This window comes from Pseudomonas sp. LSJ-87, assembly GCF_032971465.1.
GTDB lineage: Bacteria > Pseudomonadota > Gammaproteobacteria > Pseudomonadales > Pseudomonadaceae > Aquipseudomonas > Aquipseudomonas putida_Z.
In genome coordinates this window covers 55,886-112,630 of sequence record NZ_JAWJYQ010000019.1, presented here as the reverse complement: position 1 = coordinate 112,630, position 56,745 = coordinate 55,886, and the positions used below count along the sequence as shown (strand labels likewise).

Here is a 56,745-nt window from a genome sequence, read left to right as displayed (position 1 = left end):
CGCCAGGTACTCGCCGGCAGCGCTGTCGAGCATGATGGCGTTGGACGGCGACAGGTGGTCGGTGGTGATGTTGTCCGGCAGCACTGCCAGCGGGCGCATGCCGCGCAGGGTACGTTCACCGGCCAAGGCACCTTCCCAGTACGGCGGGCGGCGGATGTAGGTGCTCATCGGGCGCCAGTCGTACAGCGGCGCCACCTTCGGCCCACGGTCTTCCTCGATGGCGAACATCGGGATGTACACCTTGCGGAACTGCTCCGGCTTGACCGCGGCACGCACCACGGCATCGATCTCTTCGTCGCTGGGCCAGATGTCCTTGAGGCGGATTTCCTTGCCGTCGACCACGCCCAGCACATCCTTCTCGATGTCGAAGCGGATGGTACCGGCGATGGCGTAGGCCACCACCAGTGGCGGCGAAGCGAGGAAGGCCTGCTTGGCATACGGGTGGATCCGCCCGTCGAAGTTGCGGTTGCCCGACAGCACGGCGGTGGCGTACAGGTCACGGTCGATGATTTCTTGCTGGATCACCGGGTCCAGGGCGCCGGACATGCCGTTGCAGGTGGTGCAGGCGAAGGCGACGATGCCAAAGCCGAGCTGTTCCAGCTCCTTCTCCAGCCCGGCCTCTTCCAGGTACAGCTGCACGGCCTTGGAGCCAGGCGCCAGCGACGACTTGACCCATGGCTTGCGGGCCAGGCCCAGCTTGTTGGCATTGCGCGCCAGCAGGCCTGCGGCAATCACGTTGCGCGGGTTGCTGGTGTTGGTGCAGCTGGTGATGGCGGCAATGATCACCGCGCCATCTGGCATCTGCCCTGGCACTTCTTCCCAACTGCCGGCGATGCCTTTGGCCGCCAGGTCGCTGGTGGCGACGCGGGCATGCGGGTTGGACGGGCCGGCCATGTTGCGCACCACGCTCGACAGGTCGAAGCTCAGGGTGCGCTCGTAGACTGCGCCGCCCAGGCTGTCGGCCCACAGGCCGGTGGCCTTGGCATAGGTTTCCACCAGCTTGACCTGCTGCTCTTCGCGGCCGGTCAGGCGCAGGTAGTCGATGGTCTGCTGGTCGATGGCGAACATCGCCGCAGTGGCGCCATATTCCGGGGCCATGTTGGAGATGGTGGCGCGGTCGCCCAGGGTCAGGGCACGGGCACCCTCGCCGTGGAACTCCAGGTAGGCGCCGACGACTTTCTGCTTGCGCAGGAATTCGGTCAGGGCCAGCACCAGGTCGGTGGCGGTGATGTTCGGCGCCAGCTTGCCGGTCAGCTCGACGCCGACGATTTCCGGCAGGCGCATCCACGAGGCACGGCCGAGCATCACGTTCTCGGCTTCCAGGCCACCCACGCCGATGGCGATCACGCCCAGGGCGTCGACATGCGGGGTGTGGCTGTCGGTGCCGACACAGGTGTCCGGGTAGGCCACGCCACGGTCGTTGTGGATCACCGGCGACATCTTCTCCAGGTTGATCTGGTGCATGATGCCGTTGCCCGGCTGGATCACGTCGACGTTCTTGAACGCCTTCTTGGTCCAGTTGATGAAGTGGAAGCGGTCTTCGTTGCGGCGGTCTTCGATGGCGCGGTTCTTTTCGAAGGCCTGCGGGTCGAAACCGCCGCACTCGACGGCCAGCGAGTGGTCGACGATCAGTTGCACCGGCACCACAGGGTTGACCTGGGCCGGGTCGCCGCCTTTGTCGGCAATGGCGTCACGCAGGCCGGCGAGGTCGACCAGTGCGGTCTGGCCGAGAATGTCGTGGCACACCACGCGGGCCGGGAACCACGGGAAGTCGAGGTCGCGCTTGCGCTCGATCAGCTGGCCCAGCGAGGCGTCGAGGGTAGCCGGGTCGCAGCGGCGCACCAGGTTTTCGGCGAGTACGCGAGAGGTGTAAGGCAGGCCATCGTAGGCGCCGGGCTTGATGGCCTCGACCGCCGCGCGGGCATCGAAGTAGTCCAGGTCGGTGCCTGGCAGGTGCTTGCGGAATGCAGTGTTCATATCGTTATCAGGCTCGGTCACGGTACGGTCGTGGATAGCTTTCTGGTTGCAGCCCTGTGTCAGCCGTTCCGGCCTCATCGCCGGCAAGCCGGCTCCCACAGGTATTGCACTGCTCCTGAGGCTGGTGCAGTCCCTGTGGGAGCCGGCTTGCCGGCGATGAGGCCGGAACAGGCCCCCACAGGTACGGCCTGTCAGCGCTGCTCGATCGGCACGAACTGGCGCTGCTCGACGCCGACATACTCGGCGCTCGGGCGGATGATGCGGTTGTTGGCGCGCTGCTCGAAGACGTGCGCAGCCCAGCCGGTCAGGCGCGAGCAGACGAAGATCGGGGTGAACAGCTTGGTCGGGATACCCATGAAGTGGTACGCCGAGGCATGGTAGAAGTCGGCGTTGGGGAACAGGCGCTTCTGCTCCCACATGGTCTTGTCGATGGCTTCGGAAACCGGGTACAGCACCTTGTCACCCACTTCGTCGGCGAGCTGTTTCGACCAGCCCTTGATCACCTCGTTGCGCGGGTCGGACTCTTTGTAGATGGCATGGCCAAAGCCCATGATCTTGTCCTTGCGCTCGAGCATGCGCAGCAGCTCGGCAGTGGCTTCCTGCGGGTTCTGGAAGCGCTCGATCAGCTCCATCGCCGCCTCGTTGGCACCGCCATGCAGCGGGCCGCGCAGCGAACCGATGGCGGCGGTTACGCAGGAGTACAGGTCGGAGAGGGTCGAGGCACAGACGCGGGCGGTGAAGGTCGAGGCATTGAACTCGTGCTCGGCGTAGAGGATCAGCGACACGTTCATGACCTTGACGTGCAGCTCGCTCGGCTTCTTGCCATGCAGCAGGTGCAGGAAGTGGCCACCGAGGGTGTCTTCGTCGCTGGTGCAGTCGATACGCACGCCGTCGTGGGTGAAGCGGTACCAGTAGCACATCACCGCCGGGAACAGCGCCAGCAGGCGGTCGGTCTTGTCACGCTGGGCCTCGAAGGTCAGTTCGGGTTCCAGGGTACCCAGCACCGAGCAACCTGTGCGCATCACGTCCATCGGGTGGGCGTCACGCGGGATGCGCTCGAGCACTTCCTTCAGGGCTTGCGGCAGGTCACGCAGGCCCTTGAGCTTGCGCTTGTAGTCGGCCAGTTCGGCTTTGCTCGGCAGCTCGCCGTACAGCAGCAGGTAGGCGACTTCTTCGAACTCGGCACCCGCGGCCAGGTCACGCACGTCGTAACCACGGTAGGTCAGCCCGGCACCGGCCTGGCCCACGGTCGACAGCGCGGTCTGGCCGGCCACCTGGCCGCGCAGGCCTGCGCCACTGAGTACTTTTGCTTCGGCCATGGTGTTTCTCCTTTCTTGAACTTGTTATGGATTCTTTCTGGCTAATTCGGGGGTGGCTGTATCGGCCCTATCGCCGGCAAGCCAGCTCCCACAATGCCTTGCACAGGGCTCGAACCTTGTGCGGTACCTGTGGGAGCCGGCTTGCCGGCGATGAGGCCCTCACAGGCTCAACCTTTTTTCTGGGCAAACAGCGCATCGAGGCTCTGCTCGAAGGCGTGGTAACCAATGGCATCGTAGAGCTCCATGCGGGTCTGCATGGTGTCGATCACGTTCTTCTGCGTGCCGTCGCGACGCAGCGCGGTGTACACGTTCTCGGCCGCCTTGTTCATGGCGCGGAACGCCGACAGCGGGTACAGCACCAGCGACACGTCGACCGAGGCCAGCTCTTCAGTGGTGTACAGCGGCGTGGCGCCAAATTCGGTAATGTTGGCCAGGATCGGTGCCTTCACCCGGTCGGCGAAGGTCTTGTACATCTGCAGCTCGGTGATGGCTTCCGGGAAGATCATGTCGGCACCGGCCTCGACGCAGGCGGCGGCGCGGTCCAGGGCGGCGTTCAGGCCCTCGACGGCCAGGGCATCGGTACGCGCCATGATCACGAAGCTGTCATCGGTACGGGCATCGACTGCGGCCTTGATGCGGTCGACCATTTCCTGCTGGCTGACGATTTCCTTGTTCGGGCGGTGGCCGCAGCGCTTGGCGCCGACCTGGTCCTCGATATGGATGGCGGCAGCGCCGAACTTGCTCATCGAGCGCACGGTACGGGCAACGTTGAAGGCAGAGGCGCCGAAGCCGGTGTCGACATCCACCAGCAGCGGCAGGTCGCACACGTCGGTGATGCGGCGCACGTCGGTGAGTACATCGTCCAGGCCGCTGATGCCCAGGTCCGGCAGGCCCAGCGAACCGGCGGCGACGCCGCCACCGGACAGGTAGATGGCCTTGAAGCCGGCGCGCTTGGCCAGCAGGGCATGGTTGGCGTTGATGGCGCCAACCACCTGCAGCGGATGTTCAGCGGCAACGGCGTCGCGGAAACGCTGACCGGGGGTGCTCTTCACAGTCATTTCTCACCTCGTGGGCTGTTGTTGTGGGCGTCCAGGTAGTGACGCTCGATATTGCGCTTGGACGCGCCGATGTGGCGGCGCATCAGGAGTTCGGCCAGCTCGCCGTCACGGTCGGCGATGGCATCGAGAATGCGGTGGTGTTCGGCAAAGGCCTGGCGTGGCCGGTTGGGCGTGGCGGAAAACTGGATGCGGTACATGCGCACCAGCTGGTACAGCTCGCCGCAGAGCATCTTGACCAGGGTCTGGTTACCGCTGCCCTGGATGATCCGGTAATGGAAGTCGTAGTCGCCTTCCTGCTGGTAATAGCCCAGGCCGGCCTGGAACGCGGCATCGCGCTCGTGGGTGTCGAGCACCCGGCGCAGTTCGTCGATGTCGGCCTGGCTCATGCGTTCGGCGGCAAGGCGGCAGGCCATGCCTTCCAGCGATTCGCGAATTTCGTACAGCTCGATCAGTTCGGCGTGGTTGAGCGACACCACCCGCGCCCCCACATGCGGCACGCGCACCAGCAGGCGCTGGCCTTCGAGGCGGTGGATGGCCTCGCGCAGCGGCCCGCGGCTGATGCCGTAGGTACGCGCCAGCTCCGGCTCGGAAATCTTGCTGCCGGGGGCGATATCGCCCTTGACGATGGCCGCCTGGATGCGCCGGAAGACGTTTTCGGACAAGGTTTCCGTTTCGTCTGCCAGCACCGGGCTGGGGGTGGATAGGTCCTGCATATTGTCGACACCTTGCAAATCTCTTTGCCGGAAATTAGCTAATTCGATCGCTGCAGTCAAAGACAAAATGAATATTGTCGACAATCGTCTAAGAACGAACTAATGCCAGCCCGGTGCTGTCAGAACGCGCACCGCTGGCGTCAAGGCGCCGGCGTGATAGAATGCCGCGCCTCCGATGGAGTATGGATAGCCTGTCTGTCATCCATTCATGCTGCTGACAGATGAACGAGGAAGCTTGCGCAGTCGCTGCCAGTCGCCTTGCCCTGAACACGGCTCTGAACATGGCTTTGAAAACAGCCCCGAACCTTGCACTGCACCGCGCCAGGAATATGAGACTTACACCCGCATTATTGCTGCTCTGCCTCACCCTGCTGCCGGCCCTTGGCCAGGCCGCAGGCAAGACCGTGTACGGTCTCAACGAATATGCACGCCTGGGCGACCTGGACCTGGAAGTGGCCGCCAAGCTCGACACCGGCGCCAAGACCGCGTCGCTCAGCGCCCGCGACATCAAGCGTTTCAAGCGCAACGGCGAAAGCTGGGTGCGCTTCTACCTGGCCATCGACGCCGCCCATTCGCACCCCATCGAACGCCCGCTGGCACGCGTAAGCAAGATCAAGCGCCGGGCCGGCGACTATGATGCTGAATCGGGCAAGGCCTACACCGCGCGCCCGGTCATCGAACTTGAAATCTGCATGGGCCAGGCCATGCGCACCATCGAAGTCAACCTCACCGACCGCAGCGCCTTCCAGTTCCCGCTGCTGATCGGCTCCGAGGCGCTCAAGCACTTCGACGCGCTGGTCGACCCAAGCCTTAAATACGCGGCCGGCAAACCTGCCTGTGCCACCGACGCTCCCAAAGCAGAGTAATCCCGATGCGCTCTCTTACCCTCCATCTGAAAGTCCTGATCACCGTGCTGGTGCTGTTGGGCGTGGCGGTCACGGCTTATCAGATCTTCGTACTCGGCATCCCGGTAACCGAGGATGAAACCGACGACCTGTGGAACATCGACGCCAAGGTCGAGTTCGTGGCCAGCACCAAGGACCCGGTCAAGGTGCAGATGTTCGTGCCACCGCTGAACCGCGACTACGTCAGCCTCAACGAGAGCTTCATCTCCAACAACTACGGGGTGAGCGTCAACCGTGCCGACGGCAACCGCAAGGTCACCTGGTCGGCCCGCCGCGCCAGCGGCAACCAGACCCTCTACTACCGCCTGGTGCTGACCAAGCGCTACAGCAACGAGAAGACCACGGTCAAAGGCCCGACCTTCCGTGACAGCCTGGCAGTGGAAGGCCCCGAGAAGATCGCCGCCGAGGCCCTGATGGCGCCGATCCGCCAGCACTCGGCCGACGTCGAGACCTTCGTCAGCGAGACCATCAAGCGGGTCAACAACCTCAACGACGACAACGTCAAGCTGCTGCTGGCCGGCGACACCACGGCCATGAAGAAGGCCCAGGTCATCGACCTGCTGCTGTCGATCGCCCACGTACCGATGGAGAAGGTGCACACCATCCGCCTGGTGGCCGACACCCCGCAAACCCCGGAACTGTGGCTGCGCAGCTTCAACGGTACCGACTGGCTGTACTTCAACCCGGACACCGGCGAGCAGGGCCTGCCCAGCGATCGCCTGCTGTGGTGGACCGGTGACGACAACCTGATCACCGTCGATGGCGGCAAGAAGGCCAACGTTACCTTCAGCATGAACAACAGCGAGATGAACGCCATCCGCCTGGCCAAGCTGACCGACGAAAATACCGACGCCGACTTCCTCGAATATTCGCTGTACGGCCTGCCGCTGCAGACCCAGCAAACCTTCATGATCATGGTGATGATCCCGATCGGTGTGCTGGTGATCCTGGTGCTGCGCAACCTGGTCGGCCTGCAGACCCTGGGTACCTTCACCCCGGTACTGATCGCCCTGGCCTTCCGCGAGACCCAGCTTGGCTTCGGTATCGTGCTGTTCACGGTAATCACCGCCCTGGGCCTGTCGCTGCGCTCGTACCTGGAACACCTGAAGTTGCAGATGCTGCCACGCCTGTCGGTGGTACTGACCTTCGTCGTGGTACTGATTGCCGCCATCAGCCTGTTCAGCCACAAGCTGGGCCTGGAGCGCGGGCTGTCGGTAGCGCTGTTCCCGATGGTGATCCTGACCATGACCATCGAGCGCCTGTCCATCACCTGGGAAGAGCGTGGCGGCGGCCATGCCATGAAAGTGGCCATCGGCACACTGTTCGCCGCTTCCCTGGCGCACCTGTTGATGATGGTGCCGGAGCTGGTGTACTTCGTGTTCACCTTCCCGGCCGTGCTGCTGATCCTGGTGGGCTTCATGCTGGCGATGGGTCGCTACCGCGGCTACCGCCTGACCGAGCTCGTACGCTTCAAGGCATTCCTGAAGAAGGCTGACGCCTGATGTTTGGCCTGATCAAGACGTGGAAAGCCCTGGAGGCCCGGGGCATCATGGGTATCAACCGGCGCAACGCGGACTACGTGTTGAAGTACAACAAGCGCCACCTGTACCCGATCGTCGACGACAAGATCATCACCAAGGAGCGTGCCCTGGCGGCCGGCATCCATGTGCCGGAAATGTACGGCATCATCGAGACCGAGAAAGAGATCGAGAAGCTCCACCAGATCATTGGTGGGCGTAGCGATTTCGTCATCAAGCCGGCGCAGGGCGCCGGTGGTGACGGCATCCTGGTGATCGCCGACCGCTTCGAGGACCGCTACCGCACGGTGTCCGGCAAGATCATCAGCCACGAGGAAATCGAGCACCAGATCTCGAGCATCCTCACCGGCCTGTACTCGCTGGGCGGGCACCGCGACCGTGCGCTGATCGAGTACCGGGTCACCCCCGACCAGATCTTCAAGAGCATCAGCTACGAAGGCGTGCCGGACATCCGCATCATCGTGCTGATGGGCTACCCGGTGATGGCCATGCTGCGCCTGCCGACCCGCCAGTCCGGCGGCAAGGCCAACCTGCACCAGGGCGCCATCGGCGTGGGTGTCGACCTGGCTACCGGCGTGACCTTGCGCGGCACCTGGTTGAACAACATCATCAGCAAGCACCCGGACACCACCAACGCGGTGGATGGCGTGCAACTGCCGAACTGGGACGGCTTCATGAAGCTGGCCGCCGGCTGCTACGAGCTGTGCGGCCTGGGCTACATCGGTGTCGACATGGTGCTGGACCAGGACAAGGGGCCGCTGATTCTCGAGCTCAACGCCCGCCCCGGCCTGAACATCCAGATCGCCAACGACTGCGGCCTGACCCAGCGCACCCACGCCATCGAGGCGCACCTGGAAGCACTGGCCAAGGATGGCATCAGCGAAGATGCCGAACAGCGCGTGCGGGTATCGCAAGGCTTGTTCGGGCACGTGCACCCGCGCTGAAATCGCCGAGGCTGCTGCGCAGCCCTATCGCGACACAAGGCCGCTCCTACAGGATCACGCGATCTCCTCTAGGAGCGACCTTGTGTCGCGACAGGGCCGCAAGGGCGAAACACAGTGCTTGAATGTCGCCACAAAGCTAGGCGCATTTCCTGCACAGGTCTACAATCGCCCTCCTCGCTTTTACATCGCCGTCCACACTGATGCCGACCTGTACGCTCCACCCCCTGCCCTACCAGCCCGACCCTGCCGCCTATTTCGCCCGCCTGCGCCAGGCCCCCGGTGCGATCCTGCTGGACAGCGCCCGCCCCGGCGCCGAACGCGGGCGCTTCGACCTGCTCAGCGCCTGGCCGCTGCAACACCTGCAAGCGCAGCCCGACGAAGATGGCCGCACCTTCCTCCAGCGCCTGCGCGCCAGCCTGGCACGACTGGGCCATGCGCAGCTGCCCGCAGGCAGCGAGCTGCCGTTCGCTGGCGGCCTGATCGGCTACCTGAGCTATGACTTCGGCCGCCGCCTGGAACACCTGCCCAGCCTGGCCGTGGACGACCTTGGCCTGCCGGACGCGCAACTGGGCCTGTATGCCTGGGCGCTGGTGACCGACCACCAGTGCGCGACCAGCCAACTGGTGTTCCACCCGAGCCTGCCCGACAGCGAACGGGAACGGCTGATCGCCCTGTTCGAAGGTGTCGACAACGCGGAAAGCGGCAGCTTCCAGCTACTCGCGCCGATGGCCGGCGACCTGCAGCCCGAGCAGTACAAGGCCGCCTTTGACCAGGTGCAGCACTACATCCAGGCCGGCGACTGCTACCAGATCAACCTTACCCAGCGCTTCCGCGCGCCCTGCCAGGGCGACCCGTGGCACGCTTACCAGGCCCTGCGCAAAGCCTGCCCCACCCCCTTCTCCGGCTACCATCAACTGGCCGACGGCAGCGCCCTGTTGAGCTTTTCGCCCGAGCGCTTCATTCGCGTCAGCCAGCGCCAGGTGGAAACCCGGCCGATCAAGGGCACCCGCCCGCGCGCCAGCAACCCGGCAGAAGACCTGCGCAATGCCGAGGAGCTGCTGCACAGCCCCAAGGATCGCTCGGAAAACCTGATGATCGTCGACCTGCTGCGCAACGACCTGGGGCGTACCTGCGAGATCGGCTCGGTGAAGGTGCCCGAGCTGTTCAGCCTGGAGAGCTACCCCAACGTGCACCACCTGGTCAGCAGCATCACCGGCCAGCTGGCCAGCGATAAAGACGCCCTGGACCTGATCGGCGACAGCTTCCCGGGCGGCTCGATCACCGGCGCGCCAAAGATCCGCGCCATGCAGATCATCGACGAACTGGAGCCGGCACGCCGGGCGCTGTACTGCGGCTCACTGCTCTACGTGGATGTGCGCGGCGAGATGGACAGCTCGATTGCCATTCGCAGTCTGCTGGTCAAGGGTGGACAGGTCAGCTGCTGGGGCGGCGGCGCGGTGGTGGCCGACTCCGAGTGGCAGGCCGAATATGAAGAGTCGATTGCCAAGGTGCGGGTGTTGATGGAGACCCTGCAAGGCTTGTGATCGGCGGCGCCTGCTTCGCGGGCTCGCCCGCTCCCACAACTGGCAGATGTGCGCTGTACCTGTGGGAGCGGGCGTGCCCGCGAAGCAGGCGCCACCGACTCCAAGCCCGCCTACCCCGCCATTTTTTGTTACCATCACCTCACTACGAGCGCACAGCGCCACAGCCACGATGGAAACCGCCTGATGAGCCAACCCTTCGACGTCGCCGCACTGGCCGCGACCTATGCCAACAAGTCCCCGCAGGACATCCTCAAGCTTGCCTTCGAGCACTTCGGTGATGACCTGTGGATCTCCTTCAGCGGCGCCGAGGATGTGGTGCTGGTGGACATGGCCTGGAAGCTGAACAAGCAGGTCAAGGTGTTCAGCCTCGACACCGGTCGCCTGCACCCGGAGACCTACCGGTTCATCGACCAGGTCCGCGAGCAGTACAACCTGCCGATCGAAATCCTCAGCCCCGACCGCGCCAAGCTCGACCCGTTCGTCAAGGAAAAGGGCCTGTTCAGCTTCTACAAGGACGGCCACGGCGAGTGCTGCGGTATCCGCAAGATCGAGCCGCTGCGTCGCAAGCTGGCCACCGTGAGCGCCTGGGCCACCGGCCAGCGTCGCGATCAGAGCCCGGGTACCCGCAGCCAGGTGGCGGCAGTGGAAATCGACAGCGCCTTCTCCACCCCCGAGCGCACCCTGTACAAGTTCAACCCACTGGCACAGATGACCAGCGAGGAAGTGTGGGGTTATATCCGCATGCTGGAGCTGCCGTACAACAGCCTGCACGAGCGCGGCTTCATCAGCATCGGCTGCGAGCCCTGCACCCGCCCGGTGCTGCCAAACCAGCATGAGCGCGAAGGGCGTTGGTGGTGGGAAGAGTCGACGCAGAAGGAATGCGGGTTGCACGCGGGCAACCTGATCAGCAAGGCATAACACAGCTGGGGCCGCTTCGCGCCCCAATCGCCGGCAAGCCAGCTCCCACAGGAACATCACAAGCCTTCAGGCAACGGTAATCCTGTGGGAGCTGGCTTGCCGGCGATTGGGCCGCAAAGCGGCCCCCTGCAATTCTAGATCAGTGCACCGGCAGCTCGACGCCTTCGAACAGGTCTTCCAGCTCCTGCTTGTTGTGGCACTGGATGGCCTTGGCCATCACTTCACGGGTCAGGTGCGGGGCGAACTTCTCGATGAAGTCGCACATGAAACCACGCAGGAAGGTGCCGCGGCGGAAGCCGATCTTGGTGATGCTGGCTTCGAACAGTTCACTGGCATCCAAGGCCACCAGGTCGCTGTCGAGCTTGGTGTCCACCGCCATCTTGGCGACGATCCCCACGCCCAGCCCCAGGCGTACATAGGTCTTGATCACGTCGGCGTCAGCGGCGGTAAACACCACTTTCGGCGTAAGGCCGCGGTGGTTGAACGCTTCGTCCAGCTTCGAGCGGCCGGTGAAACCGAACACGTAGGTAACGATCGGGTATTCGGCGACCGCTTCCAGAGTAAGCTTTGGCAGCTTGGTCAACGGATGGCCCTGCGGCACCACCACGCAGCGGTTCCACTTGTAGCACGGCATCATGATCAGGTCGCCGAACAGCTCCAGCGCCTCGGTGGCGATGGCGAAGTCGACCGTACCGTCCGCGGCCATTTCGGCAATCTGCATGGGCGAACCCTGGTGCATGTGCAAGGACACTTCCGGGTACTGCTTGATGAAGTTGCTGATCACCGGCGGCAAGGCATAACGCGCCTGGGTGTGGGTGGTGGCGATGGACAGCGTGCCCTTCTTCTCGTTGGAGAATTCCTGGGCAATCTGCTTGATGCTTTCGACCTTGCGCAGGATTTCGCCAGCGGTATTGATGATGCGCTCACCGGCCGGGGTAACGCGGGTCAGGTGCTTGCCGCTGCGGGCAAAGACTTCAACACCCAGCTCATCCTCGAGCAGGCGGATCTGCTTGCTGATACCTGGCTGGGAGGTATACAGGCTCTGCGCCGTCGCGGAGACGTTGAGGTCATGGTGCGCCACTTCCCAGATGTAGCGCAGTTGTTGAAGCTTCATAGGTTCCCCTCGGTTCAGCGATGAGTCAGCGGCAGCAGGCAGCGACGATATATAACTATATTAGTGGTTCTGGAAATAAATCTAGAACTATTTTGTTACATACCCCCGGAAATGGCCTACGGCCATCTTCATGCTTTCCTACGCCCCAAATGCTGCGCCAGCGGCACCATGTACACCGGTACCGGCGACAGCTGCAGCAGCCGCACCGCCGTGCGCCCCAATGGCACATCCACGCCGGCGCCAGCACTGTGGCTACCGAAAATCAGCAGATCGACGCTCAGCCGCTGCGCCTGGTCGAGGATCACCTGCGCCGGGTCGCCCTGGCGCACCCGCACCGCCTTTATCACCGCCAGGTCGGCCTCCTCGCCCAGTTCGTCGCGAAAGTTTTCCAGCACACGCTGCTCGATATTGGCCATCACCGTGTTCACCCCCTGGCTGTGCAGCTGGTCGAGCGTCTGTTCATCGAGGTAGCTTTGCAGGAGAGATTCAGCGAACTGGCCCATGGGCTCTACCGCATGGATCACATACAACTCGGCGCCGAATGTGCGCGCCAGCGCCAGCGCGTGTTGCATGACAAAAGGGGCGTAGACACCGAGGTCGGTGGCGTACAGCATGGAGTGGATCATTCGACCTCCTTGACTGCCGCTGCGGCAGAGCAAGCTTCAGCTTAGCAGCGCGCCGGACGCACGCTTTGCCGTCCGGCGCGCTGCTGGTGCGGGCTGGAGGGCCCCGGCGGGGCCAGAGCCACCCTCAGCGGGGCTGTTCGCCCCGGTCGATGAACGCCAGCGCCTGGTACAGCATCTCCATGCGAGGCAAGTGGCAGCCTGCCGCACGCGCCTGCGCCAACGGCTCGGCATAGATGGCCTGCAGCTCCAGCGGGCGCTTGTGGACATGGTCGTGGTACATGCTGGGCCAGTAGTCGGGCATGCGCTCGGTCACCTGGAACAGGTGCTCGGCATACCCCTCGGGCAACACATGGCCACACGCCGCCGCCCCCTGCACCACCTCGGCCATCAGGGTCTGAATCAGGGCGCGACCATGACTGTCGGCCATCAGCGGCGTGGTGCTGGCGCCGAGCAGCACCGACAGGCCGTTGTAGGGCACGTTCCACACCAGCTTCTGCCAGCGTGCCTGGGCCAGGTCGGGCATGGCCTGCGAGTCGATGCCCGCAGCCCGGAACAGCTCCGCGCCTTCATTGACCAGCGCGGCACCGCCATCGTTGGCCAGCCCGCTGTGGTAGCCGAGGTTGACCGCGCCCAGGGCCTGGTGGCGGATCACGCCGGGCGCCTGGCGGTTGACACAGATGAAACACAGGCCGCCGAGCAGGTGCATGTCGCTGCGCAAGGCCGGGCGCAATTGCTCCTCCACGCCCAGGCCGTTCTGCAGCAGCACCACCTTGGCGCCCGGTGCGGCCGCCTGCACGATCAGCGGCGCCAACTGGTCATTACTGGTGGCCTTGGCCCCCACCAGCAGCCAGTCGCAAGGCGGCATGTCGGCGGCACTGGCATAGGCCTGCACCTCTATCTGCAAGTTGCCATGCACGGCACTGTCCAGGGTCAACCCCTGCTCGCGGACAACCTCGTACTCGCTGCGCAACAGAAAATGCACATCGAAGCCGGCCCGGGCCAGCATCAACCCATAGAAGCCGCCGATGGCGCCACTGCCGATGATGCCGATACGTGGTGTGTGCGGATGCATGCCGATCTCCAGGTAAAAGTCAGCCCTCTTTTTACACAGGTTGCGCAGCGCTGGGCAGCCCATGCACGGCAAACACCTGCCATCTCGGAAAAACCCCACACGGACTGGGCCCAGCCCATTGTCGCGCCACCTGTAACGCGCTAAGGTTCGGCTCCCCGCTGCGATTATTCTTGCTGCTGGGCCGCACGGGGATAGTTGGCGGCCGGCACCCGTGACCTGACGAGTAACACGATGGCTGATTTACCGATCGATGACTTGAACGTTGCCTCCAACGAGACCCTGATCACCCCCGATCAGCTCAAGAAGGAAATCCCCCTCAGCGCCAAGGCCCTGCAGACCGTGACTGCCGGCCGCGAAGTGGTGCGCAATATTCTCGACGGCAAGGACCATCGCCTGTTCGTCGTGGTCGGCCCTTGCTCGATCCACGACATCAAGGCCGCCCACGAGTACGCCGAGCGCCTGAAAGTGCTGGCCGAGGAAGTGTCCGACACGCTGTACCTGGTCATGCGCGTGTATTTCGAAAAACCGCGCACCACCGTCGGCTGGAAAGGCCTGATCAACGACCCGTACCTGGATGACTCGTTCAAGATCCAGGATGGCCTGCACATCGGCCGCAAGCTGCTGCTGGACCTGGCCGAAATGGGCCTGCCGACCGCCACCGAAGCGCTCGACCCGATTTCCCCGCAGTACCTGCAGGACCTGATCAGCTGGTCGGCCATCGGTGCCCGCACCACCGAATCGCAGACCCACCGCGAGATGGCTTCGGGCCTGTCCTCGGCGGTCGGCTTCAAGAACGGCACCGACGGCGGCCTGACCGTTGCCATCAACGCCCTGCAGTCGGTGTCCAAGCCGCACCGCTTCCTCGGCATCAACCAGGAAGGCGGCGTGTCGATCGTCACCACCAAGGGCAACCCGTACGGCCACGTGGTACTGCGCGGCGGCAACGGCAAGCCGAACTATGACTCGGTCAGCGTCGCCCTCTGCGAGCAGGACCTGGCCAAGGCCAAGATCAAGGCCAACATCATGGTCGACTGCAGCCACGCCAACTCCAACAAGGACCCGGCCCTGCAACCGCTGGTGATGGAGAACGTCGCCAACCAGATCCTCGAAGGCAACCAGTCGATCATCGGCCTGATGGTCGAGAGCCACCTGAACTGGGGCTGCCAGTCGATTCCGAAGAACCTGGACGAGCTGCAATACGGCGTGTCGATCACCGATGCCTGCATCGACTGGTCGGCTACCGAGAAGACCCTGCGCAGCATGCGTACCAAGCTGAAGGATGTGCTGCCGCAGCGTAAGCGCGGCTGATGCAATAAAAGGCGGGGCCGCTTCGCGCCCCATCGCCGGCAAGCCGGCTCCCACACGTACGGCGAAACGCTTTAAATGTGGGAGCTGGCTTGCCGGCGATGGGGCGCGAAGCGGCCCCGCTTTTTTTTTACAGAATCAGACCTTGCTCGAATGCCGCTGCTGGCGCTCCATGTAGCGCTCCACGTACGAGCAGGACGGAATCACCGTGTAGCCCATCTGTTCAGCGTACTCCAGGGCCCGTTCGGTCAGGGCGGCAGCAATCCCGCGGCCACGCAGGGCGTTGGGTACGAAGGTGCGATAGATGTCCAGCGTCTGCTTGCCCAGGTCCATATACGTCAGATAGGCACGATGACCGTCCACGTTGGTCTCGAACTGATGACCGGCCTGGTCATGGTGGATGGTCAGCGCTTCGCTCATCACTACTCCTCGCAGGTCTTCTCGGCAGACCCATACCTTAACCGATGGTGGTTTATCCGGCACAGAATCCTCTACGCCACCTGTTGCCCCCTTCGACCACTGGACGATTGCAATCGTTCGGATCCTCTGGCACTCACAAGATAGTAGGCGCCGCAGGCGGGATTGCTCAAGGTGGTGGCGGTTAAAAATGGCGAAAATGCAGCCAGATGCCATTCTTGGCAACGCGCCAGGCGGCCACCGGATGTACTAGGGCTTAAGACGCCGAAGGACAGTTAAAGTCACCCTTAGTTCAACAAAAAAGTTCCTGTACTACAGTCGCTTGCGAACCCTGTACGTTTTTTTCACAGGCGTGTCGCAAATCTTGTCGGAAAGGCGTCAAGCAACATTTTTTTTGCAGTTCTTGCGCTTAGTCAGTTTACTTACTACAAGTAATGGGTACTATGTACGCCGGCCAGTTTCTCTTTTCCGAGAGATGGCTATTTAATAGAAAGTCCTTGAAGGGGAACACGATGAACAACGTTCTGAAATTCTCTGCTCTGGCTCTGGCCGCAGTTCTGGCTACCGGTTGCAGCAGCGTATCCAAAGAAACCGAAGCTCGTCTGACTGCGACTGAAGACGCAGCAGCTCGCGCTCAAGCTCGTGCAGACGAAGCCTACCGTAAGGCTGACGACGCACTGGCAGCCGCTCAGAAGGCTCAGCAGACCGCTGACGAAGCCAACGAGCGCGCTCTGCGTATGCTGGACAAAGCCAGCCGCAAGTAATAATCCTCACGGATTGTTATGGAGCCGACCCACTTGTGGGTCGGCTTTTTTATTGCCTGCGCACAAGGCAAACGCGCCAGGCAGAAACGAAAAGGCCTGCACTAAGGCAGGCCCGGGTGTGTCGCAATTACCTTACTGCAGTTCGGGCGGAATGCTCGAAACCATCGGTGCGCCACCCTGGTTTTCGGTCGGCACGGCAATTTCCACTGGCATGCCATCTTCCGCGGCCACCACGTCACGCACCATGTCCCAGTTCATGCGTAGGTTATTGGCCAGGTCTTCACGCTTGAGCAAGGCGTTGATAACAGCAGTGTGTTTATCGACCACCGACGGATTACCCTGGTCGTCCAGCGGCGTGTGCGCCTCCAGATAGACCTTGCCGCCACTGATACCAAACTTGTAGGGCTCGTTGATGATGCGCACCGGCGTACCCACCGGCACCATCTTCGACAGTTCCAGCACGTTGTTGTTGAGCATGCGGAAGCAACCGTGGCTGGTACGCATGCCAATGCCGAACTTCTTGTTCGAACCATGGATCAGGTAGCCCGGCACGCCGAGGGTGAACTTGAACGGCCCCAACGGGTTGTCCGGGCCGGCCGGCACCACGCTCGGCAGGATGTCGCCGTCAGCCGCGTGCTCGGCACGGATCGATGCTGGCGGGGTCCAGGTCGGGTTCGGCGTCTTGGCGGTGATCTTGGTATTGGCGATCGGCGAACCCCAGCCTTCACGGCCAATGCCCAGCGGGAAGGTATGCACCACGTTCTGCCCTTTCGGGAAGTAGTACATGCGGTATTCGGCCAGGTTGATGACGATGCCCTCGCGCGGGCCCGGCGGCAGGATGTAGCGGGTCGGCAGGATGATCTCGGTGCCGGCACCTGGCAGCCATGGGTCCACGCCCGGGTTGGCGGCGATCATTTCCAGGTAGCCGAGGTCGTTGGCAGTGCCGATATCGGCGAACGTGTCCTCGTACTTTGCCTTGATCACATGCACCTGGCCGATGATGTCTTCACCGGGTGGTGGCAGTGGCAGCTCCAGCGCAGCAGCGGGGCCTGCTACCAGCAGGGCGGCCAGGGACAGGCTACGGGTGACGGCAGGAAAGCGCGGCAACATCCGGTAAATCCTTCGAAAGGTGGGTCAAGAGAATCGATTGTACACCTGCGCCGATGCAAGCGGGAGGCATTGGCGCCATGCAAGCGTTCCAGATGATGAAAGGCGCGGTGTTCAGGCGCCCTGCAGCTCCGGCCACACCGGGCGCATGCCGCGCCGCTGGGCATCGAGGATGGCGCGGCACAGGTCGCACAGGCGGCCGTCGCGGTAGATCGAGCGCGCCACCCCCGACCAGCGCGGTTGCGCCGGCAGCAGGCCCCCACACAGAGTGCGGTCGGCCGGTACGCCCAGCTCGAGCTGGCGGGCCACGAGGTGGACGCGGATTTCCTGGCAGGCGAACAGGTCGAGCTGCTCATCAGGCTCGATCAGTTGGTAGGCATACAGGGACCAGGCAGGGCGCGGCATCGGTGGCACTCGAAACGGGGGGCGCAACATTAGCCGAAAGCCGGCGCCGTTTAAAGCGTCACAGCAAGGGTTTTATCGCCGGCCAGGCATTTTCCAGCAGGCGCTGCTGGGCAGCCTGGGCCGGGTGAATGCCATCCGCCTGCATCAACTCAGGCACGCCCCCTACCCCCTCGAGGAAAAACGGCACCAGCGGCACCTGTTTTTCTGCCGCCAGCTGTTCATACACCTGGGCGAACGCGGTGGTGTAGCGCACGCCATAATTGGGTGGCAGGCGCATGCCCAGCAGCACCACCTTGGCACCGGCCTTGCGCGAACTTTCGATCATCGAGGCAAGATTTTGTTGCAATTGCGCTGGCGACTGCCCGCGCAGGCCATCGTTGCCGCCCAGCTCCAGCACCACCAGGCTCGGCTTGTGCGCTGCAAGCAGCGCCGGCAGCCGCGCCTGGCCACCTGCACTGGTGTCGCCGCTGATCGATGCATTGACCACTTTGTCGTCGAAACCTTCATCCCGCAGGCGGGTCTGCAACAGGGAGACCCAGCCCTGGCGGGTATCCAGGCCAAAACCGGCGCTGATACTATCGCCGACAACCAGCAGTGTTCCCGCCGCCGCGCTCTGGGCCAGGCAATACAGGGCCAGACCGGCACTCAACCACCACACTCGCATCGGATTCTCCATGGGCCCCAGCATTCTCGTTGCGCAGAACCTTAGCAAAGTGGTCCCCAGCGCGGAAGGTGACCTGACCATCCTGCACGCGCTGTCCCTCGACCTGGCCCAGGGCGACAGCCTGGCCATCGTCGGCGCCTCGGGCTCGGGCAAGTCGACCCTGCTCGGCCTGCTCGCCGGCCTCGACCAGCCCAGCGCCGGCAAGGTCATCCTCGCTGGCCACGACCTGGGGCCGCTGGATGAAGACCAGCGCGCGCGGGTGCGCGCCGAGCATGTGGGCTTCGTGTTCCAGTCGTTCCAGCTGCTCGACAGCCTCAACGCCCTGGAAAACGTCATGCTGCCGCTGGAGCTGGACGGCCGCCGCGACGCCCGCGAACACGCGCGCACCCTGCTCGAACGGGTCGGCCTGGGCAAGCGCCTGAGCCACACCCCGCGCCAGCTTTCGGGCGGCGAACAGCAACGGGTGGCCATTGCCCGTGCCTTCGCCGCGCAACCGGCAGTGCTGTTCGCCGACGAACCCACCGGCAACCTCGACAGCCACACCGGCGAGCGCATCAGCGACCTGCTGTTCGAACTGAACAAGGAACGCGGCACCACCCTGGTGCTGGTTACCCATGACGAACGCCTGGCCCGGCGCTGCCGCCGCCAGATCCGCCTGGATGCGGGCCGCCTGGTGGCCCCGGTGGAGGCCTGATGAACCACATGCCGCTGTCTCGCCTGTGCGGCCTGGCCCTGCGCCAGTTGCTGCGCGACATTCGCGCCAGCGAAGTGCGCGTGCTGTTCTTCGCCCTGCTGGTGGCGGTCGCGGCCAGCACTGCCATCGGTTATTTCGGTGCCCGCCTCAACGGCGCCATGCAGCTGCGCGCCAGCGAGTTCCTCGGTGCCGACCTGGTACTGCAGGGCAGTGCCCCGGCCCGCGACCAGCAGATAGAAGCCGGCAAGGCGCTTGGCTTGCGCCACGCCCAGGTGGTCGAGTTCACCAGCGTGGTCGGCGGCGACAACGGCATCCAACTGTCCAGCGTCAAGGCTACTGATGGTGCCTACCCGTTGCGCGGGCAAGTGCGCAGTGCCGCGGCGCCCTATGCCGCAGAAACCCCGGGCGGCGGCCCGGCACCTGGCGAAGCATGGGTCGAACCACGCTTGCTGGCGGCACTGGGGCTGAAGGTTGGCGACAGCATCGACGTGGGCATGAAGACGCTGCGCATGAGCCGCGTACTGACCTACGAACCGGACCGCGCCAACAACTTCTACAGCCTTACCCCACGAGTAATGATGAACCTGGCCGACCTGCAGGCCACCGGCGTGATCCAACCGGGCAGCCGGGTCACCTACCGCGACCTGTGGCGCGGCGATGCCGAAGCGTTGGCCCAGTACCGCGGGGCGTTGAAAAAGGACCTGGCCGCCAACCAGCGCCTGCGCGACACCCGCGATGGCAACCAGCAGGTCGGCGGCGCCCTGGGCAAGGCCGAGCGCTACCTGAACATGGCCAGCCTGGTGGCGGTGCTGCTGGCAGGCGTCGCCGTTGCCCTGTCGGCCAGCCGCTACGCCGCACGCCGCCTGGACGCGAGTGCCTTGCTGCGCTGCCTGGGCCTTTCGCGCCGCCAGGCACTGGGCCTGTACTGCCTGCAATTGGCCATGCTCGGCCTGGTCGCCGCGCTGGCCGGCGCCCTGCTCGGCTGGCTGGCCCAGCTGGGCCTGTTCCGCCTGCTGCATGGCCTGCTGCCAAGCGTGGTGCCTGCAGGCGGCATCGTCCCGGCCCTGGCCGGCATCGCTACCGGGCTGGTGGCCCTGGCCGGCTTCGCCCTGCCGCCAATTGCCGCGCTGGGCCAGGTGCCGCCGCTGCGCGTGCTACGCCGCGACCTGCTGCCGATACCGCCCAGCAGCTGGCTGGTGTACGGCGCGGCCCTGTTCGCCCTGGGCCTGATCATGTGGCGCCTGAGCCTCGACCTGCTGCTCACCTTCGCCCTGCTAGGTGGCGGCCTGGTCGCCGCGCTGCTGCTCGGTGGCCTGCTGCTGCTCGGTTTGCGCAGCCTGCGCCAATTGCTGGCCGGGGCCCCGCTGACCTGGCGCCTGGGGCTGGGCCAACTGCTGCGCCACCCCATGGCCGCTGCCGGCCAGGCCCTGGCCTTCGGCCTGATCCTGCTGGCCATGGCCCTGGTCGCCCTGCTGCGCGCGGAACTGCTCGACACCTGGCAAGCGCAGCTGCCCAAGGATGCACCCAACCATTTCGCCCTGAACATCCTGCCGGATGACCGTGAGCCCTTTGCCCAACACCTGCAGCAGGTCAATGCCACCTCGGCACCGCTGTACCCGGTGACACCCGGCCGCTTGGTGCGCATCAACGAGCAACCGGTGCAGCAGGTGGTCAGCAAGGATTCGGCAGGCGAGCGCGCCGTGCAGCGCGACCTCAGCCTGACCTGGGCAGCCGAACTGCCCGAAGGCAATGCACTGACGGGCGGCAACTGGTGGCAGGCGTTGCCCGCCGAAGATGAAATCCCCGGTGTGTCGGTGGAGGCGGAACTGGCCAGCAGCCTGAAGCTGCAACTGGGCGACCTGCTGACCTTCGACATCGGCGGCCAGCAGCGCCAAGCCCGGGTCAGCAGCCTGCGCAGCGTGCACTGGGACAGCTTCCAGCCGAACTTCTACATGATCTTCCAGCCCGGCACGTTGCAGGGGCTGCCGACCACCTACCTGACCAGCTTCTATCTGGCAGCGGGCCATGACCTGGATGTGGTGGCGCTGTCACGGGCATTCCCGGCGGTGACCATCCTGCAGGTGGACGCCTTGCTCGATCAGCTGCGCAGCATCCTCGCCCAGGTGACCTTGGCGGTGGAGTATGTGTTGCTGTTCGTGCTGGCAGCCGGGTTGGCGGTGCTGTTCGCTGGCTTGCAGGCGACGCTGGACGAGCGCATCCGCCAGGGCGCCTTGCTGCGTGCGCTGGGCGCGGCGCGGCCATTGCTGGTCAAGGCGCGGCGGATCGAGTTCGGCTTGCTGGGTGCGGCCAGCGGCTTGCTGGCGGCGGTCGGGTGCGAGCTGATTACCCTGGTGCTGTACCGCTATGCCTTCGACCTGCAATGGAGCCCGCATGTGTGGTTGCTGCTGTTGCCGCTGGCAGGGGCGCTGCTGGTAGGTGGTGCGGGGGTGCTGGGGACGCGGCGGGCGTTGAATGCCAGCCCGTTGGCGGTCTTGCGGGAAGGGTGAGACTTACCTGTCAGGGCCCTATCGCCGGCAAGCCAGCTCCCACCTCGACCGCAGCGGCCTCGAGCCATGCGCTATCCCTGTGGGAGCTGGCTTGCCGGCGATAGGGCCACAACAGGCAACATCAGATCACTGCCCGTAGCTGATGCTGTTCACATACCAGGTCGCTTCACCGGTAGGCGTATGCACCACCACCTCATCACCCTCCTCCTTCTTCAGCAGGGCACGAGCCATGGGCGAGTCGATCGAGATGTAGTCATTGCGCCCATAGATCTCGTCATACCCGACAATGCGAAACTTCATGGTCTCGCCCTCGTCGTTCTCGATCTCCACCCAGGCACCGAAGAACACCTTGCCCTCCTGCTGCGGCGAGTAGGCCACCACCTTCACATCTTCAAGACGCTTGCGCAGGTAACGCACCCGACGGTCGATCTCGCGCAGCAGCTTCTTGTTGTACTGGTATTAGGGCCCCAGATCAAAACATACTATTAACAGGGCTAGTCCTCGTAGGATGGCCCGACGATACAAACGCTCCAGATCATCTTCGGTTCGCTTCGTCGTAGATCAAAGCAGAAGCTACCTAGCTTCGGTGCGGTTACGCCGGCTTAGCGACAGCCCTGGGTTGGAGGCGATCAGTACGGCCCGCTCTGTTTTTGGACCGTAAGTAGCCAATTTGTAAGCCCCTTATTGCTGGTCATAAATGAGTGTCTGTGGGCAACTTGATGCTTCCCCAGAGTGCCACCGCGATCATCATCGCCATCAGCAAAAGCATTACAGGAGCGCCCTGAGCGCTCAACACAATGGCCGCAGCAAATGGACCTGCGGCCTGTGCGAGAAGCATGGGCCGCGCCAGTGCTCCCATCCGTGCGCCATATCCCTGGGGGCCAAAAAGCACCAACGGCAATGTGCCTCGGGCGATGGTCAGAATCCCCATTCCCGCGCCGTAAAGTGCCGCTCCAGGAAATGCCAGCCAAGGCACACCAGGGATAAACAGGCAGATGCCGATGAGGCTTACCATCACACCGACGCGAGCCGACCAGCTCGGATGAAGATGCCGGGCAATCGAAAATTCCAGCACCCTGGCAACCACCTGGGCCGGTCCAATGACCATCCCGACTGCCAACACCGTGACCGTTGGCAGACCCAGTTGCTTGAGCGCCGTGAGCAGGTGAACAGACAGGCTGGCCATGACGAAGGCGACTACTGTCAGCAGCCCTGCAACAAGCCAGAAAAGGCGGCGGCTACGTTCATCGAGCGTCACCGACGCCAGGTCTTCCGAGGTTGACTCTTTTCCTGAGCCGAGCGGTTTCGGCACCGCCAGCCAATGAACAGGTAAGCCAACCACAACATGTATCGCAGCAAGTACCAAGCAGGTATCCCGCCAGCCTATCCATGACTCCAGTGCCGCCAACGCGGGCCATCCAACAGTACTGGCAAAGCCGCCAATCAAGGTCAGCCCCGTTATTGCACCCCGCGCACGCTCTCCCAGCAACGTCCCCAGAGTTGCAAATGCCGCGTCATACAAACCCGTGGCCATGGCTACGCCAAGGAGCGACCAAGCCAGGTAATAGAGCCACAGAGAGTTGGCCATCGACATCACCGTGAGCCCAGCACCCAGCATCAGCGAACTGAAAACAAGGACCGAGCGCCCGCCGCGGCGATCAATCAGTCGGCCAGCCAGCGGAGAGCAAAGGCCAGCAACCAGCATGCCCCAGGACAGTCCGCCCACGACAAACGATAGAGACCAGCCCGTATCGCGAGCAATTGGACCTGCCAGGACCGCCGGCAGGTAGAACGTCGACGCCCAAGCCAAGATCTGGGTGATGCCCAAGGTGAACACTAACCGAGCGCGACCCACGTTGGCTGGCAGGAGCTGTTCATGTCGAGTCACGGCAGTCCTTGTTATGGTTGTTAGTAACAACCAATGTAGTCGACGGAGCTCTGAAAGGTCAATCTGATGACCGGTCAGTTGACGAGCGCGCTCATCGCCCATATTGTTGCAGGTAACAACTAACTGGAAATGACATGCTGAACGAGCACAACGACGACCTTAGCCGTGATGCTGAAGACCTCTACGAAGCCCTGAACCAGCTGGTGCGCGTCTACCAGTTCAGGGATCGCGATCGCATCTGCTGCTATGACGTATCCGTCACCCAGTGCTACGCCATCGAGACCTTGGTGAAGCAGGGACCACTACGTCTGCAGGCCCTGGCCGAGGAAATGTTCCTGGACAAGAGCACGGCTAGCCGTGTCGTCGATACGCTGGAACGCAAGGGGTATGTCTCCCGCGTGGAAGATCCGGAAGACCGTCGTGCCGTGCGGGTCCAGGCTACCGAAGCCGGTGCCGACCTGTATGAGCGCATCCGCGATGACCTCATCAATGAAGAAAAGGCGATGATCAGTTGCATGGCACCGGAAGTACGCCAGGGAGCCCTGACGCTCCTGCGGCAGCTGACCCGCGCTGCTGAGGTACGTTGCGGCTTGGCAAACGAGAGTTGCTCAGCGAAGCCGCAAGAATAATGAGGGGGAGATCCCCCTTTTTTATCTAAATTGTTGTTACTACCAACTTAAAAAGGAAGCCAGATGCACATTCGCCCCGCTCAGCTCGGTGATGTTCAGGCCATCGCCGAGATTTACAACCAAGGGATCGATGACCGTAGCTCTACGTTTGAGACCCAGCCTCGGACCGCCATGGATGTACAGCCCTGGGTTGCCGATATGTCTCGCTTCCCGGTGCTGGTCGTCGAGCTAGACGGCGCAGTAGTGGCGTGGGCAAACCTGAGCAGCTACCGGGCGCGCTCCTGCTATGCCGGCATCGCTGATTTCTCGATTTACTTACGGCGAGATGTCCGTGGGCGTGGCATCGGCAAGGCACTGCTGAACGCACTGTTGAGCGAAGCAGAGGCACGGGGCTTCTGGAAAGTCCTTTCCCGCATTTTCACCTTCAACGAAGCGAGCCTTGCGCTCTGCCAGTCCTGCGGTTTCCGGAAGGTCGGCGTCTATGAAAAACACGCATGCCTTGAAGGACGCTGGCTTGATTGCGCCATCGTTGAACGAGTCTTCCCCTCCAACCAACCTGACACAGGAGAACGAGCATGAGCCAATCTGATCTTCCCATCGTAATCATCGGCGCCGGCCCCGTGGGGCTGGCGGCTGCTGCGCACGCAGTGGCCCGGGGTATGAACCCACTCATTTTTGAAGCAGGCGGCCAGGCTGGAGAAAGCATTAGCCAATGGGGCCACGTCAGCATGTTCTCGCCCTGGGAATACAACGTAGACAAGGAGGCTGCAAAGTTACTGTCGGCAACGGGCTGGCAAGCGCCTGATTCCGACACGTACCCCACAGGTCGTGAACTGCTGGATCACTACTTGCTCCCGCTAGCTGAGCTGCCAGTCATCAAGGAACGACTTCATCTGAACTCTCGCGTCACTGCTGTGACGAAAGTCGGCGCTGATGTGCAGAAAACCAAAGGCCGCGAATCTGCCGCGTTCCTGGTGCGTGTTAAAGGGCCAAAGGGTGAGCAAGACATCCAAGCTCGCGCAGTCATCGATGCCTCGGGCACGTACGAGACCCCGAACTGGATGGGCGCATCCGGCATCCCGGCATTGGGAGAGTTGAACGCCAAAGCGCATATTGCCTATGGGATTCCCGATGTCAGCGGCAATGCGCGCGATCGTTATCTCGGGCGCCGAGTGCTGGTTGTAGGTGGCGGACACTCGGCATTCAACGCTCTTCAGGATCTGGTCCAACTGCCCGGTACCCAGGTTTCGTGGGCTATTCGCGGACACTCGCTAGATAAAATTCTGGGTGGTGGTGCCAATGACAAATTGGCCGAGCGCGGCAGCCTGGGTCTGCGAATCCGTGCATTGCTCGAACAAGGAAAGATCTCGCTACACCAGGACATCTCCATCAGCCAGGTCGACACGACCGAACAGGGGCTGGTCGTGCACAGCAATGGCCAAGCTCTGCCAGAGGTGGATGAGATCATCGTCGCCACTGGCTTCCGCCCTAATCTGCAGCTTCTGGGCGAGCTACGACTGGCTATCGACCCGGCTACACAGAGCCCTGTTCAGTTGGCCCCGTTGATCGACCCGAATGAGCACAGCTGCGGTACCGTTCGCCCCCATGGCATCGATGAGCTCTCTCATCCCGACGAAGGCATCTTTATCGTAGGCATGAAGAGCTACGGTCGTGCTCCGACATTCCTGATGATTACCGGGTATGAGCAGGTGCGCTCAATCATGGCCGGGCTTGCAGGCGACTGGGAAGCGGCACGGCGTGTCGAGCTCGAACTGCCTGAAACCGGTGTCTGCAGCCTTCAGTTCGAGGAGCAAGATGAAGCTTCCAGTTGCTGCGCACCCAAGCCCACTACTCAAACCAGTTGCTGTGCATCACCGGAACCCCTGGCAACGCCTTCAGCCCAAAAGTCGAGCTGCTGCACACCGGCAAGCCGCGCATAACCCCATGCTCTGAGACTGCTCTTTCGCCCTGCACGAGTTCAAATCGTGCGGGGCGAAGTGGACAGGTGAGGCAATCGCCTATCGCTCAAGTGCTCAAGCAGCCGCGGCATCAGGTATGCCGCATCAGCTCCAACACCTCGCAGGGTCGCCGAGGCAAAATTCCTTTGCTTGGGCAGACCCACGAAGTACAAGCCAGGCACCTGAATTGCCACGCCGTTTCGCTGTAGCGTACGCCCGTGCCGGTCAACGACTGGGAGCTGCGCCAGAAACTCCTGGTTAGGGCGAAATCCTGTTGCGAATATCAGCGCGTCAATCTGGGTGCTGCTTTTGTCTGGCCAAATCACACCGTCGGGCAGTACCTGCTGGAACATGGCTCTGCGCTGAAGTCTGCCGCTGCTCAGTGCCTTTCGGTACTTGCCGGTGTCGAGCACTGGAGTGCTTTGATCACTCAACCATCGTGTTTGCTCCAACCCGGTGAATTTCAGCCAGGCATGAAAATCGAGTCCAAGAATCCGCTGAGGGAAGAAGCGGATCTTCTCGCGGGTAGCCAGCACTACCTGTGCAACGCCGGCAAGCTCATAGGCAATCTGAACAGCCGAGTTCGCTGCCCCCACAACGACAACACGCTGGCCGGCAAAGGCCTCAGGTGTTCGATAAGCCGAGCTATGCAGACAGTGTCCTGAAAAGTTCTCCAGCCCAGGAATGTCAGGCATGAAAGGACAGCTGAAGCCCCCTGATGCCACTACCACAGCACGCGCAGTGAAAGTCGCTCCGTTGGCGGTGCGAACCTCAAATGCCTTTTCCTTCTGTACGACCGCCACCACTCGGGTACCGCCCTGGAAAGGCAACTGAAACTCGGCGGCGTATGCCTCCAGGTACTGCACCACATCGTCTCGCAGCGGGTAGCCCTTGGGATCGCCAGGAAACGCCCGCCCCGGCAGCGCAGAGTACTCAGCTGGTGAGAACAGCTGCAGGCTTTCGTAGTAGTTACGCCAGTTCCCGCCAAGGGATGCCTGCTCATCCAAGATGAGGAACTCCAAGCCGCGCTGCTGCAAATGCCAGCCAGTCGCCAAACCTGCTTGCCCACCACCGATGACGACCACATCCAGAACGCGATTCGAATCATTCATATGTGCGCACTCATGCATATATAAGGGCAAAAAAAAGGCCGGCCTACGGACAGCAGAGCGAAACCAGACCTTTGGTTCGCTGGAGCAGACCCTCCAGACGCTCGACGATCGCCTCGCCATTTACTTCATAGAACACCTGCCTGCCCACCTTGGTAGCCTTCACGATCTTGGCGTCATGCAATACCTGCAGGTGCCTGGAGATCACCGAGCGCTCCTGTGGCAGCTCTTTGGCGATTTCGCCGACATCAGCCCGGCCGAGCAAAAGCACGCGCTTGAAAACCGCGACTCTGGAAGGCTCGCAAAGCGCTTTGAAGAAGGCCTCGTCCAGCGACTCGATGGCGGCGTCGATGGTTTGAGCACGGAGATTTTGGTTGATCGTCATGCGGTCAATATATGTGCATAAACGTGCACATGTAAAGCCACCCATCATCGAGGGCTTGCGATACATTCGGAAAAGCGTATATTCGAAAAACCATATACGCGCAGGGTACCAAGTGATGACTGGCAAGATCCGCGTCCTGTTTGTTTGCACCGCGAACGCCGCTCGCTCCCAGCTCGCCGAAGCTTTGCTCCGACACACAGACCCTATTCACTTCGAAGCCTTCAGCGCAGGTACCCAGCCTGGCCAAGTCGATCCGCGCACCTATGAAGCCCTCGAATATCTCGATATCGATACCAAGGCTCTACGCAGCAAGTCCATCGATGAGTTCGCAGGGGAGCGGTTCGACTACGTGATTACGCTGTGCGACAAGGCAGCCCATGAGTGCCTTACGTTGCCTGCCTTCGGCGAGGTTCTGGCGTGGAACTTCGAAGACCCTGTCACCAGTGACCAACACGATGCCTTCCGACACACGCTTCACGAGATTCATGAGCGCATCAAGATGTTCGTCCTGGTGAAAACCAAACACTGAGAATTGCTATGACTGACTCGCTGACCCCCACCAAGGTTTTCAAATGCCTCGCCGACGAGAACCGCATTCGGATGATGCTGCTGATCGCTCGCGAGGAAGAACTCTGCGTCTGTGAACTGACCTGCGCGCTGGAAGAAAGCCAGCCCAAGGTTTCTCGCCACCTGGCGCAACTGCGCACCTGTGACCTGCTGGAAGACCGCCGTCAGGGCCAGTGGGTTTATTACCGGCTGCATCCATCGCTTCCCGCCTGGGTACGTGAGGTCCTGGCGACGACGCTGGAAGCCAACCGCGAATGGCTAAGTACTAGCACCAAACGACTGGACACCATGGGTGACCGCCCTCAACGCGTCGCCTCCTGCTGCTGATCATTGCCGAGAAAACCCGATGAAAGTTCTGTTCCTCTGCACCGCCAATAGCTGCCGCAGCATCCTCTCCGAGGCTGTTTTCAATCATCTGGCCCCGGCCGGCATGAAGGCCTACAGCGCCGGCAGCCAGCCAAAGGGTGAGGTGCACCCGCTGTCCATCACCGCGCTGCAGCGTGCCGGTATCTCCACCGAGGGCCTCAGCAGCAAGTCCAGTGACGCGCATGCCGAGCTGGCACCGGACTTTGTCATCACTGTCTGCGACAAGGCCGCTGGCGAAGCCTGCCCCGTGTTCTTCGGACCAGCAGTGAAAGCCCACTGGGGACTTTCTGACCCTTCGGATTTGCACGGTAGTGCCGCCGAGCTGGACGCGGCATTCGACAACACGCTTGAGCAGATCAAGCGACGCCTCAAGGCATTCATCGCACTGCCTTTCGACCAACTGGATGCCGCGCAGCTCAAGGTCGAGCTGGCCCGCATCGGAACGCTCTGACGTTTAGGGAGATCCACCATGAGCAAAAGCCGACTTTCATTCCTAGACCGCTACCTGACGGTCTGGATCTTTCTGGCCATGGGCCTGGGCATTGGTCTGGGCAGCCTGTTCCAGGGATTGCCTGCGTGGCTGAATAGCCTGTCGGTAGGCTCGACAAACATCCCCATCGCCATTGGCCTCATCGTCATGATGTACCCACCTCTGGCGAAGGTGAAATACGAGGAGTTGCCGCAAGTCTTCAAGGACAAGCGCATCCTTGCCCTGTCGCTGATCCAGAACTGGGTGATCGGCCCGGTCCTGATGTTCGGGCTAGCCGTTGTCTTCCTTTCCGACAAGCCTGAGTACATGACCGGCCTGATCCTCATCGGCCTGGCACGCTGCATCGCCATGGTGCTGGTGTGGAACCAGATCGCCGGTGGCAACAACCAGTACGTGGCCGGTCTGGTCGCCTTCAACAGCATTTTCCAGATCCTGTTCTTCAGCGTGTACGCCTGGATCTTCCTGGGCCTGTTGCCGCCGCTGTTTGGCCTTGAAGGTAGCGTCATTGAGACCAGCTTCCTCGATATCGCTCAATCGGTGCTGATCTACCTGGGCATCCCGTTCCTGGCTGGTTTCCTGACCCGCAAGATTCTGATCAGCAGCAAGGGCGAGACCTGGTACCAGGAGCGCTTCATCCCGAAGATCAGCCCGCTGACCCTCGTGGCACTGCTGCTGACCATCGTCGCCATGTTCAGCCTGAAAGGCGACATGGTGCTGCAACTGCCGCTGGATGTGCTGCGCATCGCTATCCCGCTGACCATCTACTTTGTGGTGATGTTCTTCATCAGCTTCTGGATGGGCAAGCTGGTGGAAGCTGACTACCCACGTACCACTGCGCTGGCGTTCACCGCAGCGAGCAACAACTTTGAACTGGCCATTGCCGTGGCCATCGCCACCTTCGGTCTTGCCTCGCCGGTCGCATTTGCCACCGTCATCGGGCCCTTGGTGGAAGTGCCGGTACTGATCTCCCTGGTGGGCGTGGCCTTGTGGCTCAAGCGCCGCTGGTTCGATCAGCCATCTGGCGCCTTGTCTCAGGAGTAAATCATGACCGAACACCACATCCCCAATATCGACAACGATCTGGTCGACCTGCCGACAGCAGACAAGTTGGCAGTCGAGCCAAAGTCCACCCACAAGCCTCGCATTCTGCTGCTGTACGGATCGACCCGCGAACGCTCGTTCAGCCGCCTGCTGACGGAAGAAGCGGCACGCCTGCTAGAGCACTTCGGTGCCGAGACGCGGATCTTCAATCCGACCGGGCTGCCACTGGCGGATGACGTGCCCGATGACCACCCCATGGTCAAGGAGCTGCGCGATCTGGTGCTGTGGTCCGAAGGCATGGTCTGGTGCTCGCCGGAACGCCACGGTGCAATGACCGGCGTGTTCAAGTCGCAGATCGACTGGATTCCACTGAGCATGGGCGCCGTGCGCCCCACTCAAGGCAAAACCCTCGCGGTGATGCAGGTCTGCGGCGGCTCGCAGTCGTTCAACGTGGTCAACCAGCTGCGCGTCCTCGGCCGCTGGATGCGCATGTTCACCATCCCTAACCAGTCGTCCGTGCCGAAGGCCTACCTGGAATTTGACGAGGCGGGTCGCATGAAACCCTCTTCGTACTACGACCGTGTCGTCGACGTAATGGAGGAGTTGGTGAAGTTCACCCTGCTGCTTCGTGATCGCTCCGACTACCTGGTCGATCGCTACTCCGAACGTAAAGAGTCGGCTGAAGAACTATCCAAGCGTGTCAATCAACGATCCATTTGAGGCTTTGTGAGCATGCAATTGCACCCGTATTCCGTGTTGGCTAATTCCGAACTGGTCGGCCAGCTGATCTTCACTCCGTGCCCCGGTACCAAGGAGACATCGGTATCTCAGGCTCTGGCAACGTTGCACGATGCCGGCGCGAGCGCGCTGGTAACCCTGATGCCGAGTGAAGAACTGCTGCAGAACGAGATCGATCTGCTTCCCGAGGAGTGCCAACTGCTGGGCCTCGAATGGTTCCACCTGCCGGTCGAGGACGACGAAGCGCCCGGTGAGCCGTTTGCGGCCGCCTGGGAGGCTCACCGGGAACGCCTGAAAGAGCTGGTGATGACCGGTAAGACGATCGCCATTCACTGCAAGGGCGGCTCTGGCCGCACCGGCCTGTTTGCCGCCCGCCTGATGATCGAGTGCGGCATCCCTGTGCAGGAAGCTGTTTCCCAGGTCCAGGCCCTGCGTCCACGTGCGATCCAGAACCCTGCGCACGTTGGGTATATCAACCAGTTCAGCGACACCCTCTGACCTTTCGCTAATCGCGATTCGAGAACAAGAACATGGCTATCAAAGTAGGTATCAATGGGTTTGGCCGTATTGGTCGCTTGGCGCTTCGCGCATCCTGGGACTGGCCGGAATTCGAGTTTGTGCAGATCAATGACCCGGCCGGTGACGCCGAGACCCATGCCCATCTGATCAACTTCGATTCGATCCACGGACGCTGGCACCGTGAAGCCTGCGCAGAGGGCGACGCGGTAGTGATCGAGGGCAAGCGCATCAAGGTCACCGCCAACAAGACCATCGCGGACACCGACTGGTCGGGCTGCGACCTGGTCATCGATGCCAGCGGCAAGATGAAGTCGGTAGCCGTGCTCCAGGCCTACCTGGATCAAGGCGCCAAACGTGTGGTCGTCTGCGCTCCAGTAAAGGAGAAAGGCGCACTGAACGTGGTGATGGGCGTCAACCAGCACCTGTTCGACCCGGCGCAGCATCGTATCGTCACCGCCGCTTCCTGCACTACTAACTGCCTGGCCCCGGTGGTCAAGGTGATTCACGAGAATTTGGGCATCCGCCACGGCTCGATCACCACCATTCACGACCTCACCAATACCCAGAGCATCCTCGATACACCGCACAAGGACCTGCGTCGTGCCCGTGCCTCAGGCATGAGCCTGATCCCGACCACCACAGGCTCGGCCACCGCAATCGCCGAGATCTTCCCCGAACTGCGCGGCAAGCTGAATGGTCATGCCGTGCGTGTACCGCTGGCCAACGCCTCGCTGACCGACTGCGTGTTCGAAGTGGAACGTGAGACGACGGCTGAAGAGGTCAACTCGCTGCTGAAAGCCGCTGCCGAAGGGCCGCTGAAGGACATTCTGGGCTACGAAGAGCGCCCCTTGGTGTCCATCGACTACCGCACCGATCCGCGGTCCTCGATCATCGATGCGCTGTCCACCCTTGTAGTCAACGGTACCCAGGTGAAGATCTACGCCTGGTACGACAACGAGTGGGGCTACGCCAACCGTGCCGCGGAACTGGCACGCTTAGTCGGCGCAGCGGAGTAAACGGCGATCATGAAGGCGTTGTCAGCCCTGTCTGCGGAAGTGCGTCAGTACCTGCTGGTTACCGGCAATTACTGGGCCTTCACCCTCACCGACGGCGCATTGCGCATGTTGGTGGTACTGCACTTCCATTCGCTGGGCTACACGCCGCTGCAGATTGCGGCGCTGTTCCTGTTCTACGAAGTGTTCGGCGTGATCACCAACCTCGTGGGTGGCTACCTCGGCGCCCGCCTGGGGTTAAACCGCACCATGAACATCGGCCTTGGCATGCAGGTCGTCGCCCTACTGATGCTCACGGTACCAGCAGCCTCGCTGACGGTGCCGTGGGTAATGGCCGCCCAGGCGCTCTCCGGCATCGCCAAGGACCTGAACAAGATGAGCGCCAAGAGCTCCATCAAGCTCCTGGTGCCGGACAGCCAGCAAGGCACCCTCTACAAATGGGTGGCCATCCTGACGGGCTCGAAAAACGCGCTCAAAGGCGTGGGCTTCTTCCTCGGGGGAGCACTGCTTGCGCTGCTCGGTTTCAGCCAGGCGGTACTGGCCATGGCGGCGGTGCTGGCCCTGATTTGGATCGGCAGTCTGATCCTGCTGAAAAAGGACTTGGGCAAGGCCAAGGCCAAGCCGAAATTCCGCGACATGCTGTCCAAGAGCCGGGCCATCAACATCCTCTCCGCCGCACGGCTGTTTTTGTTTGGTGCTCGGGATGTCTGGTTCGTGGTGGCTCTGCCGGTGTACCTGAACTCTGCGTTTGGCTGGGACTTCTGGCTGGTCGGTGGCTTCTTGGCCGCATGGGTAATCGGCTACGGCATCGTCCAGTCGTTTGCCCCCCACATCACCGGCAAGAAGCGTGGTCATGTGCCAGACGGCCGAGCAGCCTTCATCTGGGCAATCGCCCTGGCCGGGCTACCTGCGCTCATCGCCGTGGGCCTGTCGGCAGGCTGGTCAGCGCAAGTAGTGCTGCTGGGTGGGTTGATGCTGTTTGGTGTGCTATTCGCGGTGAACTCATCGCTGCACAGCTACCTGATCGTCAGCTATGCCAAGGAAGATGGGGTCTCGCTGGATGTGGGCTTTTACTACATGTCCAACGCCCTGGGTCGCCTGGTTGGTACGCTGCTCTCGGGCTGGGTATTCCAAGCCTACGGGCTGGGAGCTTGTTTATGGATTTCCTCGGCCTTCATGCTACTCGCAGCCCTGATCTCTATTGCTTTACCCAAGCACGTTGAGGTGATTGCAACGTCGCAGTAGTAAACAGAAGTAATTGCGTTTTTCTTAAGTAAAGGCGCAGTTAATGCTGCGCTAACCAATATCACCTAAACTCGCCCCTATGATCCGCATCCTGCGACTGTTCACTATCCTGATGCTCGTACTTTCGCTTCCTCTCAACGGGATGGCGGGAGTCGACTCAGCCATCGAGCCTTGCCCCATGCAAACCATGGGCATGCAGATGATGGCAGGGATGGAGCACGACTGCTGTCAGGACCAGGATCAGGGGAAAACCTCTCAGCACGCCAACAAGGCCTGCAAAATCGGCCAGGAATGCAGGACCGCAAGCACATTGCAGGTCAGCATGCTCGAGCCCGCGCTCACCTTCTCGACTCCCCGCCCTGTCGATACCTATGGCGAAGGCCTTCTGACCAGGCCCCCCCCCGATCATTGGCGTCCTCCCCGCACCTGATTCCTTCGTGAACCTCACACCATTGTTCTGCCTCGGCGGCTGAACGATGACATGCGCCTGTGCGCTGGTTTTTTCGAGGAATCATCTTCATGACTCCCCTATGTTCCCATTCAGGGCGGATGCTTGCTGCCGCCCTGACACTCCTGCTGCCGGTGCTATCCGCGCAGGCGAATTCGCTCACGCTGGACGATGCGCTGCAACTCGCCGAGCGCAACGCACCTTCGCTTCAAGCACGCCAGGAACAGGCTTCCGCAGCACGTCACTCAGTTGTGCCTGCGGGTGAATTGCCAGATCCACGATTGAATCTCGGTGTGCAGAATCTGCCCGTGGATGGCAGCGATCGATGGAGTACCAACCGAGACTTCATGACCATGCAGGTGGTCGGCCTTTCTCAGGAGGTGCCCAACCGCGACAAACGAAAAGCGCGGGTCGAAACCGCTCAGGCCACGGTCGAGCGGGCGGATGCCGAAGCGCTGTTCGAGCGTCTGAAAGTGCGTGCAGCCACGGCACAAGCCTGGATTACCGCGTACACCCTGCAACGCAAATTGCAGCAGTTCGACAATCTGTTCAACGAGAACCGCCTGCTGGCAGCGGCGGTACGTGCACGCCTGGCCGCAGGGGGCGGCGCTTCCGCCGACGCCCTGGCCCCGGGCCAGGAGGCCGCGCAGCTGGAAGAGCAGAAGGACCAACTACTGACCCAAGCCACCCAGGCCCGCGCCGCACTTAAACGCTGGATCGGACAGGATGCCGACGCATTACAAGCGCCGACGTTTCCGCAGTGGCCGGTACGCGCACCTGACTACCTGCACACCCTACACGCCCATCCGGAGTTGGCCGCCTACGGGGCCATGACCCGTGAAGCCCAAGCTCAGGTGCAGCAGGCCATCGCCGAGAAAAAGTCAGATTGGGGCTGGCAGGTTGACTACCAACGCCGCGGGCCTGAATTCAGCAACATGGTCAGCCTGCAGGTCAGTTTCCAGTTACCGCTGTTCAGCGGGTCGCGGCAGGACCCGATGATCGCCGCTCGCCAGGCCCAGGTGCGGCAACTGGAGGACGAACAGGAAGCGGCACTGCGTGAACACACCGCGCAGCTCGAAGCTGACCTGGCGGAATACCAACGCCTGCAAAGGGCGGTGACGCGCAGCCGCGAAACCTTGCTGCCGCTGGCCGAACAACGCGTCAGCCTGGCCTTGGCCGACTACCGGGCAGGCAAGTCGGCGCTGGAAGAGGTAGTCACAGCGCGGCGTCAGCGCATCGAGGCACGGTTACAGGATATCGACCTGCAAGGGCAGCTAGCGGCGACCGCCGCTCGCCTGCACTTCGTATATGGAGAGGTGCGTGCATGAACAACAGGTCTATCGGTTTGATCACAGCACTCGCCCTGGCCATTGGCACCGGGACAGGCTATTGGCTGGGGCATCCTGGGCAACCTGCACAAGCACCCGCAGCAACAGCGGAACAGAAGCCATTGTATTGGTACGACCCGATGTACCCGCAGCAACACTTCCCAGCGCCCGGCAAGTCGCCGTTCATGGACATGCAACTGGTAGCGAAGTACGCCGAAGAAGGCACAGGCCCCGCAGAGCCTGCGGTGCAAATCAGCCAAGGCGTACAACAGAACCTTGGGGTACGCCTGGCGACGGTGAGCCGTGGCCGGCTGCAGCGCAGCCTGCAGGTCAGCGGTGTGCTGGCCTTCGATGAGCGAGATTTCAGTGTGCTCCAGGCACGCACCGCAGGCTTCGTTGAGCGCACCTATGGCCGAGCCACGGGGGATGTGGTGGCCAAAGGCGCGCCTCTGGCAGATGTACTGGCTCCGGAATGGGCTGGGCTGCAGGAAGAGTTTCTCGCGCTGCGCCACTTGGGTGATGTGCAGTTGCTAGCTGCAGCACGCCAGCGCCTGCTGCTGGCCGGCATGCCGGGTGAACTGCTCGACCGGGTCGCACGCAGCGGCAAGGTGCAGAACCAGGTAACACTGGTCGCACCGAGCGCCGGGGTCATCCAGGCACTGGACCTGCGTCCAGGAATGACCGTGGCACCTGGCGCAACCCTGGCACGCATCAATGGCATAGCGAATGTGTGGCTCGAAGCCGCTGTGCCGGAAGCTCAGGCAAGTGGCCTGCACGAGGGGCAAGCAGTAGAGGCCCACTTGCCGGCTTATCCCGGCGAGACCGTTCTAGGCAAACTGACAGCTCTGCTCGCGGATGCAGACCTGCAAAGCCGTACCTTGCGCCTGCGTATTGAGCTGCCCAACAAAGATGGTCGGCTACGGCCGGGAATGACCGCGCAGGTTGCGCTGCGCCCAGGCGAAAACGCCGATGACAGCCTGCTGCTACCTGCCGAGGCCGTAATCCGCACCGGCAAACGTGATCTGGTGATGGTGGCCGAAGACCAAGGCCGGTTCCGCCCAGTGGAAGTGCTGCTAGGCCAGGAGAACGGCGGCCAGGTTACCATCTTGAAAGGCCTGCAGGCCGGGCAAAAAGTCGTGGCATCCGGACAGTTCCTGATCGACTCCGAAGCCAGCCTCAAAGGCATCGAGGCGACCACCGCCTCGGACTCACCGGCCGCCTCGCAACCGCCCGAGCTGCATGAAGCAGACGGTCGAATCGTGCAAATTGAAGGTAATCAGCTGACCATCGCCCATGGGCCTTTCGTCACCCTGGGAATGCCTGGGATGACCATGACTTTTCATGTGGCCGACCCCACGCTGATTACTGGGCTCAAGGTGGGTGAACGTATCCGCTTTGGTGTTCGGGAGCGCGACGACGGCATGGTCATCGAGCAGATCAATGCGCTGGAGGGCCAGCCATGATCGAAAAACTGATTCGTTGGTCAGTGAGCAATCGCATACTGGTTCTGCTCACCACTTTGTTCCTGGTGGCCTGGGGGATATTTTCGCTGCGCAGCCTGCCGATCGATGCCTTGCCCGATCTGTCGGACGCCCAAGTAATCATCCGTACCTCCTACCCAGGGCAAGCACCCCAGATCGTCGAAAACCAGGTCACCTATCCGCTGACCACCACGATGCTCTCGGTACCGGCCGCCAAGACCGTACGTGGCTTTTCTGCCTTCGGCGACAGCTTCGTCTACGTGCTGTTTGAAGATGGCACCGACGTGTACTGGGCACGCTCACGCGTGTTGGAGTACCTGAGCCAGGTTCAGTCGCGCCTGCCTGCCTCAGCCAAACCAGCACTTGGGCCGGACGCCACAGGCGTTGGCTGGATCTACCAGTACGCTTTGGTCGACCGCAGTGGCAGGCATGATCTGGCACAGCTGCGCAGCCTGCAGGATTGGTTCCTGCGCTTTGAGCTCAAGACTGTACCGGATGTCGCTGAAGTGGCAAGCATTGGCGGCATGGTCAAGCAGTACCAGGTGGTACTCGACCCGCTGCGTATGGCCAGTCTCGGCATCACCCAGGGCGAGGTCGCAAACGCCATCGGCAAGGCCAATCAGGAAACGGGCGGTGGCGTGCTGGAACAAGGTGAGGCGGAATTCATGGTGCGGGCCTCGGGCTACCTGAAGACGCTGGACGACTTTCGCGCCATCCCCCTGCGCTTGGCTGCCAACGGTGCACCGGTGACGCTGGGCGACGTCGCCCGAGTACAACTCGGGCCGGAAGCCCGGCGGGGCATCGGGGAGCTGGACGGCGAAGGCGAAGCCGTGGGCGGCGTGGTGATCCTGCGCAGCGGCAAGAATGCCCGGGAAGCCATCACCCGTGTGAAGGAAAAGCTCGAAACACTGAAGAAAAGCCTGCCCGCCGGCGTCGAGCTGGTGACTACCTATGACCGCAGCCAATTGATCGACCGCGCCGTAGACAACCTCAGTCACAAGTTGATCGAGGAGTTCATCGTGGTCGCACTGGTGTGTGCGGCCTTCCTGTGGCACCTGCGCTCGTCGCTGGTTGCGATCGTGTCATTGCCGGTGGGGGTGCTGATCGCGCTGATCATCATGCGGCACCAGGGCATCAACGCCAACATCATGTCTCTGGGCGGAATTGCCATCGCCATTGGCGCAATGGTCGATGCCGCTGTGGTGATGATCGAAAACGCGCACAAACGGGTCGAGGCCTGGCATGCCCGTCATCCGGGGCAGGTGCTGAGAGGAGCCGAGCACTGGCGGGTCATGACAGATGCCGCCGTGGAGGTCGGGCCGGCGCTGTTCTTCAGCCTGATGATCATCACCCTGTCGTTCGTGCCGGTGTTCACCTTGCAGGCCCAGGAGGGACGGCTGTTCGCACCCCTGGCGTTCACCAAGACCTACGCCATGGCGGCCGCGGCGGGGCTAGCCGTGACATTGGTGCCGGTGCTAATGGGCTACTGGATCCGTGGGCCATTGCCTGCCGAGCAGCGTAATCCACTCAACCGTGGGCTGATTCGCGTGTACCGGCCGGCGCTTGAGGTCGTACTGCGTAGGCCGTGGTTGACGCTGTTGGGCGCGCTGGCGATCTTGCTCAGCAGCCTGTGGCCATTGAGCCACCTGGGTGGAGAATTCCTGCCGCCGCTGGACGAAGGTGACCTGCTGTACATGCCCTCGGCCCTGCCAGGCCTGTCGGCGCAAAAGGCCTCGGAGCTGCTGCAGCGCACCGATAGACTGATCCGCACGGTGCCAGAAGTCGCCAGTGTGTTCGGCAAGGCCGGTCGCGCGGAGTCAGCCACCGACCCGGCACCGTTGGAGATGTTCGAGACCATCGTGCGGCTCAAGCCCAAGGATCAGTGGCGGCCAGGAATGACCAGCGAAAAACTGGTCGAGGAACTCGACCGGACCGTACGCGTACCGGGCCTGACCAACATCTGGATTCCGCCAATCCGCAACCGAATCGACATGCTCGCCACCGGTATCAAGAGCCCGATTGGCGTAAAGGTGGCCGGCAGCGACCTGGCGCAGATCGACCGCACGACCCTGGCCGTCGAACGGGTAGCGAAGACTGTACCTGGCGTGACCTCGGCACTGGCCGAGCGTTTGACCGGCGGACGGTACGTCGATCTCGACATCGACCGCCAGGCTGCTGCCCGTTACGGCCTGAACATCGCCGACGTGCAAGCCATTGTCGCCGGCGCCATTGGTGGCGAAACCATCGGGGAGACGGTGGAAGGCCTGGCGCGTTACCCGATCAGCGTCCGCTACCCCCGCGAATGGCGCGATTCAGTCGAGGCACTGCGTCAGCTACCAATCTACACCGCTCAAGGTGCCCAGATAACCCTCGGCACCTTGGCCCGTGTGCGAATTGCCGAAGGCCCGCCGATGCTCAAGAGCGAGAACGCCCGCCCCTCTGGCTGGGTGTACATCGACGTTCGCGGCCGTGATCTGTCGTCTGTGGTCGCTGACCTGCGTCAGGCAGTTGACCGCGAAGTGAAGCTTGATCCAGGCGTCAGTCTGAGTTATTCAGGCCAGTTCGAGTATCTGGAGCGCGCCAACGCTCGGTTGGCCTGGGTGGTGCCGGCGACATTGGCCATCATCTTCGTCCTGCTGTATCTGACCTTTGGCCGCCTAGGTGAGGCGCTGCTGATCATGGGCACTCTGCCTTTCGCCCTCACCGGCGGTGTGTGGTTGCTGTACCTGATGGGTTTCAACCTGTCGGTAGCCACCGGCGTTGGCTTCATTGCCTTGGCCGGGGTCGCGGCGGAGTTCGGGGTGATCATGCTGATCTACCTGAATAACGCTTGGGCCGAGCGACAGGCCAATGGTGAGCCCACTCAGCCAGCTCTACTTGAGGCCATTCGCGAGGGCGCGGTACAGCGCATCCGGCCGAAGGCGATGACCGTGGCAGTGATCGTTGCAGGCTTGCTGCCCATTCTCTGGAGCAGCGGGACCGGCAGCGAAGTGATGAGCCGCATCGCCGTACCCATGGTAGGCGGAATGCTGACCGCCCCCTTGCTCTCTCTCTTCGTTATTCCCGCAGCGTATTGGCTGATCCAGCGCCGCGCTCTTGTAGTCACTCACGATTCCACACCAGGAGAAATCCGATGAAAAAGCTCTACCTCAGTGTTGCACTGCTCTTCGCCTTTGCATCAGGCGCACAAGCTCAAGACTCCATGGCCGGGATGAACATGGATGGTATGGATATGAAGGAAGCTCAAGCAGCACCTGCCGCTCACGCTGAAGGGATGGTAAAGGCCATAGACGCCCAGGGCGGCAAAGTGACCTTAATGCATGGACCGGTGGCGGCGCTGAAATGGCCAGCCATGACCATGGGCTTCAAGGCCACTGCGCAGCAGCTGGAAAAGTTGAAGGTGGGAGATAAGGTAGCGTTTGACTTCAGGATGGACGGCAGCAGCGCGACGATTATTGATATCCGTAAGGAGTAAATCGTCTAGCCCATAGCTATCAGCGAGAAACCGCCCACAGCAGTGATCGTCATAGGCAACTCCCGAGCAATGCTCGGGAGTTGGGCAGCAGATGACCACCTATCCCAACAAAACTCCCAGCTGTTCAGGTGATCACTTTGGGGAAATAGGGGAGCTCAGGCCTCCACCTTCACCAAAAAACGCTCGATCGCAGCAGCGGTGCTGCGGGCTGTACGGGTCACTCCGATCAAGGTCGCCGAGGCAGAACCAGTCCACTCGCCATAGCCGACCAGCCATAGTCTCGGCTCACTCACAGATTGGGTCCCTTCGACTTCTACACGTCCTTGCTCAGTAACAACCCCAAGGCTGGCGAGGTGTCCCAAGGCGGGTTTGAACCCGGTGCCCCAGATCACCGCATCAACTGCGGTCTCCGAGCCGTCTGCCCAGACCACACCGTCAGGGGTGAAACGAGCGAAGGGCCTCACCGCGTGCAGAACGTCTCGCTCTCGCGCCTCCATTACAGGCGGGACCATTACCACATCGCCCAACCCGCCGACCGGCTGCTCAATAACACGTCCCTCCATCTGCGCTTTCCAGCGCTCCGTAGCCCGCTCGAACAGCACTCGGCCATCCACATCGTCAGGTAGGAAGAGTGGATCGGTGGGTGTTACCCAGGTCGCATTCGCTACTTTGGAAACCTCTGCGAGAATCTGCGCGCCGGAGTTGCCACCGCCGACGACCAGCACGCTCTTGCCAGAGAAGGCCTGCGGTTCAACGTAGTCAGCCGAATGCAGCTGTTGGCCACGGAACAACTCAGCGCCAGGGTAGGCAGGTATGTTCGGATTGCTCCAAGTACCTGTGGCACTGACCACAGCTTTTGCATCCCAATAGCCAGACTCTGAATGGACACGCAACGCGCCGGTAACGCGCTCGATTGAGGTGACGCGCACTGGCCGTTCGATTGGAAACTGATAGCGCGCCTCATACTGGGTGAGGTAGTCGATGACATGCTCGCGAGACGGATAGCCATCCTGAACAGCTGGCATCATCCAACCGGGAATGGAGCTCCACGTGGCCGGCGAGAACAGCCGCAGGGAATTCCAACCGTGTCGCCAAGCTCCGCCCGCCGCTTCCTCGGCATCGAGCATGATGAACGAAAGCTCCGTGCGGCGAAGGAAGTAGGCAGTTGCCAAAGCCGCTTGCCCCCGCCAATGATGACTACATCCCACACCCGCTCTCCATAAGCCGTCATTCCAACCCCCTTCGAAACAGTGATGAAGCACATCATTTCAGAAAGCGGAGCTGAATTCTAACCAAAGCCATACCCAGCTCAGGCGCACTAAGTGGCACTGATCGCAACCGACTGATCAATCCGAATGCATCTGGGTAGTCGAGTCGAATGCAAGCAGATGGTCAAATGACTACAACTACCCTCCGGTCCTCCTCCCGCATGTCGGTGGCTAGCTCTCGTCAAATCGGCAGCGCTCAACGCGCCTTGCCGGCGGGGCAAGATAGTTTGTAGCCTACGGGCTCCCTCAACGGAGAAACCTGATGTCCTCCAGCAACGAAAGCAACACCCCTGCCGAAGGTTCTACCAAAAAAGACGACTCGCTCCCGATGCTTGAGTTGACGGTGCTCAACCCCAACTTCTCTTTTGACTCAAAGGAGCGGGATGTCGCGGCTGCCCTCAAACGTCTCCCCAAACTACGCGCTGACCTGCACGCTGACCTCGTTCGACTGATCGATGAGGGCAAGTCGATCGATGAGGCAGTGCGAATCATCAAGCGCAAGATCGATAGTGAACCCAAAGGGCCAGGCGAGGATTGATGCATGCGGCCCCGCGTGAAAATTCCCGCGGGGCCACCTTAGATTACTGAGCCGTGAAAACGAAAAAACTCACCAAAACATTGCGATTAGCGTCGCCGTTCGGAGCCCCGCATGATCATGCAAGGTGTGTTGGGTGGACGCTTACGGCCGCTTTTTTTGCCAATCCAAATCTACTGGCCAGCCGAGCAGTGAATTCTAAATATCGCCTACCAGCTCACAGGCGCGAGCTGGTGATGACTACTCCAGCGTGTTCACTCCCCTAGTTCAAAGTCCATAGCCTCCAACACAGCGACAAGGGCTTTATCACAACCCTCGGCAAGGTGAAAAAAACTGGGCTCGAAAATTGCCATGGGTGGTGCGGGCTTCTCGAATGGCGACCACTTTCTTTTCGTGGGTCGCATGACCTCGAATCTCATTGCGAAGCTCATGAAGCTTTCTCATGGGCGCCAGAATTTTCCTGGCTTCTTCCGCACTGATTGAACTTGCCACTAAGATTTCGTACAGCAACTTAAGCGAGCGCCAGGTTGACTCCAGTACGCACCCTTTTCCTTCAGCAACTTTGCGCAATGGCTTGTCGAGAAAACCTTCTACCAGGCATTGATCAAGAGCCATGATTTCATCACCCCATTCCTTAGGTGAGTCTGTGGCGGGAGCTAGCACGCTGTCGATCAACTCCTCGCCTCGGGGGTTCCACCATACTGGCTTACGTTTGTCCAGTTCACGCACCTTTCGCTTGAGGGCATCCAGTGGCTGATACTCGGTGTACCAATCACCTTCAATATCCGTTCGATTTGCTCGCTCAGAGATTGGCGCCTTTGGCCATTCGTTGAAGGCCTTCCAGTACAGCTGTTCATCGAAGGGAAGTTTCGACAGATCCCAGATCCATGCATGAACTTGCCCAGCCTCATTGATATCGTAAGACTTGAGGGTCCAAGCTCCTCTGCAAGAAATGCTCCGGTCTTCCAACGTGTATTTTTCCGGATCTCCTTTAAAGCGATTAAGCACCTCTGCCCTGAAAAAAGCAGGCGATATCTGCCAGGGAAGATCACTGTCCTCAAAATAACTGACAATGTGATCGGGGCTGCAAGAGGTCTCGACTTGACGATCGTTCTTGCGGTCATAGATTTTAAAGACCGCATACTCACGATCCGGATCACCATCAAAATCCTTGCGCCACACCTCTTCTTGCTCTTCAACCGTGGTCTTTGGCCTGACCACCATGGCTCCATGCGCGAAGCTCGCTCGGCTTATCGATCCACCATGAAAAAAAAGATCCGACTCGTCTCGGTGATATCGAGTTGCGCCATGCCAGCTGTCGAAACTGCCAGGCACGTATCTGGTGAAATCAAATTTCAAGACCAGCGCCAAGTCCGCCAGAGCCATGTAGTTGTCCAAGTCTTTACGAAGAATTGTGACAACCTCGCGACCCTCTATCTGATCGGGAATTGCCAAAGTCAGAATCCTGATGACATCTTCGATGTCGCCATCGCCATTGAGCCGACAGTACGCCTTCCGCTCTTCTACATAATGGATGTCGAGACAATGTACGAGCTTTTGGTTAATTTCGATCGGCGTGGGTCCGGTATGAACCCCCTCAAGGCGCCGACGGATGACAAGTGGTTCCCCCCCAGCTAAGGGAGATCCGCTGTCCTCAGGGAAAGCGGGCTCAATATAGACACGATGTCCTTCACCTGAGCTCCAGGACCTTTGAATGCACCAGGTTGCATTGGTAAATAGCGTAAGATTTTGTAGCGCACCCCCATCTGGCGGCGTGACATTTTCAGTTGGGGCGAGCGCCCCCACGATAAGCAGGAACGGTGCGCTCGCGTAAATCACAATCTCGTCTGAATCCGAGTTTGCTGTCATGTAATGCACAGCCTGCTCGGCATATACATACCAGGGATCGTCTTGATCCTCCGGAGCCGTCGCCAAAGCAATCAGGGGTTTGGTATCGAAACGACGCATGCCCACTCCCGCAAGCTAGTTGATGATTTCAGGTTTTTGATCGGTAAGCCTGATCGTGCAAAAAGATGATCGCAGATGCAGTCATGTTCATCGTGTACTTCGCCACGTGCTCCGGCACTACTTTTTGCAACTCCCCGGCACCATGCGACGTGCTCAATTTGTTGCGGAGCGTGCCGACGGTCATCAGTGGCTGCTCCCAGAAAGATTCCAGCGCAGTCTTCTCCATGATGGTACGAATGAGCTTGGAGGTTGTGTCTCCCTGGGAATACCCGAAACCCTTCTGGCCACAGATCACTTTCATAACACTCTCATAGCTGCTGTTGCACTTGGTAACGCAGTCGCCGAATTTTCCGTGCCGAAAATCCTCAAGAGCTGCCATGAACTCGGAATTGGCATTAAGGAAAGCTGGCTGACGTAAAAGCTTCAGGGCGGGCTCAATAGCCGTCTCGTGAACAGCCTGGTTTTCCCTTGGAATAACCTTCGCGTGCTCACGGATTCCGGTGAACTTAGTGAGTTCTCCCCTATACATTTCCTCAGTGGTTTGCCATACCGGTTTCGTAACGAAATAGGGAAGATCGTCAATGTTCAAGAACTCGTTCAAGCGGTCAATCACAGGCTCATGGTAACCCCCGATGTAATTCCATCCTTCCTGATGGACAAGATACTCAATGGCATCAAGAAAATGAGGGTCACTGCAGGTGCGCAGAAAGTTGAATGCGTCATCGGCGTAAGAAAGGTTCTTGTTTCCGGAAAGGTTATGGGCCCAGTGAGATAGGAGAGCTTATCGTGTAGAAACTCAAGAGTTTCGCCCATTCCGGGGCCCATGTCTCGGATGAGCATGAACGTCCGTTGCCGAAATTGCTCTGTAAGGGAAACTCCGAACAAGTCAGCACAGGCCATCTGACCTGTGCTGAAATAGCCCTCCGTCCAACAGCCCTCTACAAGCCCTCCTTCCCATGAGTCAGATGAGCTTTTCCGATTTCGAGTACGCCGGTAAGCGCAAGCAAACCCGTCGCGAGCGTTTCCTGGCCGAGATGGAGCAGGTGGTGCCGTGGAGCGGTTTGGTGGCATTGATCGAGCCGCATTACCCAAAGGCCGGCGGTGGTCGCAAGCCGTACCCACTGGAAACCATGCTGCGTGTTCACCTGCTGCAAAACTGGTTTTCGCTGAGCGATCCGGCCATGGAAGAAGCACTGTACGAAATCACGTCGATGCGCCAGTTTGCTCGCCTGACGCTCAGCGCTCCGATCCCCGAAGACACGACGATCATGAATTTCCGGCACCTGCTGGAGAAGCATCAGCTGGCGGCGGGCATTCTGGAAACCATCAACAATTACCTGCGAGACAAGGGCCTGTCGTTGCGCCAGGGCACCATTGTCGACGCCACCATCATCCACGCGCCCAGTTCGACCAAGAACAAGGAAGGCAAGCGCGATCCTGAAATGCATCAAACGAAGAAGGGCAACCAGTACTATTTCGGCATGAAGGCGCACATCGGCGCGGATGCTGAATCGGGTCTGGTGCATCACGTTCATGGCACCGCCGCGAACGTGGCCGACGTAACGGAAGTTGCACAACTGCTGCATGGCGCAGAGAACGTCGTGTGTGCCGACGCGGGCTACACCGGCGTAGAGAAGCGGCCTGAGCACGACGGGCGGCCAGTGATCTGGCAGATAGCTGCGCGACGCAGCACCTACAAGCACTTGAGCAAACGCAGCGTGCTCTACAAAGCCAAGCGCAAGATCGAAAAGGCCAAGGCGCAAGTGCGTGCAAAGGTGGAGCACCCGTTCCGGGTGATCAAACGCCAGTTCGGCTATGTAAAGACGCGTTTTCGCGGCTTGGCCAAGAACACAGCGCAACTGACCACGCTGTTTGCGCTGTCGAATCTGTGGATGGTGCGCCGGCAATTATTGCCTGCTGCGGGAGAGGTGCGCCCGTGAGGGCAGAAAACCAAGGCTGTGCCTTGGTTATCCAATAATCAGCGGGTGAAAATCGGGCTTTTCGGCATGCCCAAGCCGTCCATTTCCGGCTGATGGGCAACTTGTTCGGAGTTTCCTAAGCTGCTTTTTCGGCTGGCTCTGGTTTCCTTTACGTCGCGAAAAAACGTTGAAAATATTCCCTATCACCGCTGTACCCTGCCTCCGTTCAAAGGAACATCATAGACAGGAACGATGCCCGATTGCCATCACAGTGCTTGGACCGCTGCTGTCGCGAGCCAGCACGATACGGGTGGCTTAAAAAATGAAAACCAAGGAGTCATCGATGCTAGATCGGATCGCGGAATGGAAGCGGGTTTTTGAGGCCGAAGAGAACGCCATCACTAAGGCGTTGAATCAAATGACGTGGGACATCGCGGCGTATTCATGTGTCGTAGAAATGGTACGCCAAGCTCCCACGGTCTGCGGCGAAAAACAGCTGAACGTTTTGATCATGGACATGCTAGCTAGCGGATTCTGGGCAGGAACCATGCAGGGTATCCGTAGACTCGTAGAGGTCGAACCTATTCGCGGCCCGAGGAGCGTGTGCTCATTAGGTAGCTTAATCGCCGACATCCGCGCCTCGCGTGGAAAGCTCACGCGCCTGGTATACGTCAGGGATATCGCTGAGCTGAATTACAATTACCGCAGCACACACGCCGCTTATGACAAATTTGCCACTGAGCAACTCCAGCAGGGAAAGCGATCGTACTGGGTGCCCACGAAATATCACTATGAGCTCGCGGTTAAGCGGCACGAGGAGTTTGACTGGCTAAGCGGGGTGAGCGCAGGTGCATCCAGACCGGATGATCTGATACGGATCGAGGTATTCGACATGTTGGAGTCCCGCCTAGGCCGGCTATCTTCCGTCATTGAACATGTGAACGTGGACATCGCACACGCTGCAACTGAGGCTAGTCGGCAAGGGCGCATATTAGAGCGGTGGGGCCTGGCAGATGCCAAGCAAGCTTTGCGTGAAATTGCAGAAATTGCTCAGGTGGTGGGCTCCTGGTTCTGCTACAGCGGCGCTGGCACTGTTTTGCCCTTCGCCGAGTTCGATCAGTTCGCTCATTTGGACAGCCCTCTTTTTCAAGGTGACCGCGCCAAGCTGCAGGAGATATGGACGGACTTTGATCGTGAAGCACAATCATGGCATCTGGTCGATCCCACAGAGTGGATGCAGAGCCAATAGCCAACACAGAAGAATCAGAAAAGCCATTGGCCAACCTCGCTCAGATATCCAGCCCCTGCAGGTCCTCGCAAAGACTGTCGACCTCGACGCTCGCTAGCTCATTACGCACAGCTTTGCCAAAGCAACGGATGATCAATTGGCCCGATCAGGGCCCTCATGCGTCCTTTGCGCCATATCCTGCATGGCATTTGGGGCATTCCCACTGACCGACAAATCGAAATTCGCTGGCCAGGTCGGTCAAGCGCATCTTGCGCTCATCGCTGTCCCAGCAAGCAGTGCAGAAGCGACCGACTTCGCCTTCAAAGGTATAAACCCCCTCAGAGTTGTAGGTGGGTTTACCTTTGTCTCGCTGCTCAATCACCTGCTTGAGCCTGACTATCTCCTCTTGCGCCAATGCTAATTTTATCTTCAATTCCCCAGACTCAAGCTTCGCATCAGCCAAGGCGCTGTGAAGATCCGCCAGTATCATTTTGAAGTCCGCATCTTCGAGCTTTTTCGAGAGGTCTCGCAGCTTCCCTGACGCTTCAAGCGCCTGCTGAATCAGTGCCATCAAATCCATAGAAATACACCGCCTTGCTTAGTGGTATCGGTTGAGCGCATACAGTTGACAGATTGTAGGTGTGAAAGCGAAAAGGGTCGGACTTTTAGCCGCTCAGCCAGCCTGTGCTGGAGGCCTCACCTGATGGCGATCTTGACCACCATCACCGTACCGGCGGAAACTCATCGGCGACTTCAACCTTGGAGCTGATTATGGATGAGCATCGCGACCCGCCTGTACGACTCGACTATTTCCGCTTAGTCAAACGCCTCAACGAACATCTAGCCAGCCTTGGTCAGGAGCGCATAGATGAGGACATGCAGGAAGCATGGGCCGGGTACTTCCAGGAAATAGCCATCACTCAGGACGAAATCGACATTATCGGTCCTTGGTACATTAAGCATTACTCCATAGGTCTCTCGATTCCTTCGCTACGTCAGTACGTGGAGCATCTTCGTAGACACTCCACCTTGCCAGACCAGCGTATCACTGGCGGAACCGAAAGCGATGCGGTCACCATCCTCGAAGCATGCGCAGCACTGGGACTCGATCGATACCGACTTTCCGACGCGCTTTTCCAGGCTGCCGCATTGGTTCATCACGCGGCCTATCGTGTGGATCTTCCAAACATTGATCCAGAAGATATCCGGCAGGAGATAGAGAGCCGCGCACGGCTCGCAGACTACTTCTCTCGTGACATTCTTAATGAGGCCCAGAACGGTGTCGGGGCCGCAGCCAAGCTGGGAAGAACGCTTTTTCCACGTCATTGAGCATCATTTGATGCCCCCATGGTGATGCGCCAGGGCAGGAGGAACAACTTGAGTACCACTCGCGATTTAAGCAAGCCCCTACTAGTGATCGATGGTCCCGACCAAGGCGACTGGCGCGCTTGGCCGAAAGACTCTTTTGTTTCTGTGACGGTGTGGGATAGCAAACGAGTCAGCGAGCAGCCACCGCCGGTCACTTACCGTCTGCGTCACCATGCCTGCCAAGGTCTGGTGTGGGCCAGTGAAGATGGGCAGGACCTGAGCGATCCGGCTCAATCTTGAGTGCTAGCAATAACCGGAGTGATGCGTAGTCAGAAACGGTAATCGACCCCAAGGCTAGCGCTGCGGGGAGCCCCTGGGTAGTTGGAGTTGTCGCTGCTAGCTTTGGCAGATACGAAGTACTCTCGATTCCACGGTTTGTCGCCGCTCACATCGTAATCCTGACCGCAGTATCCACCTGCCAAAGCGGCTGTCGTATTCGAACCGGTCGATACCTTCGAAACTCGTCGTAGGGAGGCTCGCCTTTGGGACCTTCATCTGCCGCCGGAGGCAGTGGGATGCGGCATCCGAGCCAAAACACTCGCGGTTGATCGGAAAAACAAGCGTCGTAAGCTGAGTGCCGCATACTGCTATCTGCGCTTTGAAAATCCCTGATGGATTCCAGCCCTCTGTGATGCTGCGGTCTGTAGCCCCTTAGCTGGAGGTGCTTATGAGCACTCCCTTTGCGCGCATCCAATCTAGGTGCAAGCCTGCCGCTGCATCGGACACGACTGACAACAAGGTAGCCTTGATTGCCACCTTGTCGATTGAGGCCAATTCAGACCGTACGATCGATGCGTACCTCGGCGGGCTGCAGATGTACAACGACCTTTTCGAGTGGAGGCTAAACGAATATCCCAAAAAAGCGCTCGACTTCATTATCGACTGCTTCCTCCCCGCAGAATCGGTACCCCAATCGATTTTGGAGAAAGGCGTTTCTGCAGGCAGAATCCGCTCTAAGCTTTTCCAAACCGGAGACTGGATATCAGCCAAGCAGTGGATTTATCTGGCATCGTCCTCCAACCCTGGCGTCGAGATAGACCCTGATGAGTTGTTGGCCAATGGGAAGATTTTTTCTCTAAGACCGGGTAAGGTTGATTTTTTCCCTACATACGGCTTAGACGGTCGCAATGGATACCAACCGATCCACATCCTTTGCGATGTGTTGTCGGTGCTATCTGCCCGGATGAACGCCTGGTCAATCGCAGTATGGTTCCAGTCCGAAAATAGTTCTCTCGGCGGTGTCGCGCCGAAAGTATTGCTGGCGTTCGCACCAGACAAGGTCCTGGCGGCGGCAAAGGGCAAACCTAGACGGAATCGTGTGAGCAGATAATTGTATTCAGATCCCGTGTAAGGGTTTAAAACGTGTCTCGACCCGGTGTCCGTGGCCGACGATGTTTTTGAGGGCGCTCTGCCATATGCGTATGCGACGCTCGGCGCCTGAAGCACTATACAACTGCCGAATGGCACTTGAAGGAATATAAGATGAGCAGCAAACAAGCACCTCCGAGGCACCACATTCAACGACCTCTCTTCCGCGATTGCTATTCGACAGTAATCAGGGCAGTTGACGCCCGCTATGACGTACGCGGCTATTTGCTGGCGGAACTTGTGAAGCTATGCTTAAAGAATCGAGCGACAATCCCGCCTGCCAGACGCCGTTACTACGAATGCAATGTTCAGGAGCAAGCCATAACTTATTTGGAGCAATGTACGAGTCGTCTACTATTTGGCCCTAATGGACGATTCTCGCCCGACGAGTACCGATACAGCCAATATTGATGTTCTTGAGGGTTCAGCTCAAGCGTGATTATTGACCCAATACCAATTTAACCATCAAAAAAATCACTACCGGAACCGCCGCGTCTGGATTGAGAACATGACACATCCAGTTACCAGTACACGCCATATTCGATTCGTAGTAAAAAATCCACTACTTGTTCGAAGCCAGAATGACTAACAAGCAACGCACAAGGTGAATTCCAGCCAAGGCCTAACGCCCGATCAGACATCCAACGCGTCGCAAGGGCTCGCCGTCCGAACACTCGTTGCGCCACAGATAAAATCCAAGCTTTTCGCCATTCGTAATAGCGCTGATCAGCGGACCAACATCCCAATTGAGCAGCCTCGTTAGGGCCGATGAGGCGAGCCGGTACCATTGTCAAAGCTCCTCTAGGCCAGGCCAAAAACCATAGGAGCAGCATGTTAACTCAGATAAGTCTGGAGCCAGAAGCCTGGAGCGAATGTCACCTTGAGGGTATTTTTCAAGAGATCAAGCAGGCGGAGGATTACATCAACCGATCGATTTACCCTGACCAGCTTGCATCCTAGCCGCACAGGTCTGTGGGCAGAAGCGATTGCGGGGTACATCTCAGCTCGGTCGCTATCCGATAGAGCTTCTCAATAGTCAGATTCACCTCCCCTCTCTCTATACGCCCTATGTAGCTCCGATCCATCTGGCAGGCGAAAGCTAAAGCGTCTTGCGAAATCCCAACCATCACTCTCTGCTCTCGGACTTTGCGTCCTAGAGCCCTCGCCAACTTTTGCATATCCGCCTCGGTGTACATAAGGCGGGACTATCAGCGTTTGCGGGTTGATCGGCGACGGATTATAATCCGCATTTGATGTATTTCTGCTAGCTAGGTGCCTGTATGAAACCGGCTTCATTCGCTCTCGACAGGCACGTCTATGAGCTTCTACAAAGCGGCGAGCTAGACAGCTTTACCTGTCGCGGCCTTCGAGACGCCTATGCCCGGTCATATGGCGTAGCGCGCGAGCATACTTCTGATCTCCGGCGCTATATTTTTAGGCAGATCCTCCGCCTCGAAAGGATCGAATGGGTCGTACGAGACCCAGAAAAGCGCGGCCGCGACCAGCTCTATCACCTCCAGGATCTACCACCTTCAGTCAACCTCCGCTTGATTGACGAGGGGTATCAATTCTTCGCCCCTCGCGCCGAGCTACCTGCGGACGACACCGAAAAAGGTGCCTCGACCAACGAGCACACAGCTCGACGTCTCCAGGCAATGGTCAAAGAAACCCGATTGGACTTCCTCACCTCAATGGGCGAAGCGGAAAGGTACAAGCAACTGTTGGAAGACCTGCCACACCTCCACTCGAAGCTGGAAAGCGACTACGTGGAAGCGAGAGATCGTAGCTCCCGCCTGCTAGGTCACCTCAAAGCGGTCGAAAAAACCCTAAAAATACTAGGTATTGAATGAGCAGTGTTCTAAGAGAGTGGCAGACCTCATGTATCGAGAAAGCACTACGACACTTTCAGGTAAATAGGCATTTCTTTTGCCAAGCAACGCCAGGAGCAGGCAAGACGAGAATGGCTGGCGAATTGGCAAAAGAGCTGCTCAAAAAAAATGTTATCGATCTTGTGTTGTGCTTCGCGCCGTCCTGCCAAGTAGTCGATGGTTTCAGGGCTACGTTCTCAAAAATACTTGGGCGTCGAATGGACGGATATGTGGGAGCAATTGGTGATGCTTCTACTTACCAAGGCATGGATACGAAAGGTGAGGAATTTTGGGACCTATTTGAACAGTATCGGATATTAGCGATATTTGACGAAATTCATCACTGCGCGGGTTATGACCTTCAATCCAGCAACACTTGGGGAGCGACAATTATATCCAAAATACAAAATCAAGCGACATTCACTTTGTCTTTGTCGGGCACGCCTTGGAGAACAGATGATAAAGCCATTGCACTTGGACGCTACTCAGCGCCTGCTGGAGCGTTGGCCCGTGATTATCACTATGGACTTCAACAGGCTATTGACGACAAGATTTGTAGATCCCCGAGAATAACCTTAGTTGACAACCACAACCTACAGTTAACCCAAAAAAACCAACAGAGCCGACTAACATCTAATTACGACAGCTTCGCCCATTTACTTGAAAGCTCACCGCTTTGCTTTGAAGACATTCTATGGAATGAAGACGTAATAGATCATATTCTCGACCTAGGCTGTCGAAAACTATCTGAAATCAGGAAAGGAAACCCATCTGCTGCTGGACTTATCGTTGCATCTGACACTAATCACGCTAAGTTAATCGAGAGTAAGCTCAAACGCCGCGGCGAAAACTGTCGCGTGGCTACGTCGAAAACTGGTAGCGCTCAAGATAAAATCAACGAGTTTAGATCTGGGATTGGTTGCTGGATTGTTGCGGTAGGCATGATTAGCGAGGGCACTGACATTCCTCGCTTACAAGTATGCTGTTACCTGAGTCGCATTCGCACAGAACTGCACTATCGTCAGGTCTTGGGCAGAATTCTCAGACGAACAGGGGTCAACGATGATCAAGCTTGGTTATTTGTGGTAGCCGAACCTTCACTTATAGAATACTCGCGACGGCTCTCTGATGATCTGCCTCAAGACCTGGCTGTTATCAGCATGCAGACTGTACCGCGACCCCAGGAGAAAGAAGCTTTAACAGGCGGAGAAAACAAAGGTATCGACACCTGGCCGATCCTCACAGCCGATACTGGCCGCCCCTCCAAAGTGGATTACCTTGAATCTGCTCCAAATTCGCACTCATCAACGAGCTACGAATTGAGCGTATCGTCACAGTTTCGAGCCGAACTGTTAGAAATCTCATAGACTTAGATTAGAGCGAGCCTTAAAACTAGCCAGACTACACAATTGCGCATACCAAGAACTAGTCTAGACTATGAGTGCAGCTCTGCGAACATCGGTTTGCAATAAGCTTTTGAAAACCTAGATACAAAACCTGCTTACGATCCTAACGATACTTGCCAGGTAATTGCGATGGCTTACATCATAAAGATTAAAGCACGCTACCAAAACGATCAAACCGGCCGTACCATTAAGCTCCCTGCTTTATGGACCGAAAGCGGCGTATTAGTATCACACCTTCGCTACCTGGCTGACAACAGCAAGAAGAGCTCATCCTGGAAAGAGAAGTCCACACAAGCCGTTAAGCTACTAATAGAGTATATTAATGCCAATGTGGGATTATTTAAGAAAACAACAAAACTTCTCGCATCATTTGCAAGAGCTTTAGAAGAGGGCACCGTAGATCCAAGAACATTAAAAGACCCCTCGCAACTCTTTTGGCTACCAAAATCTAGCGAACACTGCTCAGACCTCCTGTTCCTAATAACAGACTATACCGACTGGCTAAGCCGTCAAAGTGACTTTAAAATAAAGCTCGCCAATCCTTTCAGACAAGCCACCTCTACGGAGCAGCGGATGAACTGGTGCGCCTTCCACAATAAACGAAACAGAGTCTTTTTGAATCACCTTGTGGACCCGGACAAACACGTCGAAGCGTTAAGCACCATTCGCGAAGTAACAGGACCACAGCGCCCCACCGAAAACATTGCACCCGCGAAAAGATTTCCTGAAGACAAAATTGATCTCTTGATGAAAGCGGGATTTATTATTCTGAACACCAAGAAGTCCGACATGCCGCGCCCTGACTACAAGGGCCAGGCATTAACGCTGCTCATGCACTACGGAGGCTTGCGCAAATCTGAAGCACTGCACCTTTACTTGTCAGATATCATTCTAGACGAGAAAAAAAACGAGGCCATTGTAAGGGTCTATCATCCGTCTAACGGAAAGTCACCTGACGAGCAATACCCTACCAGAAAGCAATTTTTAGCAATACATTACGGGCTATTGCCCCGAACTGAATACCTGAAAACAGAACGGCTGCATTTAGGGTGGAAAAACCCAGTACTTGACAACAAAGATGGTTACTTTTCAGTTCAGTTCTTCCCACCCCATAAAGCCGCAGAGTTCTTGAGTGTATGGATTAAGTATCTTAAAGAACAGCGCACCGACCCAGATTCATCACACGACCACCCTTATGCATTCACCAATTCAAAGGGAGAGCCTGAAACTCTAAAAAACGCCCAACGCCTACATAAGTCGGCTGTGGAGCGAATTGGCCTACTGCACCGAAAATTAGTTGGCACAAGCGAGCACGGGCATCGGCACAGCTATGGATACAGGCTTCGAGAAAATGGATTCAATCAAATTGAAATCCAAAAGTGCATGCACCATAGAAGCCCCGATTCATGCTTAGTTTATATTCAGCCGACACATGAAGAGATACGACAAAAAATGTCAATAATCGATAAAAGCAGCCTACACTAAATCATTATTTCTGCGGACTCAAGGTGAGGCTCCATGCCAGAAAAAATAAAATACGCAACCTTACTCGAAGTTAAAGCCGCAGTTAGAAAGCTTGGTATAAAAAATAGCAGAGCCTACAGACTTCGCTGGCAAGAAGATCCTAGGCTACCGGCCAACCCTTATATTGATTACGCCAGCGAATGGCTCTCATGGTACGACCTCTGTGGTAGTGAAAGGCCAATTGAGAAATATCTGACGCTTGCAGAGGCACGTGAGGCCGTAGCTCGCCTAGGTATATGGACAGTGGCCCACTATTCAACTGATCACCATAAAGACCCAAAGCTCCCAGGCGACTTGCGCTTTTACCCGAACTTTAAAGGGTGGCCAGAGTTTATTGGCAAAAGCATATATAAAGATTTCTATAAAACACTCAGCGAAGCTAGTAGAGCAGCGCTTGCGCTCGGCATCAATAGCTACCACCAATACACTACGCTAAAAAGATACAAAGCAGACCCAAAACTGCCTGCAAACCCTAGCACCATCTATCCAGACTGGCAGAATTGGAAGCATTTTTTCGGAACAAATCATTTAGTCCCAGTTTATGAAAGTTATGAACTGGCCTCTGCAGCCGCTATATCCTTAGGAATCCAACACTCAAGTGAGTATTTCACTCGCCGAGAGGAAGACCCGAAATTACCTATTCACCCCCAGACCCGCTACAAAGAGCGATGGGAGGGCTGGGTAAATTTCCTCCATCCTGGTAAAACTAGGAAAGTTTACGAGACCTTTGAACAGGCTAGAGCTGCAGCCCGCAACCTGAATTGCAAGTCACGAACAGATTACTACACAAAATTTAAAGAAGACTGGCGTCTGCGCAGAGATCCAACAAGTGTTTATACGGATCAATGGACGTCATGGAAGGACTATTTAGACCTAACAGTACAATATGAAACGCTACATGAAGTGCGCATAGCTGCACAGAGATTAGGCATCAGCACAAAGCGACAGTATGAATTAAATTACCACAACGACCCGCGCCTTCCAAGCAACCCGGAACAATTCAAAAATGAATGGAAGTCGTGGATTCACTTTTTCTTACCCATTGCTTACGACTGCCTTGACGACATTAGAATAGCAGTAACTCGACTCGATATAAAAGACAGTCAGGATTACCGCAACCGCTATAAACTCTACCCTCCATTACCCGCCCACCCTGAACGGGTATTCCGAGACGAATGGAAAAGCTGGTATGACTTATGCTCTATCAGAACGTTTTACACTTTCGATGAAACAGTAAAACTAATTCAGCCTCTTAATCTTAACTCCTTACGAGAATATAGAAAACATGTGAAGTCCTCAGGAGACAATAGATTACCGTACACTCCGGACAAAGTATATTACAGAGACTGGACCACCTCGTATGCGTTTCTCGGAAAGACGGAGCCATTTTCAGAAAGCTCGATAGATGCTGACCATTCGAAGTGGCTGGAGGATTTAAATAGCTTCATGAAAGAAGCTCGTGGCGGACGGGGAAAACAGCTAGCAATCTGCCGTTTTTTGGCAACTTACGTGCAGCCAAACGCATACGGAACCACACCAGGAGAATTCCTCTCAAACAAGTCTATAGAATTACAACATTTCAAAAACTATGTAACCTCCACAACCCCAGAATATCTTAGACGAAGCTTCGTCATGGCCATAAACGAATTCATGCGATTCATTATCCGCGAGCAATTCACGCTTGAGGATGACGAGACTGGTGAATTGATAATCGCAGACGGAATAAGCAACCCATTACGCGGCAGCGAAACAGAATACTCAGGCACGACAAGCAGTAGCGGCCCTGGCGAAACATCTAAACCAGCTTTGGCCTATCAATATGTTGCAGCCCTGCAAAAATGGATAGTTCCAGATACTGCAACCAGCTTCTCTGACTTAACCCACCTCCATAATTTCGACGCTGACTGGGTAGAGATCGATCTAAATAATTTCAAATTGGATAACAGCGATCCTGATCTCATTACACGCTGGATTGGAGGAAAGTTTAAAGCATGGTTTCCAATGTATTGGATGCAGGTACTC

General features: G+C 59.1%; 54 protein-coding genes and 2 pseudogenes (2 of these 56 only partly in view). 35 read left to right on the top strand and 21 right to left on the bottom strand.

The genetic code is table 11. The features are described from left to right. From acnD to RYH74_RS12825, 4 genes are all read right to left on the bottom strand, one after another. Positions 1–1,977, bottom strand: the 5' portion of a protein-coding gene (acnD, locus tag RYH74_RS12840) for a Fe/S-dependent 2-methylisocitrate dehydratase AcnD (protein ID WP_025338440.1). Its footprint begins 612 nt before the window's first position; 1,977 of the gene's 2,589 nt are visible here — the first part of the coding sequence; its start codon is at positions 1,975–1,977; its stop codon lies beyond the left edge, outside the window. A gap of 191 nt (positions 1,978–2,168) precedes the next feature. After that, positions 2,169–3,296 (bottom strand): 2-methylcitrate synthase, encoded by a 1,128-nt coding sequence (prpC, locus tag RYH74_RS12835; RefSeq protein WP_075044544.1) that lies wholly within the window; start codon positions 3,294–3,296, stop codon positions 2,169–2,171. Between the two features lie 167 nt (positions 3,297–3,463). After that, positions 3,464–4,354 carry a methylisocitrate lyase gene (gene prpB / locus RYH74_RS12830; RefSeq protein ID WP_003259689.1) on the bottom strand — a complete coding sequence of 297 codons (891 nt, stop codon included), beginning with the start codon at positions 4,352–4,354 and terminating at the stop codon, positions 3,464–3,466. Continuing rightward, positions 4,351–5,067 carry a GntR family transcriptional regulator gene (locus tag RYH74_RS12825; protein ID WP_025338439.1) on the bottom strand — a complete coding sequence of 239 codons (717 nt, stop codon included), beginning with the start codon at positions 5,065–5,067 and terminating at the stop codon, positions 4,351–4,353. The genes prpB and RYH74_RS12825 overlap by 4 nt, the downstream gene beginning before the upstream one ends. A 329-nt stretch (positions 5,068–5,396) precedes the next feature. Here RYH74_RS12825 and RYH74_RS12820 point away from each other — a divergent pair, with 329 nt between their 5' ends. The 5 genes from RYH74_RS12820 to RYH74_RS12800 all read left to right on the top strand — a co-directional run bounded on the left by RYH74_RS12820 (position 5,397) and on the right by RYH74_RS12800 (position 10,916). After that, positions 5,397–5,933, top strand: a complete 537-nt coding sequence (locus RYH74_RS12820; protein ID WP_025338438.1) for an ATP-dependent zinc protease — start codon at positions 5,397–5,399, stop codon at positions 5,931–5,933. Between the two features lie 5 nt (positions 5,934–5,938). Beyond that, complete coding sequence (locus RYH74_RS12815; RefSeq protein WP_025338437.1) at positions 5,939–7,474, top strand: inactive transglutaminase family protein; 1,536 nt, start codon at positions 5,939–5,941, stop codon at positions 7,472–7,474. After that, on the top strand, positions 7,474–8,454 hold the full coding sequence (locus tag RYH74_RS12810; RefSeq protein WP_025338436.1) for an alpha-L-glutamate ligase-like protein: 981 nt from the start codon (positions 7,474–7,476) through the stop codon (positions 8,452–8,454). The genes RYH74_RS12815 and RYH74_RS12810 overlap by 1 nt, the downstream gene beginning before the upstream one ends. A 200-nt stretch (positions 8,455–8,654) precedes the next feature. Further along, complete coding sequence (pabB, locus tag RYH74_RS12805) at positions 8,655–9,998, top strand: aminodeoxychorismate synthase component I (protein WP_317409504.1); 1,344 nt, start codon at positions 8,655–8,657, stop codon at positions 9,996–9,998. 183 nt (positions 9,999–10,181) lie between these two features. After that, complete coding sequence (locus RYH74_RS12800) at positions 10,182–10,916, top strand: phosphoadenylyl-sulfate reductase (RefSeq protein WP_015269712.1); 735 nt, start codon at positions 10,182–10,184, stop codon at positions 10,914–10,916. Positions 10,917–11,055: 139 nt separating this feature from the next. Here RYH74_RS12800 and cysB read toward each other — a convergent pair whose 3' ends face one another. From cysB to RYH74_RS12785, 3 genes are all read right to left on the bottom strand, one after another. Then, entirely contained in the window at positions 11,056–12,030 is a 975-nt protein-coding gene (gene cysB, locus RYH74_RS12795; RefSeq protein ID WP_013971904.1) for an HTH-type transcriptional regulator CysB, read from the bottom strand. Positions 12,031–12,158: 128 nt separating this feature from the next. Beyond that, positions 12,159–12,656 carry a universal stress protein gene (locus tag RYH74_RS12790; RefSeq protein WP_015269711.1) on the bottom strand — a complete coding sequence of 166 codons (498 nt, stop codon included), beginning with the start codon at positions 12,654–12,656 and terminating at the stop codon, positions 12,159–12,161. Positions 12,657–12,780: 124 nt separating this feature from the next. Then, the gene (locus RYH74_RS12785; RefSeq protein ID WP_317409503.1) at positions 12,781–13,728 is read right to left on the bottom strand and encodes a putative 2-dehydropantoate 2-reductase; all 948 of its coding nucleotides are present in this window, start codon (positions 13,726–13,728) and stop codon (positions 12,781–12,783) included. A 231-nt stretch (positions 13,729–13,959) separates the two neighbouring features. Between RYH74_RS12785 and RYH74_RS12780 the strand changes: the two genes are divergently transcribed. Continuing rightward, on the top strand, positions 13,960–15,036 hold the full coding sequence (locus RYH74_RS12780) for a 3-deoxy-7-phosphoheptulonate synthase (RefSeq protein ID WP_025338433.1): 1,077 nt from the start codon (positions 13,960–13,962) through the stop codon (positions 15,034–15,036). A gap of 135 nt (positions 15,037–15,171) precedes the next feature. Here the strand turns inward: RYH74_RS12780 and RYH74_RS12775 are convergent, their stop codons facing one another. Continuing rightward, positions 15,172–15,453: a GNAT family N-acetyltransferase gene (locus RYH74_RS12775; RefSeq protein WP_025338432.1), complete on the bottom strand. Its 282-nt coding sequence runs from the start codon at positions 15,451–15,453 to the stop codon at positions 15,172–15,174. 509 nt (positions 15,454–15,962) lie between these two features. Between RYH74_RS12775 and oprI the strand changes: the two genes are divergently transcribed. After that, complete coding sequence (oprI, locus tag RYH74_RS12770; protein WP_003259780.1) at positions 15,963–16,214, top strand: outer membrane lipoprotei OprI; 252 nt, start codon at positions 15,963–15,965, stop codon at positions 16,212–16,214. A gap of 132 nt (positions 16,215–16,346) precedes the next feature. Here the strand turns inward: oprI and RYH74_RS12765 are convergent, their stop codons facing one another. The 3 genes from RYH74_RS12765 to RYH74_RS12755 all read right to left on the bottom strand — a co-directional run bounded on the left by RYH74_RS12765 (position 16,347) and on the right by RYH74_RS12755 (position 18,390). Further along, positions 16,347–17,324 carry a L,D-transpeptidase family protein gene (locus tag RYH74_RS12765; RefSeq protein ID WP_003259779.1) on the bottom strand — a complete coding sequence of 326 codons (978 nt, stop codon included), beginning with the start codon at positions 17,322–17,324 and terminating at the stop codon, positions 16,347–16,349. A gap of 111 nt (positions 17,325–17,435) precedes the next feature. Continuing rightward, the gene (locus RYH74_RS12760; RefSeq protein ID WP_025338431.1) at positions 17,436–17,726 is read right to left on the bottom strand and encodes a hypothetical protein; all 291 of its coding nucleotides are present in this window, start codon (positions 17,724–17,726) and stop codon (positions 17,436–17,438) included. A gap of 58 nt (positions 17,727–17,784) precedes the next feature. Next, positions 17,785–18,390: an arylesterase gene (locus RYH74_RS12755; protein WP_025338430.1), complete on the bottom strand. Its 606-nt coding sequence runs from the start codon at positions 18,388–18,390 to the stop codon at positions 17,785–17,787. 10 nt (positions 18,391–18,400) lie between these two features. Here RYH74_RS12755 and RYH74_RS12750 point away from each other — a divergent pair, with 10 nt between their 5' ends. Together RYH74_RS12750 and RYH74_RS12745 are read left to right on the top strand one after the other, a co-directional pair. Next, positions 18,401–19,084 (top strand): ABC transporter ATP-binding protein, encoded by a 684-nt coding sequence (locus tag RYH74_RS12750; RefSeq protein ID WP_016714756.1) that lies wholly within the window; start codon positions 18,401–18,403, stop codon positions 19,082–19,084. After that, the gene (locus RYH74_RS12745) at positions 19,084–21,591 is read left to right on the top strand and encodes an ABC transporter permease (RefSeq protein ID WP_317409502.1); all 2,508 of its coding nucleotides are present in this window, start codon (positions 19,084–19,086) and stop codon (positions 21,589–21,591) included. Before RYH74_RS12750 ends, RYH74_RS12745 begins: the two co-directional genes overlap by 1 nt. Positions 21,592–21,717: 126 nt before the next feature. On the opposite strand, the pseudogene greB reads toward RYH74_RS12745, so the two are convergent. Then, positions 21,718–22,050, bottom strand: a pseudogene (gene greB, locus RYH74_RS12740) (transcription elongation factor GreB); the annotation flags it as partial. A gap of 232 nt (positions 22,051–22,282) precedes the next feature. Then, a complete protein-coding gene (locus RYH74_RS12735) occupies positions 22,283–23,479 on the bottom strand; it encodes an MFS transporter (RefSeq protein WP_135192582.1) in 1,197 nt (398 codons plus the stop codon). Between the two features lie 134 nt (positions 23,480–23,613). On the opposite strand from RYH74_RS12735, the gene RYH74_RS12730 reads away from it, so the two are divergent. From RYH74_RS12730 to RYH74_RS12720, 3 genes are all read left to right on the top strand, one after another. Next, a complete protein-coding gene (locus tag RYH74_RS12730; protein ID WP_110994191.1) occupies positions 23,614–24,108 on the top strand; it encodes a MarR family winged helix-turn-helix transcriptional regulator in 495 nt (164 codons plus the stop codon). Between the two features lie 63 nt (positions 24,109–24,171). Next, on the top strand, positions 24,172–24,687 hold the full coding sequence (locus RYH74_RS12725) for an arsinothricin resistance N-acetyltransferase ArsN1 family A (protein WP_051096008.1): 516 nt from the start codon (positions 24,172–24,174) through the stop codon (positions 24,685–24,687). Beyond that, positions 24,684–26,048, top strand: coding sequence for an NAD(P)-binding domain-containing protein (locus tag RYH74_RS12720; protein WP_110994190.1), 1,365 nt, complete (start codon positions 24,684–24,686; stop codon positions 26,046–26,048). The genes RYH74_RS12725 and RYH74_RS12720 overlap by 4 nt, the downstream gene beginning before the upstream one ends. 38 nt (positions 26,049–26,086) lie before the next feature. On the opposite strand, the gene RYH74_RS12715 is transcribed toward RYH74_RS12720, so the two are convergent. Continuing rightward, a complete protein-coding gene (locus tag RYH74_RS12715; RefSeq protein ID WP_110994189.1) occupies positions 26,087–27,178 on the bottom strand; it encodes a flavin-containing monooxygenase in 1,092 nt (363 codons plus the stop codon). 43 nt (positions 27,179–27,221) lie between these two features. After that, positions 27,222–27,560, bottom strand: coding sequence for an ArsR/SmtB family transcription factor (locus RYH74_RS12710; RefSeq protein WP_110994188.1), 339 nt, complete (start codon positions 27,558–27,560; stop codon positions 27,222–27,224). A gap of 115 nt (positions 27,561–27,675) precedes the next feature. Here RYH74_RS12710 and RYH74_RS12705 point away from each other — a divergent pair, with 115 nt between their 5' ends. The 13 genes from RYH74_RS12705 to RYH74_RS12645 all read left to right on the top strand — a co-directional run bounded on the left by RYH74_RS12705 (position 27,676) and on the right by RYH74_RS12645 (position 40,271). After that, positions 27,676–28,089: an arsenate reductase ArsC gene (locus RYH74_RS12705; protein ID WP_110994187.1), complete on the top strand. Its 414-nt coding sequence runs from the start codon at positions 27,676–27,678 to the stop codon at positions 28,087–28,089. Positions 28,090–28,097: 8 nt separating this feature from the next. After that, positions 28,098–28,454 carry a metalloregulator ArsR/SmtB family transcription factor gene (locus tag RYH74_RS12700; RefSeq protein ID WP_051096013.1) on the top strand — a complete coding sequence of 119 codons (357 nt, stop codon included), beginning with the start codon at positions 28,098–28,100 and terminating at the stop codon, positions 28,452–28,454. A gap of 19 nt (positions 28,455–28,473) precedes the next feature. Then, positions 28,474–28,944, top strand: a complete 471-nt coding sequence (locus tag RYH74_RS12695) for an arsenate reductase ArsC (protein ID WP_135192581.1) — start codon at positions 28,474–28,476, stop codon at positions 28,942–28,944. 18 nt (positions 28,945–28,962) lie between these two features. Beyond that, a complete protein-coding gene (gene arsB, locus RYH74_RS12690; RefSeq protein WP_317409501.1) occupies positions 28,963–30,024 on the top strand; it encodes an ACR3 family arsenite efflux transporter in 1,062 nt (353 codons plus the stop codon). A 3-nt stretch (positions 30,025–30,027) separates the two neighbouring features. Then, positions 30,028–30,744, top strand: coding sequence for an arsenical resistance protein ArsH (gene arsH, locus RYH74_RS12685; RefSeq protein WP_135192579.1), 717 nt, complete (start codon positions 30,028–30,030; stop codon positions 30,742–30,744). Positions 30,745–30,756: 12 nt separating this feature from the next. Beyond that, complete coding sequence (locus tag RYH74_RS12680; RefSeq protein WP_094010870.1) at positions 30,757–31,260, top strand: dual specificity protein phosphatase family protein; 504 nt, start codon at positions 30,757–30,759, stop codon at positions 31,258–31,260. A gap of 32 nt (positions 31,261–31,292) precedes the next feature. Continuing rightward, positions 31,293–32,297: an ArsJ-associated glyceraldehyde-3-phosphate dehydrogenase gene (locus tag RYH74_RS12675; RefSeq protein WP_135192578.1), complete on the top strand. Its 1,005-nt coding sequence runs from the start codon at positions 31,293–31,295 to the stop codon at positions 32,295–32,297. 9 nt (positions 32,298–32,306) lie between these two features. Beyond that, entirely contained in the window at positions 32,307–33,539 is a 1,233-nt protein-coding gene (gene arsJ, locus RYH74_RS12670) for an organoarsenical effux MFS transporter ArsJ (protein ID WP_135192577.1), read from the top strand. A gap of 79 nt (positions 33,540–33,618) precedes the next feature. After that, positions 33,619–33,969, top strand: a complete 351-nt coding sequence (locus RYH74_RS12665) for a hypothetical protein (protein WP_110996600.1) — start codon at positions 33,619–33,621, stop codon at positions 33,967–33,969. 89 nt (positions 33,970–34,058) lie between these two features. After that, complete coding sequence (locus tag RYH74_RS12660) at positions 34,059–35,315, top strand: TolC family protein (protein WP_059183360.1); 1,257 nt, start codon at positions 34,059–34,061, stop codon at positions 35,313–35,315. After that, positions 35,312–36,778: an efflux RND transporter periplasmic adaptor subunit gene (locus RYH74_RS12655; protein WP_135192576.1), complete on the top strand. Its 1,467-nt coding sequence runs from the start codon at positions 35,312–35,314 to the stop codon at positions 36,776–36,778. Before RYH74_RS12660 ends, RYH74_RS12655 begins: the two co-directional genes overlap by 4 nt. Then, positions 36,775–39,933: an efflux RND transporter permease subunit gene (locus tag RYH74_RS12650; protein WP_135192575.1), complete on the top strand. Its 3,159-nt coding sequence runs from the start codon at positions 36,775–36,777 to the stop codon at positions 39,931–39,933. The genes RYH74_RS12655 and RYH74_RS12650 overlap by 4 nt, the downstream gene beginning before the upstream one ends. Further along, on the top strand, positions 39,930–40,271 hold the full coding sequence (locus RYH74_RS12645) for a copper-binding protein (RefSeq protein ID WP_110996594.1): 342 nt from the start codon (positions 39,930–39,932) through the stop codon (positions 40,269–40,271). Before RYH74_RS12650 ends, RYH74_RS12645 begins: the two co-directional genes overlap by 4 nt. A 155-nt stretch (positions 40,272–40,426) precedes the next feature. On the opposite strand, the pseudogene RYH74_RS12640 reads toward RYH74_RS12645, so the two are convergent. Then, positions 40,427–41,502 (bottom strand): annotated as a pseudogene (locus RYH74_RS12640) (ArsO family NAD(P)H-dependent flavin-containing monooxygenase). A 299-nt stretch (positions 41,503–41,801) separates the two neighbouring features. Here RYH74_RS12640 and RYH74_RS12635 point away from each other — a divergent pair. Next, positions 41,802–42,077 carry a hypothetical protein gene (locus tag RYH74_RS12635; RefSeq protein ID WP_135192573.1) on the top strand — a complete coding sequence of 92 codons (276 nt, stop codon included), beginning with the start codon at positions 41,802–41,804 and terminating at the stop codon, positions 42,075–42,077. Positions 42,078–42,380: 303 nt separating this feature from the next. Here the strand turns inward: RYH74_RS12635 and RYH74_RS12630 are convergent, their stop codons facing one another. Together RYH74_RS12630 and RYH74_RS12625 are read right to left on the bottom strand one after the other, a co-directional pair. Beyond that, complete coding sequence (locus RYH74_RS12630) at positions 42,381–44,042, bottom strand: hypothetical protein (protein WP_317409500.1); 1,662 nt, start codon at positions 44,040–44,042, stop codon at positions 42,381–42,383. A 28-nt stretch (positions 44,043–44,070) separates the two neighbouring features. Then, positions 44,071–44,631, bottom strand: coding sequence for an abortive infection family protein (locus RYH74_RS12625; RefSeq protein WP_263875538.1), 561 nt, complete (start codon positions 44,629–44,631; stop codon positions 44,071–44,073). Positions 44,632–44,998: 367 nt separating this feature from the next. Here RYH74_RS12625 and RYH74_RS12620 point away from each other — a divergent pair, with 367 nt between their 5' ends. Then, positions 44,999–45,982, top strand: coding sequence for an IS5 family transposase (locus RYH74_RS12620; RefSeq protein ID WP_196185136.1), 984 nt, complete (start codon positions 44,999–45,001; stop codon positions 45,980–45,982). A gap of 301 nt (positions 45,983–46,283) precedes the next feature. Beyond that, the gene (locus RYH74_RS12615) at positions 46,284–47,210 is read left to right on the top strand and encodes a hypothetical protein (RefSeq protein ID WP_135192572.1); all 927 of its coding nucleotides are present in this window, start codon (positions 46,284–46,286) and stop codon (positions 47,208–47,210) included. Between the two features lie 154 nt (positions 47,211–47,364). Here RYH74_RS12615 and RYH74_RS12610 read toward each other — a convergent pair whose 3' ends face one another. Continuing rightward, complete coding sequence (locus tag RYH74_RS12610) at positions 47,365–47,769, bottom strand: hypothetical protein (RefSeq protein WP_110994332.1); 405 nt, start codon at positions 47,767–47,769, stop codon at positions 47,365–47,367. 191 nt (positions 47,770–47,960) lie between these two features. Here RYH74_RS12610 and RYH74_RS12605 point away from each other — a divergent pair, with 191 nt between their 5' ends. From RYH74_RS12605 to RYH74_RS12595, 3 genes are all read left to right on the top strand, one after another. Then, the gene (locus RYH74_RS12605) at positions 47,961–48,518 is read left to right on the top strand and encodes a hypothetical protein (RefSeq protein WP_110994333.1); all 558 of its coding nucleotides are present in this window, start codon (positions 47,961–47,963) and stop codon (positions 48,516–48,518) included. A gap of 48 nt (positions 48,519–48,566) precedes the next feature. Then, entirely contained in the window at positions 48,567–48,797 is a 231-nt protein-coding gene (locus tag RYH74_RS12600; RefSeq protein ID WP_135192571.1) for a hypothetical protein, read from the top strand. A 427-nt stretch (positions 48,798–49,224) separates the two neighbouring features. Continuing rightward, the gene (locus RYH74_RS12595) at positions 49,225–49,887 is read left to right on the top strand and encodes a hypothetical protein (RefSeq protein ID WP_110994334.1); all 663 of its coding nucleotides are present in this window, start codon (positions 49,225–49,227) and stop codon (positions 49,885–49,887) included. A 559-nt stretch (positions 49,888–50,446) separates the two neighbouring features. Here the strand turns inward: RYH74_RS12595 and RYH74_RS26505 are convergent. Beyond that, entirely contained in the window at positions 50,447–50,713 is a 267-nt protein-coding gene (locus tag RYH74_RS26505; RefSeq protein ID WP_157966840.1) for an antitoxin Xre/MbcA/ParS toxin-binding domain-containing protein, read from the bottom strand. A 168-nt stretch (positions 50,714–50,881) separates the two neighbouring features. Continuing rightward, positions 50,882–51,103: a helix-turn-helix domain-containing protein gene (locus RYH74_RS12590; protein ID WP_110994395.1), complete on the bottom strand. Its 222-nt coding sequence runs from the start codon at positions 51,101–51,103 to the stop codon at positions 50,882–50,884. A gap of 102 nt (positions 51,104–51,205) precedes the next feature. On the opposite strand from RYH74_RS12590, the gene RYH74_RS12585 reads away from it, so the two are divergent. From RYH74_RS12585 to RYH74_RS12570, 4 genes are all read left to right on the top strand, one after another. Further along, entirely contained in the window at positions 51,206–51,775 is a 570-nt protein-coding gene (locus RYH74_RS12585; RefSeq protein WP_110994337.1) for a hypothetical protein, read from the top strand. Continuing rightward, the gene (locus RYH74_RS12580; RefSeq protein ID WP_110994338.1) at positions 51,772–53,160 is read left to right on the top strand and encodes a DEAD/DEAH box helicase; all 1,389 of its coding nucleotides are present in this window, start codon (positions 51,772–51,774) and stop codon (positions 53,158–53,160) included. Before RYH74_RS12585 ends, RYH74_RS12580 begins: the two co-directional genes overlap by 4 nt. A 168-nt stretch (positions 53,161–53,328) precedes the next feature. Beyond that, positions 53,329–54,684: a gamma-mobile-trio recombinase GmtY gene (gene gmtY, locus RYH74_RS12575; protein WP_110994339.1), complete on the top strand. Its 1,356-nt coding sequence runs from the start codon at positions 53,329–53,331 to the stop codon at positions 54,682–54,684. Positions 54,685–54,717: 33 nt separating this feature from the next. Further along, positions 54,718–56,745: the 5' portion of a VPA1269 family protein gene (locus RYH74_RS12570; RefSeq protein ID WP_110994340.1), read on the top strand. It continues 1,725 nt past the right edge of the window; the window shows 2,028 of its 3,753 coding nt (coding positions 1–2,028); the start codon lies at positions 54,718–54,720; its stop codon lies off the right edge, out of view.

Coding starts and splice junctions, on each gene's coding strand:
- prpC (WP_075044544.1), bottom strand. CDS start 3,296: ATGGCCGAAGCAAAAGTACTCAGTGGCGCAGGCCTGCGCGGCCAGGTG.
- prpB (WP_003259689.1), bottom strand. CDS start 4,354: ATGACTGTGAAGAGCACCCCCGGTCAGCGTTTCCGCGACGCCGTTGCC.
- RYH74_RS12825 (WP_025338439.1), bottom strand. CDS start 5,067: ATGCAGGACCTATCCACCCCCAGCCCGGTGCTGGCAGACGAAACGGAA.
- RYH74_RS12820 (WP_025338438.1), top strand. CDS start 5,397: ATGAGACTTACACCCGCATTATTGCTGCTCTGCCTCACCCTGCTGCCG.
- RYH74_RS12815 (WP_025338437.1), top strand. CDS start 5,939: ATGCGCTCTCTTACCCTCCATCTGAAAGTCCTGATCACCGTGCTGGTG.
- RYH74_RS12810 (WP_025338436.1), top strand. CDS start 7,474: ATGTTTGGCCTGATCAAGACGTGGAAAGCCCTGGAGGCCCGGGGCATC.
- pabB (WP_317409504.1), top strand. CDS start 8,655: ATGCCGACCTGTACGCTCCACCCCCTGCCCTACCAGCCCGACCCTGCC.
- RYH74_RS12800 (WP_015269712.1), top strand. CDS start 10,182: ATGAGCCAACCCTTCGACGTCGCCGCACTGGCCGCGACCTATGCCAAC.
- cysB (WP_013971904.1), bottom strand. CDS start 12,030: ATGAAGCTTCAACAACTGCGCTACATCTGGGAAGTGGCGCACCATGAC.
- RYH74_RS12790 (WP_015269711.1), bottom strand. CDS start 12,656: ATGATCCACTCCATGCTGTACGCCACCGACCTCGGTGTCTACGCCCCT.
- RYH74_RS12785 (WP_317409503.1), bottom strand. CDS start 13,728: ATGCATCCGCACACACCACGTATCGGCATCATCGGCAGTGGCGCCATC.
- RYH74_RS12780 (WP_025338433.1), top strand. CDS start 13,960: ATGGCTGATTTACCGATCGATGACTTGAACGTTGCCTCCAACGAGACC.
- RYH74_RS12775 (WP_025338432.1), bottom strand. CDS start 15,453: ATGAGCGAAGCGCTGACCATCCACCATGACCAGGCCGGTCATCAGTTC.
- oprI (WP_003259780.1), top strand. CDS start 15,963: ATGAACAACGTTCTGAAATTCTCTGCTCTGGCTCTGGCCGCAGTTCTG.
- RYH74_RS12765 (WP_003259779.1), bottom strand. CDS start 17,324: ATGTTGCCGCGCTTTCCTGCCGTCACCCGTAGCCTGTCCCTGGCCGCC.
- RYH74_RS12760 (WP_025338431.1), bottom strand. CDS start 17,726: ATGCCGCGCCCTGCCTGGTCCCTGTATGCCTACCAACTGATCGAGCCT.
- RYH74_RS12755 (WP_025338430.1), bottom strand. CDS start 18,390: ATGCGAGTGTGGTGGTTGAGTGCCGGTCTGGCCCTGTATTGCCTGGCC.
- RYH74_RS12750 (WP_016714756.1), top strand. CDS start 18,401: ATGGGCCCCAGCATTCTCGTTGCGCAGAACCTTAGCAAAGTGGTCCCC.
- RYH74_RS12745 (WP_317409502.1), top strand. CDS start 19,084: ATGAACCACATGCCGCTGTCTCGCCTGTGCGGCCTGGCCCTGCGCCAG.
- RYH74_RS12730 (WP_110994191.1), top strand. CDS start 23,614: ATGCTGAACGAGCACAACGACGACCTTAGCCGTGATGCTGAAGACCTC.
- RYH74_RS12725 (WP_051096008.1), top strand. CDS start 24,172: ATGCACATTCGCCCCGCTCAGCTCGGTGATGTTCAGGCCATCGCCGAG.
- RYH74_RS12720 (WP_110994190.1), top strand. CDS start 24,684: ATGAGCCAATCTGATCTTCCCATCGTAATCATCGGCGCCGGCCCCGTG.
- RYH74_RS12715 (WP_110994189.1), bottom strand. CDS start 27,178: ATGAATGATTCGAATCGCGTTCTGGATGTGGTCGTCATCGGTGGTGGG.
- RYH74_RS12710 (WP_110994188.1), bottom strand. CDS start 27,560: ATGACGATCAACCAAAATCTCCGTGCTCAAACCATCGACGCCGCCATC.
- RYH74_RS12705 (WP_110994187.1), top strand. CDS start 27,676: ATGACTGGCAAGATCCGCGTCCTGTTTGTTTGCACCGCGAACGCCGCT.
- RYH74_RS12700 (WP_051096013.1), top strand. CDS start 28,098: ATGACTGACTCGCTGACCCCCACCAAGGTTTTCAAATGCCTCGCCGAC.
- RYH74_RS12695 (WP_135192581.1), top strand. CDS start 28,474: ATGAAAGTTCTGTTCCTCTGCACCGCCAATAGCTGCCGCAGCATCCTC.
- arsB (WP_317409501.1), top strand. CDS start 28,963: ATGAGCAAAAGCCGACTTTCATTCCTAGACCGCTACCTGACGGTCTGG.
- arsH (WP_135192579.1), top strand. CDS start 30,028: ATGACCGAACACCACATCCCCAATATCGACAACGATCTGGTCGACCTG.
- RYH74_RS12680 (WP_094010870.1), top strand. CDS start 30,757: ATGCAATTGCACCCGTATTCCGTGTTGGCTAATTCCGAACTGGTCGGC.
- RYH74_RS12675 (WP_135192578.1), top strand. CDS start 31,293: ATGGCTATCAAAGTAGGTATCAATGGGTTTGGCCGTATTGGTCGCTTG.
- arsJ (WP_135192577.1), top strand. CDS start 32,307: ATGAAGGCGTTGTCAGCCCTGTCTGCGGAAGTGCGTCAGTACCTGCTG.
- RYH74_RS12665 (WP_110996600.1), top strand. CDS start 33,619: ATGATCCGCATCCTGCGACTGTTCACTATCCTGATGCTCGTACTTTCG.
- RYH74_RS12660 (WP_059183360.1), top strand. CDS start 34,059: ATGACTCCCCTATGTTCCCATTCAGGGCGGATGCTTGCTGCCGCCCTG.
- RYH74_RS12655 (WP_135192576.1), top strand. CDS start 35,312: ATGAACAACAGGTCTATCGGTTTGATCACAGCACTCGCCCTGGCCATT.
- RYH74_RS12650 (WP_135192575.1), top strand. CDS start 36,775: ATGATCGAAAAACTGATTCGTTGGTCAGTGAGCAATCGCATACTGGTT.
- RYH74_RS12645 (WP_110996594.1), top strand. CDS start 39,930: ATGAAAAAGCTCTACCTCAGTGTTGCACTGCTCTTCGCCTTTGCATCA.
- RYH74_RS12635 (WP_135192573.1), top strand. CDS start 41,802: ATGTCCTCCAGCAACGAAAGCAACACCCCTGCCGAAGGTTCTACCAAA.
- RYH74_RS12630 (WP_317409500.1), bottom strand. CDS start 44,042: ATGCGTCGTTTCGATACCAAACCCCTGATTGCTTTGGCGACGGCTCCG.
- RYH74_RS12620 (WP_196185136.1), top strand. CDS start 44,999: ATGAGTCAGATGAGCTTTTCCGATTTCGAGTACGCCGGTAAGCGCAAG.
- RYH74_RS12615 (WP_135192572.1), top strand. CDS start 46,284: ATGAAAACCAAGGAGTCATCGATGCTAGATCGGATCGCGGAATGGAAG.
- RYH74_RS12610 (WP_110994332.1), bottom strand. CDS start 47,769: ATGGATTTGATGGCACTGATTCAGCAGGCGCTTGAAGCGTCAGGGAAG.
- RYH74_RS12605 (WP_110994333.1), top strand. CDS start 47,961: ATGGATGAGCATCGCGACCCGCCTGTACGACTCGACTATTTCCGCTTA.
- RYH74_RS12595 (WP_110994334.1), top strand. CDS start 49,225: ATGAGCACTCCCTTTGCGCGCATCCAATCTAGGTGCAAGCCTGCCGCT.
- RYH74_RS26505 (WP_157966840.1), bottom strand. CDS start 50,713: ATGGTACCGGCTCGCCTCATCGGCCCTAACGAGGCTGCTCAATTGGGA.
- RYH74_RS12590 (WP_110994395.1), bottom strand. CDS start 51,103: ATGCAAAAGTTGGCGAGGGCTCTAGGACGCAAAGTCCGAGAGCAGAGA.
- RYH74_RS12585 (WP_110994337.1), top strand. CDS start 51,206: ATGAAACCGGCTTCATTCGCTCTCGACAGGCACGTCTATGAGCTTCTA.
- RYH74_RS12580 (WP_110994338.1), top strand. CDS start 51,772: ATGAGCAGTGTTCTAAGAGAGTGGCAGACCTCATGTATCGAGAAAGCA.
- gmtY (WP_110994339.1), top strand. CDS start 53,329: ATGGCTTACATCATAAAGATTAAAGCACGCTACCAAAACGATCAAACC.